The sequence below is a fragment of the Nocardioides sp. YIM 152588 genome, from assembly GCF_040191335.1.
GTDB lineage: Bacteria > Actinomycetota > Actinomycetes > Propionibacteriales > Nocardioidaceae > Nocardioides.
Genome location: NZ_JBEGDJ010000015.1, coordinates 1 through 57,671, shown reverse-complemented (window position 1 = coordinate 57,671; position 57,671 = coordinate 1). Strand labels below are relative to the sequence as shown.

At 73.6% G+C, this 57,671-nt stretch carries 45 protein-coding genes and 1 pseudogene (1 of these 46 running past the window's edge); 25 read left to right on the top strand and 21 right to left on the bottom strand.

Annotated features, from left to right (window positions below):
• The 8 genes in view from ABLM29_RS09930 to ABLM29_RS09895 are tightly spaced (at most 37 nt apart) and all read right to left on the bottom strand, a layout consistent with a single transcriptional unit that may run on beyond the window.
• Window positions 1-1,412 carry the 5' portion of a succinic semialdehyde dehydrogenase gene (locus ABLM29_RS09930; protein ID WP_349713939.1) on the bottom strand. Its footprint begins 148 nt before the window's first position, so the window shows 1,412 of its 1,560 coding nt (coding positions 1-1,412); it begins with the start codon at window positions 1,410-1,412; the stop codon falls past the left edge of the window.
• 6 nt (window positions 1,413-1,418) lie between these two features.
• Window positions 1,419-2,093, bottom strand: a complete 675-nt coding sequence (locus tag ABLM29_RS09925) for a TetR/AcrR family transcriptional regulator (protein ID WP_349713938.1) — start codon at window positions 2,091-2,093, stop codon at window positions 1,419-1,421.
• Window positions 2,090-3,316 carry a thiolase C-terminal domain-containing protein gene (locus tag ABLM29_RS09920; RefSeq protein ID WP_349713937.1) on the bottom strand — a complete coding sequence of 409 codons (1,227 nt, stop codon included), beginning with the start codon at window positions 3,314-3,316 and terminating at the stop codon, window positions 2,090-2,092. The genes ABLM29_RS09925 and ABLM29_RS09920 overlap by 4 nt, the downstream gene beginning before the upstream one ends.
• A gap of 5 nt (window positions 3,317-3,321) precedes the next feature.
• Window positions 3,322-4,155, bottom strand: a complete 834-nt coding sequence (locus ABLM29_RS09915; RefSeq protein WP_349713936.1) for an enoyl-CoA hydratase-related protein — start codon at window positions 4,153-4,155, stop codon at window positions 3,322-3,324.
• A 37-nt stretch (window positions 4,156-4,192) separates the two neighbouring features.
• Complete coding sequence (locus tag ABLM29_RS09910; RefSeq protein ID WP_349713935.1) at window positions 4,193-5,377, bottom strand: thiolase family protein; 1,185 nt, start codon at window positions 5,375-5,377, stop codon at window positions 4,193-4,195.
• On the bottom strand, window positions 5,374-6,447 hold the full coding sequence (locus ABLM29_RS09905; RefSeq protein WP_349713934.1) for a thiolase family protein: 1,074 nt from the start codon (window positions 6,445-6,447) through the stop codon (window positions 5,374-5,376). Before ABLM29_RS09905 ends, ABLM29_RS09910 begins: the two co-directional genes overlap by 4 nt.
• Window positions 6,440-6,985 (bottom strand): Zn-ribbon domain-containing OB-fold protein, encoded by a 546-nt coding sequence (locus ABLM29_RS09900; RefSeq protein WP_349713933.1) that lies wholly within the window; start codon window positions 6,983-6,985, stop codon window positions 6,440-6,442. The genes ABLM29_RS09905 and ABLM29_RS09900 overlap by 8 nt, the downstream gene beginning before the upstream one ends.
• A complete protein-coding gene (locus tag ABLM29_RS09895; protein ID WP_349713932.1) occupies window positions 6,982-7,425 on the bottom strand; it encodes a Zn-ribbon domain-containing OB-fold protein in 444 nt (147 codons plus the stop codon). Before ABLM29_RS09895 ends, ABLM29_RS09900 begins: the two co-directional genes overlap by 4 nt.
• Before the next feature lie 151 nt (window positions 7,426-7,576).
• Here ABLM29_RS09895 and ABLM29_RS09890 point away from each other — a divergent pair, with 151 nt between their 5' ends.
• The 6 genes from ABLM29_RS09890 (at window position 7,577) to ABLM29_RS09865 (ending at window position 10,986) form a co-directional block, all read left to right on the top strand.
• Window positions 7,577-7,828: a ribbon-helix-helix domain-containing protein gene (locus ABLM29_RS09890; protein WP_349713931.1), complete on the top strand. Its 252-nt coding sequence runs from the start codon at window positions 7,577-7,579 to the stop codon at window positions 7,826-7,828.
• Complete coding sequence (locus ABLM29_RS09885) at window positions 7,825-8,109, top strand: type II toxin-antitoxin system RelE/ParE family toxin (protein ID WP_349713930.1); 285 nt, start codon at window positions 7,825-7,827, stop codon at window positions 8,107-8,109. Before ABLM29_RS09890 ends, ABLM29_RS09885 begins: the two co-directional genes overlap by 4 nt.
• 115 nt (window positions 8,110-8,224) lie before the next feature.
• Window positions 8,225-9,250, top strand: a complete 1,026-nt coding sequence (locus ABLM29_RS09880; RefSeq protein WP_349713929.1) for a thiamine pyrophosphate-dependent dehydrogenase E1 component subunit alpha — start codon at window positions 8,225-8,227, stop codon at window positions 9,248-9,250.
• 10 nt (window positions 9,251-9,260) lie between these two features.
• A complete protein-coding gene (locus ABLM29_RS09875) occupies window positions 9,261-10,310 on the top strand; it encodes an alpha-ketoacid dehydrogenase subunit beta (protein WP_349713928.1) in 1,050 nt (349 codons plus the stop codon).
• A complete protein-coding gene (locus ABLM29_RS09870) occupies window positions 10,307-10,540 on the top strand; it encodes a lipoyl domain-containing protein (RefSeq protein ID WP_349713927.1) in 234 nt (77 codons plus the stop codon). Before ABLM29_RS09875 ends, ABLM29_RS09870 begins: the two co-directional genes overlap by 4 nt.
• Before the next feature lie 104 nt (window positions 10,541-10,644).
• Complete coding sequence (locus ABLM29_RS09865; protein WP_349713926.1) at window positions 10,645-10,986, top strand: DUF2200 domain-containing protein; 342 nt, start codon at window positions 10,645-10,647, stop codon at window positions 10,984-10,986.
• 10 nt (window positions 10,987-10,996) lie between these two features.
• On the opposite strand, the gene ABLM29_RS09860 is transcribed toward ABLM29_RS09865, so the two are convergent.
• Window positions 10,997-12,427, bottom strand: a complete 1,431-nt coding sequence (locus ABLM29_RS09860) for a phytoene desaturase family protein (protein ID WP_349713925.1) — start codon at window positions 12,425-12,427, stop codon at window positions 10,997-10,999.
• A gap of 191 nt (window positions 12,428-12,618) precedes the next feature.
• On the opposite strand from ABLM29_RS09860, the gene ABLM29_RS09855 reads away from it, so the two are divergent.
• From ABLM29_RS09855 to ABLM29_RS09815, 9 genes are all read left to right on the top strand, one after another.
• Window positions 12,619-13,287, top strand: a complete 669-nt coding sequence (locus ABLM29_RS09855; protein WP_349713924.1) for a response regulator transcription factor — start codon at window positions 12,619-12,621, stop codon at window positions 13,285-13,287.
• Window positions 13,280-14,410, top strand: coding sequence for a sensor histidine kinase (locus ABLM29_RS09850; protein WP_349713923.1), 1,131 nt, complete (start codon window positions 13,280-13,282; stop codon window positions 14,408-14,410). The genes ABLM29_RS09855 and ABLM29_RS09850 overlap by 8 nt, the downstream gene beginning before the upstream one ends.
• 216 nt (window positions 14,411-14,626) lie before the next feature.
• Window positions 14,627-21,253 carry an SdrD B-like domain-containing protein gene (locus ABLM29_RS09845; RefSeq protein ID WP_349713922.1) on the top strand — a complete coding sequence of 2,209 codons (6,627 nt, stop codon included), beginning with the start codon at window positions 14,627-14,629 and terminating at the stop codon, window positions 21,251-21,253.
• A gap of 32 nt (window positions 21,254-21,285) precedes the next feature.
• Entirely contained in the window at window positions 21,286-22,650 is a 1,365-nt protein-coding gene (locus ABLM29_RS09840) for a multicopper oxidase domain-containing protein (RefSeq protein ID WP_349713921.1), read from the top strand.
• A gap of 1 nt (window position 22,651) precedes the next feature.
• The gene (locus tag ABLM29_RS09835) at window positions 22,652-23,998 is read left to right on the top strand and encodes a multicopper oxidase domain-containing protein (protein ID WP_349713920.1); all 1,347 of its coding nucleotides are present in this window, start codon (window positions 22,652-22,654) and stop codon (window positions 23,996-23,998) included.
• A 14-nt stretch (window positions 23,999-24,012) separates the two neighbouring features.
• Window positions 24,013-26,997, top strand: coding sequence for a multicopper oxidase domain-containing protein (locus ABLM29_RS09830; protein ID WP_349713919.1), 2,985 nt, complete (start codon window positions 24,013-24,015; stop codon window positions 26,995-26,997).
• 13 nt (window positions 26,998-27,010) lie between these two features.
• Complete coding sequence (locus ABLM29_RS09825; protein ID WP_349713918.1) at window positions 27,011-27,544, top strand: hypothetical protein; 534 nt, start codon at window positions 27,011-27,013, stop codon at window positions 27,542-27,544.
• Window positions 27,545-27,588: 44 nt separating this feature from the next.
• Complete coding sequence (locus ABLM29_RS09820; protein ID WP_349713917.1) at window positions 27,589-29,364, top strand: copper resistance CopC family protein; 1,776 nt, start codon at window positions 27,589-27,591, stop codon at window positions 29,362-29,364.
• Window positions 29,364-32,084: a S8 family serine peptidase gene (locus tag ABLM29_RS09815; protein ID WP_349713916.1), complete on the top strand. Its 2,721-nt coding sequence runs from the start codon at window positions 29,364-29,366 to the stop codon at window positions 32,082-32,084. The genes ABLM29_RS09820 and ABLM29_RS09815 overlap by 1 nt, the downstream gene beginning before the upstream one ends.
• A gap of 41 nt (window positions 32,085-32,125) precedes the next feature.
• Here the strand turns inward: ABLM29_RS09815 and ABLM29_RS09810 are convergent, their stop codons facing one another.
• Both ABLM29_RS09810 and ABLM29_RS09805 read right to left on the bottom strand, forming a co-directional pair.
• Window positions 32,126-33,406: an NAD(P)-binding domain-containing protein gene (locus ABLM29_RS09810; protein ID WP_349713915.1), complete on the bottom strand. Its 1,281-nt coding sequence runs from the start codon at window positions 33,404-33,406 to the stop codon at window positions 32,126-32,128.
• Between the two features lie 54 nt (window positions 33,407-33,460).
• Window positions 33,461-34,030, bottom strand: a complete 570-nt coding sequence (locus tag ABLM29_RS09805; protein WP_349713914.1) for an OsmC family protein — start codon at window positions 34,028-34,030, stop codon at window positions 33,461-33,463.
• 172 nt (window positions 34,031-34,202) lie between these two features.
• On the opposite strand from ABLM29_RS09805, the gene ABLM29_RS09800 reads away from it, so the two are divergent.
• The 9 genes from ABLM29_RS09800 to ABLM29_RS09760 all read left to right on the top strand — a co-directional run bounded on the left by ABLM29_RS09800 (window position 34,203) and on the right by ABLM29_RS09760 (window position 42,774).
• A complete protein-coding gene (locus tag ABLM29_RS09800; RefSeq protein WP_349713913.1) occupies window positions 34,203-35,054 on the top strand; it encodes a class I SAM-dependent methyltransferase in 852 nt (283 codons plus the stop codon).
• A 117-nt stretch (window positions 35,055-35,171) separates the two neighbouring features.
• Window positions 35,172-35,417 carry a DUF4242 domain-containing protein gene (locus ABLM29_RS09795; protein WP_349713912.1) on the top strand — a complete coding sequence of 82 codons (246 nt, stop codon included), beginning with the start codon at window positions 35,172-35,174 and terminating at the stop codon, window positions 35,415-35,417.
• A gap of 7 nt (window positions 35,418-35,424) precedes the next feature.
• Window positions 35,425-38,517, top strand: a complete 3,093-nt coding sequence (locus ABLM29_RS09790; protein ID WP_349713911.1) for an AAA family ATPase — start codon at window positions 35,425-35,427, stop codon at window positions 38,515-38,517.
• A 229-nt stretch (window positions 38,518-38,746) separates the two neighbouring features.
• Window positions 38,747-39,748 (top strand): DUF2278 family protein, encoded by a 1,002-nt coding sequence (locus ABLM29_RS09785; RefSeq protein WP_349713910.1) that lies wholly within the window; start codon window positions 38,747-38,749, stop codon window positions 39,746-39,748.
• A 144-nt stretch (window positions 39,749-39,892) separates the two neighbouring features.
• Window positions 39,893-40,498 (top strand): OsmC family protein, encoded by a 606-nt coding sequence (locus ABLM29_RS09780; RefSeq protein ID WP_349713909.1) that lies wholly within the window; start codon window positions 39,893-39,895, stop codon window positions 40,496-40,498.
• Between the two features lie 32 nt (window positions 40,499-40,530).
• Entirely contained in the window at window positions 40,531-41,259 is a 729-nt protein-coding gene (locus ABLM29_RS09775) for a PIG-L deacetylase family protein (protein ID WP_349713908.1), read from the top strand.
• Window positions 41,256-42,017: an AzlC family ABC transporter permease gene (locus ABLM29_RS09770; RefSeq protein ID WP_349713907.1), complete on the top strand. Its 762-nt coding sequence runs from the start codon at window positions 41,256-41,258 to the stop codon at window positions 42,015-42,017. Before ABLM29_RS09775 ends, ABLM29_RS09770 begins: the two co-directional genes overlap by 4 nt.
• Complete coding sequence (locus tag ABLM29_RS09765; protein ID WP_349713906.1) at window positions 42,014-42,331, top strand: AzlD domain-containing protein; 318 nt, start codon at window positions 42,014-42,016, stop codon at window positions 42,329-42,331. Before ABLM29_RS09770 ends, ABLM29_RS09765 begins: the two co-directional genes overlap by 4 nt.
• Window positions 42,332-42,570: 239 nt before the next feature.
• On the top strand, window positions 42,571-42,774 hold the full coding sequence (locus ABLM29_RS09760) for a cold-shock protein (protein WP_349713905.1): 204 nt from the start codon (window positions 42,571-42,573) through the stop codon (window positions 42,772-42,774).
• Window positions 42,775-42,852: 78 nt separating this feature from the next.
• On the opposite strand, the gene ABLM29_RS09755 is transcribed toward ABLM29_RS09760, so the two are convergent.
• The 9 genes from ABLM29_RS09755 to ABLM29_RS09715 all read right to left on the bottom strand — a co-directional run bounded on the left by ABLM29_RS09755 (window position 42,853) and on the right by ABLM29_RS09715 (window position 56,034).
• Complete coding sequence (locus ABLM29_RS09755; RefSeq protein WP_349713904.1) at window positions 42,853-45,159, bottom strand: heavy metal translocating P-type ATPase; 2,307 nt, start codon at window positions 45,157-45,159, stop codon at window positions 42,853-42,855.
• Between the two features lie 71 nt (window positions 45,160-45,230).
• Window positions 45,231-46,952 carry a thiamine pyrophosphate-binding protein gene (locus tag ABLM29_RS09750; RefSeq protein ID WP_349713903.1) on the bottom strand — a complete coding sequence of 574 codons (1,722 nt, stop codon included), beginning with the start codon at window positions 46,950-46,952 and terminating at the stop codon, window positions 45,231-45,233.
• Entirely contained in the window at window positions 46,939-48,252 is a 1,314-nt protein-coding gene (locus tag ABLM29_RS09745) for a patatin-like phospholipase family protein (protein ID WP_349713902.1), read from the bottom strand. The genes ABLM29_RS09750 and ABLM29_RS09745 overlap by 14 nt, the downstream gene beginning before the upstream one ends.
• The gene (locus ABLM29_RS09740; RefSeq protein WP_349713901.1) at window positions 48,249-49,661 is read right to left on the bottom strand and encodes a hypothetical protein; all 1,413 of its coding nucleotides are present in this window, start codon (window positions 49,659-49,661) and stop codon (window positions 48,249-48,251) included. Before ABLM29_RS09740 ends, ABLM29_RS09745 begins: the two co-directional genes overlap by 4 nt.
• Entirely contained in the window at window positions 49,658-52,564 is a 2,907-nt protein-coding gene (locus tag ABLM29_RS09735; RefSeq protein WP_349713900.1) for a peroxidase family protein, read from the bottom strand. Before ABLM29_RS09735 ends, ABLM29_RS09740 begins: the two co-directional genes overlap by 4 nt.
• On the bottom strand, window positions 52,561-54,267 hold the full coding sequence (locus tag ABLM29_RS09730; RefSeq protein WP_349713899.1) for a thiamine pyrophosphate-binding protein: 1,707 nt from the start codon (window positions 54,265-54,267) through the stop codon (window positions 52,561-52,563). The genes ABLM29_RS09735 and ABLM29_RS09730 overlap by 4 nt, the downstream gene beginning before the upstream one ends.
• A gap of 138 nt (window positions 54,268-54,405) precedes the next feature.
• Window positions 54,406-54,996, bottom strand: coding sequence for a helix-turn-helix transcriptional regulator (locus ABLM29_RS09725; protein WP_349713898.1), 591 nt, complete (start codon window positions 54,994-54,996; stop codon window positions 54,406-54,408).
• A 16-nt stretch (window positions 54,997-55,012) separates the two neighbouring features.
• Window positions 55,013-55,477, bottom strand: coding sequence for a DUF8821 family protein (locus ABLM29_RS09720; RefSeq protein WP_349713897.1), 465 nt, complete (start codon window positions 55,475-55,477; stop codon window positions 55,013-55,015).
• Window positions 55,478-55,485: 8 nt separating this feature from the next.
• Entirely contained in the window at window positions 55,486-56,034 is a 549-nt protein-coding gene (locus ABLM29_RS09715) for a DinB family protein (protein WP_349713896.1), read from the bottom strand.
• 212 nt (window positions 56,035-56,246) lie between these two features.
• Between ABLM29_RS09715 and ABLM29_RS09710 the strand changes: the two genes are divergently transcribed.
• Entirely contained in the window at window positions 56,247-57,008 is a 762-nt protein-coding gene (locus tag ABLM29_RS09710; RefSeq protein WP_349713895.1) for a CPBP family intramembrane glutamic endopeptidase, read from the top strand.
• A 543-nt stretch (window positions 57,009-57,551) separates the two neighbouring features.
• Here the strand turns inward: ABLM29_RS09710 and ABLM29_RS09705 are convergent.
• Window positions 57,552-57,671: pseudogene (locus tag ABLM29_RS09705) on the bottom strand (cbb3-type cytochrome c oxidase subunit I); the annotation flags it as partial.

Below are 57,671 nucleotides of genomic sequence, written 5' to 3'. Positions count from 1 at the left end.
TCGCCGTTGCGCACGCCGAGGCCGGAGGACTTGGCGCCGCCGGAGGGGGCGGACTTGGTCGCGTACCCGAGCGGGGCGCTGTCGTTGATGTTGACGTGGCCGGTCTCGAGCTGCGCGGCGATCGCCATGGCCGCGTCGGGGTCGGTGCTCCAGACGCTGGCGTTGAGGCCGTACTCGCTGTCGTTGGCGAGCCGGACCGCCTCCTCGGCGTCGGAGAACGGGTAGAGCGCGACCACGGGGCCGAAGGTCTCCTCGCGGTGCACCCGCATCCCCTCGGTGACGCCCTCCAGGACGGTCGGCTCGTAGAACGTGGGGCCGAGGTCGGGGCGGGGCCGGCCGCCGACGAGCACCCGCGCGCCCCGCGCCACCGCGTCCTCGACGTGGGCGGCGACCCGCGCCAGGTGCTCGGGGGTGGCCAGGGCGCCCATCTCGGCCTCGAAGTCGTACCGCGCGGCCACGCGCATCCGGCCGACCCGCTCCACGAACCGGTCCCGGAACTCCTCGTAGACGTCGTCCTCGACGTAGATCCGCTCCATGTGCAGGCACAGCTGGCCGGTGTTGCCGAAGACGCCGAGCACCGCGCTGGCCACCACCTCGTCGAGGTCTGCGTCGCGCAGCACGATCATCGGGTTCTTCCCGCCGAGCTCCAGGCAGGAGGGCACCATCCGTTCGCCGGCGCGGGCGGCCACCCGGCGGCCGGTCGCCAGCGAGCCGGTGAACATCACGAAGTCGGCGTGCTCGACGACCGCCGGGCCGGTCACGGGGCCGTCGTCGCAGACCAGCTGCACCAGGTCGCGGGGGAGGCCGGCCTCGTGCAGCAGGCTCAGCGCCAGCGCCGCCGACAGCGGCGTGTGCGGATCCGGCTTGAGCACGACCGCGTTGCCGGCGATCAGCGCCGGGATGGCGTCGCAGAACGCGATCGCGAAGGGGAAGTTCCACGGCGAGATCACCCCGACCACGCCGACGGGGTGGCGCAGCTCGAGCGCCGCCGTCACCCCCGGTACGGCGCCTGCGTGGCGCACCGGGCGCAGGATCCGCTCCGCGTGCCGCAGGTAGTGGCTGGTCAGGATCGGGAGGTCGCACATCTCCTCGAACGCCATCCGCCGGGCCTTGCCGGTCTCGAGCTGGATCACGTCGCTGATCAGGGCGTGCCGCTTGAGCACCAGCCGGTGGAAGCGCCGGAACACGCGGAGCCGGTCCTGGACGGATCGCTCCGCCCAGGCGTGCTGCGCGGCCCGTGCGGCGCCGAAGGCGGCGGCCACGTCGGCGGCACCGGCGCGGGGGACCTGGGCGATCGGCGCCCCGGTGTAGACCTCGACGACGTCGAACGCGTCGCGGGGGTCGCCGCGGAACAGCGCCGCCAGCGGCGTCAGGTCGGGCCGCGGCCGGGAGGGCGGTCGGGGGAGGTGCATCGAGGCTCAGTCCCGGGGTTCCGGGGCGCCGACCACGGGGTCGCTGAGGATGGCGGCGACCAGGTCGTTCAGCTCGGCGACGATCTGGTCGGTCGTCATGGCCGACGTCGAGATCTGCTGCAGGTCGTGGCCGGCGCCGAGGTCGCCGAGGACCGTGAACGTGGTCCGCATGGCGTGACTCAGGCGGAACCGCACCCTCTCCAGGGTCCACTCGGGGTGCAGCCGCGACAGCAGGTCGGTGAAGGTGAGCGCCTGGGCGCGGAAGCCGTCGATCAGCACCGAGATGGACGGGTGCCCGGTGGCCATGATCCCGGAGACCATCCGTACCCAGTGCGGGCCGTCGTGCAGCGCCATGTGGGCGACCGGCTCGACGAACGCCCGGGCGAGCGAGGGCGCGTCCAGCGCGCCGGGCTCCGCCAGCCCGTCGAGCAGGACGGCGCGGCGGGCCGAGACCTCGCCGGCGCGTTCCCGGATCAGGGCGGCGACGAGTGCGTCCTTGGAGCCGAAGTGGTAGTGCACCGACGCCACGTTGGTGCCCGCGGCGGCCATCACGGACCGCAGGGAGACGGCGTCGATGCCGCGCTCGGCGAACAGCTGCTCGGCGGCGAGCAGGATGCGCCGCTCGGTGGGCAGGCCGGACTCGACACCGGTCACCGGGCTGGGCGTGGCCTCCGCGCTCATCGGGGACCACCGTAGACCGTGACGACGCAGGCCCCGCCCAGCCCGAGATTGTGGGCGAGCCCCACCTCGGCACCGGCGACCTGCCGGCCCTCGGCGTCGCCGCGCAGCTGCCAGGTGAGCTCGGCGCACTGGGCCAGCCCGGTGGCGCCGAGGGGGTGGCCCTTCGAGATCAGCCCGCCCGACGGGTTGACCACCCACGTGCCGCCGTAGGTCGTCGCGCCGTCGGTGACCAGCGGGCCGGACTCGCCGGGCTTGCAGAGCCCGAGCGCCTCGTAGGTGATCAGCTCGTTGACGGTGAAGCAGTCGTGCAGCTCCATCACGTCGACCTCGTCGATGCCGATCCCGGCGCAGGCCAGCGCCCTCCTGCCGGCCTCCTCCGTCATCGGCGACCCGACCACGTCGATCATCGACCCGTGGGCGAAGGTGTCCCGGGTGTCGGTGACCAGCGACTGCCCGAGCACCCGCACGGCCCGGTCGGTCAGGCCGTGGGCCTCGGCGAACCGTGCGCTGGCGACGACCGCGGCCGCCGCGCCGTCGGACATCGGGGAGCACTGGGACCGGGTCAGCGGCGGGTGCACGGGGCGGTCCGCCAGGACCTGCTCGAGCGTGTAGGCCTCGGTGAACTGGGCGTTGGGGTTGGCCGTGGAGTGGCCGTGGTTCTTCACGGCGACCGCTGCCAGCTGCTCGTCGGTGGTGCCGTAGCGCTGCCGGTGCTCCAGGGCGGCGTTGGCGAAGAACTGCGCCGTCAGCGGCGTCTCCGCGATGCCGTGCGCCGACCACATCGCCTCCAGGTGGTGGTCCAGCGTGCTGGCGGCGAGGCGGCCCGGGACCTCCGGCGGGGTCGCGGCCATCGCGGCCCGCGTCATCTGCTCGAACCCCACGGCCAGTACGACGTCCGCCAGGCCCGCCGCGACCCACTCCACGGCGAGGGCCAGCGCCGTGGAGCCGGTCGCGCAGTTGTTGGTGACGTTGACCACCGGGATGCCGGTCAGCCCGATGTCGTAGAGCACCCGCTGGCCGGCGGTCGAGGGCGCGAAGACGAAGCCGGCGGCGGCGCGCTGCACGGCGTCGTACCCGATGCCGGCGTCGGCGAGCGCGTCGCGGACCGCCGCGCCGGCCATCTTCGGATAGCACCACGGCTCGGTCTCGATCCGGGTGAACCGGGTCATCCCGACCCCGATCACGCAGGGCGTGCGATCGCCGGCGCTGGTTGATGTGGCCATCTCCGTCACCGTCCCTCGAACCTCGGTTGGCGCTTCTCCCGGAACGCGCTGATGCCCTCGCGGGCGTCGGCGGAGGCGATCACCTCGGTGACCAGCCGCCGCTCGACGGCGCGGGCGGTCTCCTCGTCCAGCCACCCGCTCTGCAGCACGGCGGCCTTGGCGTTGCGGACCGCGAGCGGGCCGTTGGCGGCGACCCGGTCGGCGATGTCGAGCGCCCTCTCCATCGCCTGGCCGTCCTCGACGAGGTGGCCGACCAGGCCGAAGTGGTAGGCCTCGGCGGCCGTCAGCGGGTCTCCGGTCAGGATCATCTCCATCGCCTTGGTGTAGGGGATCTGCCGCTTGAGGCGGACCGTGGAGCCGGCGCCGGCGATCAGCCCGAGCTGGGCCTCGGGAAGCCCGAAGACGGCGCTGCGCTCGGCGACCCGGATGTCGGTCTGCTGGAGCATCTCGCAGCCGCCGCCGAGGCAGGCGCCGTTGACGGCGGCGACGAGGGGCTTGGTGAGCGACCGGCTGAGCAGCAGTGCCTCGGTGACCAGGCTGCGTCCCGGGGTCGCCTTCGCCGCGTCGCCTGCGGGCAGCTCGGCGGCGGCGCCGGGGGAGCCGTCGCGGCGGGAGCCGGGGACGCGGACCATCCAGCCGTCGCTCAGGTCGCCGCCGACGGAGTAGGTCGAGCCGGCGCCGGTGAGGATGGCGACCCGGATCCGGTCGTCGCCGTCGATCTCGTCCCAGGCGGCCTGGAACCCGTCCAGCATCGCCAGGCTGAGCGCGTTCCTGCGCTCGGGCCGGTTCATGGTCAGTACGGCGGTGTGCCCGTCGCGCTCGAAGAGCAGGTCCGTCACGGTGTCTCCCTCATTCGACTGCTCCCGGCTCGGTCGCTCATGGCTTCTCGACCCCCACGACCCAGAGCGCGTGGAACTGCGAGGCCCCGCCCATCGCGTGGCCGACCGTGCGCCGCGCTCCGGCGACCTGGTGCTCGCCGGCCAGCCCCCGCACCTGCTGCGCGGCCTCCGCGAACCGGACCAGGCCGGTGGCGCCGGTGGGGTTGCCGGAGAGCACGCCGCCGGACGGGTTGACCGGGAGGTCGCCGCCGAAGGCGGTGGCGCCGGAGTCGACCATCCGCCAGCCCGCGCCGGCCTCGGCGAGGCCGATGTTCTCCAACCAGATCGGCTCGTACCAGCTGAACGGGATGTAGAGCTCGGCCGCGTCGAGCTCGTCGGCCGGCCGGGTGATCCCCGCCTGGGCGAACGCGTCGGCGGCGCACTCGGCGCCGGCCCGCGGGTTCACCTCGTCCCGGCCGGCGAAGTGCCCGGTCTCGGTGCGCCAGGACATCCCGTGCACCCACGCCGGCGGGCGCCCGGTGGCGGCCGAGATGCGCTCCGCCTCGGCCTCGCCGGTGACCACGATCGCGGCCGAGCCGTCGGAGGTCGGGCACGACTCGAGGAACCGCACCGGGTCCCAGAGCATCGGGGAGTCGCGCACCTTCTCCACGGTGATGTCGGGCATCTGCACGTGGGCCAGCGGGTTGCGGGTGGCGTTGAGCCGGTGGTTGACGGCGACCTGCCAGCCGATGTGCTCGGGGGCCCCGGAGCGGTGGATGTACTCGCGGATCACGGGGGAGAAGTGGCCGCCGGCGCCCGCGCCGAGCGAGACGTGGAAGGGCAGCGGCCGCGACAGGGCCCAGGTGAAGTTGCCCTCCGACTCCTTGCTGTAGGCGACCACGAGCACCCGCTCGGCCAGGCCGGCCTGCACCAGGTGTGCGGCGTAGATCGCGGCGTGGCCGCCGACGCTGCCCCCGGTGAAGACCCGCGTCACGGGGAGGTTCCGGGCGCCCATCGCGTCGGCCAGGTAGAGCTCGGGCTGCATCACGCCGTCGAAGAGGTCCGGCGTCTTGGAGAGCACGATCGCGTCGACGTCGCGGAACGTCAGGCCCGCGTCGTCCAGCGCGCCGGCGACCGACTCGCGCACCAACCCGGCGATCGAGGTCTCGCGCCGCTTGGCCTGCCGACTCTGGCCGACCCCCACCACGGCGACCCTGGGCTGTCCGGCCGCGCGGCCGCTCATCCGTCCCCCTCCAGCAGGCTGACCATGTTGTGCTGCAGGGCCGGGCCGGAGGTGGCGTGCGCGAGGGCACGGTCCGCCTCACCCGACCGGATCCTCGCCGCGGCCTCGCCGATCCGGATCAGCCCGGTGGCGGTGGTCGGGTTGCCGGCCAGCGGCCCACCCGACGGATTCAGTACGACGTCGCGGCCCAGCCCCAGCGCGTCGGCGAGCAGGGGCTCGGCGTGGCTGTACTCGGTGTGCAGCTCGGCGACGTCGACCTCGGACGCGGCGAAGCCCGCCATCGCGGACGCGCGGCCGGCGGCGAGCTCGACGGTCTCCAGCCGGGTGAGGTCCCGCGACCCCGGGTAGTGCGTGTCCATCCGGTGGTCCATCGCGCGGATCCACGCCGGTCGCTCGGCGAGCTCGCGGGCCCGGTCCCCGGTGGCGAGGACCAGCACCGCGGCGGCGTCCCCGAGCGGCGCGACGTCGTGCTCGCGCAGCGGAGAGGCGACGTACGGGGCGGTGAGGAGGTCGAAGACGTCGTACCTGCCGCTGCGCTGGGCGTGCGGGTTGGCCTCGGCGTCGGCGAGGCTGCGCGCCACGGTCGCGGCCAGGTCCGCCTCGCCGATCGCGCCGGCGGCGAGCAGCGCCTGGGCCTGGAGGCCGGCGAGGGCGTGCCGGTGCGGGCGCAGGGGGCTGAGGTAGTAGGGGTCCAGCATGGTGTGGCTGACCTGGTCGGCGTCGCGGGCCAGCGACCCGCGGCCGATCCCGTAGACCAGGGCGATGTCGCCCTCGCCGAGCTGGAGCCAGGACCACGCCTCGTTCACCGCCCAGGCGGCGTCCATCTCCACGTGCGACTCCGAGATCGGGGGCCAGGCGCCGACGGCGTCGAGGGACTCGATGTAGGCGAAGGTGCGGCCCTCGTGGAAGTCGTGGCTGCCCGAGCAGTGGAAGTCGATCTCGCCGCGGTCGACGCCGGCCTCGGCGACCGCGGCGGCGATCACCGGCGCCAGGATGTCCGCCATGTCGTCGCGCCGGTTGGCGGCGAGGCAGTCGGACTGGGCGAACGCGACCACGCCGACCTCACGCATCGGCACCCCCCGGAGCGGCCTCGGCGGGAACCACCTCGGCGGGCAGCGGGGCCCGCAGCGCGGGGTCGGTCGGCCGGAAGTAGCGGACGCTCGCCAGGGACGGCTCCCACTCCGCCCGCGGCGCCCACACCGGCTCCACCGCCATCCCGACCGTGACGTCGGCGGGCTCGACCTCCATGATCCGGTGCATCAGCCGGTTCCCGGTGCCGTCGAGGTTGAGGTGGCCGACGACGTACGGCGGCGTGAAGAGCTGCCCCGGGAACGGCAGGTTGACGATGCAGAAGGTGCTGACGGTGCCGGTGCCGGGTATCTCGCTCGGCGGCAGCAGCCCGGTCAGGCAGCGCGCGCACTGCTCCGGGGCGGGGAAGTAGACCTGGCCGCAGCCGGGACACTCCCGGGCCAGGAACCGGCCCTCGGCCATCCCGCGCAGGTATGTCGACCGGCCGACCCCGGCGACGTAGGTGTAGTCGACGCGGAACGGCGCCGCGATGGTCGCGACCGGCTCGGGGAGGTCGGCGGCCACGAGTGCGCGGCTCATCGCTCCTCCGGCTCGAAGCAGGCGATGTCGCGGATCGAGCCGACGCGCTCGTCCGCCCACCGGGCCCGCACCCGCAGGCCGGCCCGCAGCGGCGTGGGGTCGCCGCCGGTGTCGACGGCGTGGAACAGGTTCGTGTCCGCGCCGTCGATCCGGATCAGCGCCCACGCGAACGGGCGGTCGACCGGGTCGCCGACGCGCGGCTGGACCCAGGTGTGGGTGACCACCGTGCCGCGCGCCTCCAGCTCGACGAACTCCCCGACCGCCTCGGCGGTCACCGGGTCGAACTCCGCAGCCGGGCACAGGATCCGCTCCTCGGACCCCCGGACCCCGAGGAGCCGACCCTGGCGGAGCCCGCCGAGGAACACCCCGATGGTGGGTCCCACGGTGCGTTCGAACCCGAACTCGGTGGTGTACGGCGCCGACAGGCTCTCGGTGCTCATGCCCTGGAATCTATCAGGTGATTGAAGCGGGTGATAGAGGCGAACTCGGGGTGCTCCGCCGGAGCTCCGCGACGGGGCGGACGGGCGGTCGCGACACTCCGGCGAACGGCCGCGCGACGGTATGATTCGTACCCGACCGGAGGTGGCCGACGTGACGGTGCACAAGGTGGCAGTGACGCTGCCGGAGGAGCTCTACCAGCTCGTGGAACGCGCCCGGGCGCTGGAGCACCGCACCAGGTCCGAGGTCATCCAGGAGGCGCTGCGCAGCCACTTCGCCGACGGCGTCCACGTCCCGCGCCCGGAGGAGCTGCCGCTGCTGATGGCGGGGCTGCACGAGGCCGACGGCGGGGACGAGTGCTGCGCGTGGGGAGACGTGCGGCGGATGCTGAGGTCGGGACGATGAGCGTCCGGCTCACCCGGCTGGCGATCGCGGACCTGGAGGAGGCCGTCGCGTACGTCGACGCCGCGGCCGGGACGGGCGACGAGCTGCTGGACGAGGTGGATCCGGCGATGGAGCGCCTGGAGCTGTTCCCGCACGGGGCGCCGCCCGTCGACGGCGTACCGGGGGTGCGGCGCGCGGCGCTGCCGAAGTTCCCGTTCGGCATCTACTACCGCGCCGAGGGTGACGAGCTCACCGTGCTGCGCGTGCTCCGCGGACGCAGCGGGGGCCCGCAGCCCGAGTGAGTCCGGGAGGGTCGCTTCCGCGGGGGCCGGCGCGCTCGGGCCCTTGGACCCTGTCTCTAGAGTGATCGGCGTCACATCCTGGGGTGGTTCGTCACCGACAGAGGGGATTCCGCTCATGACGACCACCACCGGTGCCAGCGTCGACGCCGGGTCATCGACGCAGCCAGCGCTGCAGCCCGAGCTGCGCCGCGCGCTCTACGAGACGATGGTCCTGTCCAGGACCTACGAGGAGGCCATCCTCCGCGAGTACCACGCGGACAAGGGGCCCGGGTTCGACATCGGCAAGGGCCTGGTGCCGGGGGAGATGCACCTCTCCGCCGGTCAGGAGCCGGTCGCCGCGGGGATCTGCGCGCCACTCACGACCGACGACGCGGTCACCGCCACGCACCGCCCCCACCACCTGGCGATCGCGCACGGCGTGGACCTGCGCGCGATGACCGCGGAGATCTTCGGCCGCGCCACCGGCCTGGGCCACGGCCGCGGCGGGCACATGCACCTGTTCGACCCGCAGACCCACTTCTCCTGCTCCGGGATCATCGCCGAGGGCTACCCGCCGGCGCTGGGCCAGGCGTTCGCGTTCCGCCGCGCGGGGACGGACCGGGTCGCGGTCGCCGTCACCGGCGAGGGCGCGGCCAACCAGGGCGCCTTCCACGAGTCGCTCAACCTGGCGGCCCGCTGGCGACTCCCGGTCGTCTTCGTCGTCGAGGACAACGACTGGGCGATCTCGGTGCCGCGCGACGCGGCGACGGCCATCGCCTCGAACGCCGACCGCGCCGCGGCCTACGGGATCCCCGGCGAGCGGGTCGGCAACGACGTCGAGGCCGTCTACGCGGCCGCCTCGCGTGCCGTCGCGCGGGCGCGTGCCGGCGACGGGCCGTCGCTGATCGAGGTGCACACCGTCCGGCTGTGGGGCCACTTCGAGGGGGACGCGCAGGGATACCGCGACGATCTCGAGTCGGCCGCCGAACGCGATCCGATCCCGGCCTACGAAGCCACCCTGCTCGCCGACGGGGTGCTCGACGACGCCGCGGTGGCCGCCGTGCGCGAGGAGGCGTCCGCGCTGGTCGAGGAGGCCGTCGCCTACGCCAAGGAGAGCCCGATCCCCGACCCGGCCACCGCCACGGCGTACGCCTTCGCGTGAGGAGAGAACGATGACACTGACCAACCAGGAGCTTCCGGCCGGACCCGAGACCCGCCGGATCAGCACCAGCAAGGCGATGGTGGAGGCGCTCGCCCAGGTGATGGAGAGCGACGAGCGGGTCTTCTACATGGGCGAGGACGTCGGCGCGTACGGCGGCATCTTCTCGTCCACGACCGGCCTGCTCGACCGGTTCGGGCCGGACCGGATCATCGACACGCCGATCTCCGAGACCGCCTTCATCGGCCTCGGCATCGGCGCCGCGGTCGAGGGCCTGCGGCCGGTCGTCGAGCTGATGTTCGCCGACTTCATGGGGGTGTGCCTCGACCAGATCTACAACCACATGGCGAAGATCCACTTCGAGTCCGGTGGCAATGTGAAGGTGCCGATGGTGCTGACCATGGCGGCCGGCGGCGGGTACTCCGACGGGGCGCAGCACTCCCAGTGCCTGTGGGGCACGTTCGCGCACCTGCCGGGCATGAAGGTGGTGGTGCCCAGCTCGCCCGCCGACGCCAAGGGCCTGATGACGGCGGCGATCCGGGACGACAACCCGGTGGTCTACGTCTTCCACAAGGGCGTCATGGGCCTGCCCTGGATGGCGAAGAACGAGCGCGCGATCGACGAGGTCCCGGTGGGGGAGCACGTGGTCCCGATCGGCGTCGCCAACGTGGTGCGCGCGGGCGACGACGTCAGCGTGGTCACCATCTCGCGGTCGGTGCACCATGCGCTCGACGTCGCCGACCGGCTGGCGGGTGAGGGGATCGGCGTCGAGGTGGTCGACCTCCGCTCGCTGGTGCCGTTGGACCGGCAGGCCGTCCTGTCGACGGTCGCCAAGACCGGCCGCCTCGTCGTGGTCGACGAGGACTACCTCTCCTTCGGGATGTCCGGCGAGGTCGTCGCGTCCGTGACGGACGTCGACCCGTCGCTGTTCTCCGCGCCACCCGTCCGGGTCGCGGTGCCGGACGTCCCGATCCCGTACGCCCACGCCCTCGAGCAGGCGGTGCTGCCGGGGTCGGAGCGGATCGAGGCGGCGGTGCGCCGGGTGCTGGGACTCACCGGGTGAGCGACGTCCTCTTCCCGGAGCTGTCCAAGGAGGAGCCGGGGGCGGTCGGCGTGGTCGCCACCTGGTTCCTCCGGGACGGCGATCGGGTGCGCGTCGACGACGTGATCGCCGAGGTCCAGGTCGACAAGGTCGCCGCGGACGTGGTGGCGACGTCGGCGGGCACGATCCGCCTGGTCGTCGAGGAGGGCGCCGAGGTGCGGCAGGGCGCGGTGATCGCCACGATCGGGTGAGCGGGCCCGCCCGTCCTCCGGCCCGGGTCGTGTGCCCGAGGCATCGCCCTGCCGGGGCGTGGGGCACACGACCCCGGCCCGGCGCGGGCGCCTAGGATCGGGGCGTGAGCCGCATCTTCGACGTCAGCTTCGCCTCGGTCTACCCCCACTACGTGAACAAGGTCGAGCGCAAGGGCCGGACGGTCGAGGAGCTGCACGAGGTGATCCGGTGGCTGACCGGCTTCGACGAGGAGACGTTCCGCAAGCACCTCGACGCCGAGACCACGTTCCGGGACTTCTTCGCGGCCGCCGACCTCAACCCGAACGTCTCACTGATCACCGGGAAGGTCTGCGGGATCCGGGTGGAGGAGGTCGAGGACCCGCTGATGCAGCAGATCCGCTACCTCGACAAGCTCGTCGACGAGCTCGCCAAGGGACGGCCGATGGAGAAGGTGCTGCGCGCCTGAACCGGGCCGCCTACAGCCGCGCCAGCGCCGCCTCGGCGGCGTGGAAGCCGGCCATCCCGTGCACGCCGCCGCCCGGCGGGGTCGCCGCGGAGCACAGGTAGACCCCCGGCACCCCGAGCGCGTACGGCGTGAGCGTGGCCCGCGGGCGCAGCGCGATCTGCCGCGCGGTGTTGGCCCCCGCGCCGATGTCGCCGCCGACGTAGTTGGGGTTCCCCGCCTCCAGCGCGGCCGGTCCGCGGGCGGCGACCGCCACGACCCGGTCCCGGAATCCGGGCGCGAAGCGCTCGACCTGCGCGAGGAGTGCCTCGGTGGCGTCGCCGCGGTAGCCGTTCGGCACGTGGGCGTAGGCGTAGACGGGGTGGACGTCGCCGTGGGAGCGGCCGGGGTCGGCGAGGTACTGCTGGCCCAGCAGCACGAAGGGGCGCTCGGGCATCTCGCCACGCGCCGTCGCGGCCTCCGCGCGGACGATCTCCGTCGACGTACCGCCCACGTGCACGACGCCGGCGCGGCGGCAGTCGTCGTTGCGCCACGGGATGCCGCCCTCGACGGCGAGGTCGACCTTGAACGCCGCCGGCCCGTACTCGTAGCGGGTCAGCGCCCGGCGGACCCGGGGCGGCAGGCGGTCGCCCACGATCTCCAGCACGCCGGCCGGGGCGGTGTCGAGCACGACCACGTCCGGGTCGCGGGGCAGCCCCGCGGGCTCGCGGACCGCGGCCAGCGAGGTGACCCGGTGACCGGTGACCACCCGCCCGCCGTGCGCGGCGAGCTCGGCGAGCAGCGCCCGCGTCAGCGACTCGGTGCCGCCCTCCACCACCGGCCACCCCACCGCCCGCGCGGCGGCCGCGAGCACGAGGCCGACCGAGCCGCTGAGCGGGGTGTCCAGCCGTCCGAACGCGTGGGCCGCGGCGCCGGTGAACAGCGCCCGGGCGGGCTCGTCCCCGAACCGCCGGACGATCCGGGTGGCCGGCTGCAGCGCCGTCAGGCCGAACCGCCCCAGGGCGACCGGGTGCCGGGGTGCCCGGAGCACCGGGCCGAGCACGGCCGGGGCGAGGCGCTCGAAGTCGTCGGCCGACCGGCCGACGAGGCGCCGCCAGCGCGCCGCGTCGGCGCCGAGCGACCGGTCCGTCGCGTCGGTGTCCCGGCCGGCGACGCCCGCGCGGCCGTCGTCGAGCGGGTGGGCGAGGTCCACCTCGGGCCAGCGCCAGCGCAGGCCGTGGCGCTCGAGCCGGAGCGCGCGGAGGTAGGGGGAGGCGACGCCGAACGGCAGGAACGCCGCGCACTCGTCGTGCAGCACCCCGGGGACGGTGAGCTCGCCGCTCCGGGTGCCGCCGCCGGGGCGTTCGTGCGCCTCGACCACGGTGACGTCCAACCCCGCGTGGGCGAGCCGGATGGCGGCGGTCAGCCCGTTCGGTCCGCTCCCGATCACGACGGCGCTGGGCATCGCCCCTCCTCCCGGTCCGGGGCGGCCGCTCGGTTCCGCCGGCCCGCGCCGACCCTACCGGCGGCGGCGCGCGTCGGCGGCTATACCGGCGCCGGTGGCGACCCGTTGATCCTCGGCCCCGCAATCCACCGATTTTGAGTATGCGTTCCGCGTGACGGGCCTGTTGGACTACAGGGAAGGGGGCAGGGGCAATGGCGCAGATTCTGGTGATCGATGACGAACCGGAGGTCGTTCGCTTCGTCGAACGCGCCCTGGTCGGCGACGGGCACGACGTGGCGACGGCGTACGACGGGGCCGTCGGCCTCGGGCTCGCGCTCAACGAGCCACCGGACCTGGTGGTCCTCGACCTGGTGATGCCGGGGGTCGACGGTCGGAAGGTGCTCCGGGCGCTGCACGGCGCCCGGCCCGACGTGGGCGTGCTGGTGCTCTCGGCGGAGTCGGACGTCGGCGCGCGGGTCGAGGTGCTCGAGGCCGGCGCCGTGGACTTCCTGGGCAAGCCGTTCGCGATCCGGGAGCTGCTGGCCCGGGTGCGCGCGAGGATCGCTGCCTCCACCCACGGGGTGGGGCACGACGACGTGCTGAGGGTGGGGCAGGTCGTCCTGGACCTGCAGACCCGGGAGCTGCGCATCGACGGCCGCGCGATGGCGCTGCCCGAGCGCGAGTTCCTGCTGATGCGCTACCTGATGCGGCGCGCGGACCGGGTCTGCTCGCGGGAGGAGCTCCTCGCCGAGGTCTGGGGCTACGCCTTCGACCCGGCGACCAACGTCGTGGACGTGTGCGTGGCGCGCCTGCGGCACCGGCTGCGCAGCGACGTGATCAGGACGGTCCGCAATGTCGGCTACCAGCTTCAGAGTGGCTGACGGCCGGGCTCCGACCCGGCCGGCCCACGACCCGGCCGCGAGCCCGGTCGGCACCGGGCGCTTCGCCCGGGCGGGCGCCCGGACGACGGTCGGGATCGCCATCGACGCGGCGCTCGCCGTGTTCGTCACGGCCTGCCTGGTGCTGATGTGGGCCTATCCGGAGCCGGCGACGATCCCGTACCACCTGATCTTCGTCAGCATCATGCTGGTCTACGGCTTCCGGATCTGGCCGGTGCCCGCGACCCTCGCCGTCGTCGGCGTCCTCACCGTCATCACCGGGCTGCTGATGGTCGACGCCTACGAGGAGGGCGTGATCGACCTCGCGGAGCTGTCGGAGATCCCGCTGATGCCGGCGCTGCTGGTCACGATGATGTGGCACGCCCGGCGCCGGGCCGCCGCGCACCGGGAGCTGGAGCGGATGTCGACCGTCCAGCGGGACATGCTCGAGCGCGAGCGCAGCTTCTTCCGCGACACCAGCCACGCCATCCGCACCCCGGTCACCATCGCGCGCGGCCACCTCGAGCTGGCCTCCGGCAACGCGCTGGTGCCGACGGTCCGCGAGGACCTGGAGACCACGCTGCGCCAGCTCGACCGGATGTCGGTGCTGTCCAACCGGCTGCTGGCGCTGGCGCAGATCGACGCGGGTGAGGTGCTGCCCGCCCAGCGCGTGGACCTCGCCGACTTCGTCGGTGAGGTGGGCGCCAACTGGTCCGCGGAGCCGGGCCGGAGCTGGGCGGTCGACGTGGACACGGACACGGACGCGGTCGTCGACGCCGACCCGGTCTGGCTGGCCCTGGCCGTCGACGCCCTGGTCGAGAACGCGGTGCACCACACCGCCGACCACGGCTGCATCGAGATCCGGGGCACCGCGTCGAAGACCACCTGCTCGATCGTCGTGGCCGACGACGGAGCCGGGATCGCCCCGGCCGACCTGGAGCACGTCTTCCACCGCTTCTGGCACCGCCGCCCGCCCAACGGGCCGATGGGGAGCGGGCTCGGCCTCTCCATGGCGCGGGCCACCGCTCGCGCGTGGGGCGGCGACGTCCGTGCCTCCAACCGGCCGACCGGCGGCGCCGTGCTCGAGCTGGTGCTGCCGCGCTCCGACGCCGAGCCCCTCGTCTGACGCAGGGACCGCCTGGCCCCGGCGGCCCCGCCGGCCTGGTTGCCCCGACGGCCCGCGGCGGTCCTGCGCGCCGGCGCGCCGCCGACTGCCGTCATCTCGCCAGCGCGGGTCGATGACCGCTAGATGACGGCGGCGTCATGAACCGCCTCGCGGGGCGACGGCGGGCGCAGCGTGGTCCCGAACGGCCGACATCCGGGCGCGCGAAAGGTGAGGCAGATGCGCGGTTTGCGGAGCACCCCGACGATCGTCTCGACGATCCTGGCGACGGTGGTGGGGGCGTTCGCCTCGGTCGCCGTCGTCGCCGTCAGTACCGGGCCCGCCGTGGCCGCACCGACGAACGACCTGGGCATCGCGGTCGTCAGCGCGCGCACCGAGCCGCGGGCGTTCGGCGGCGCCGGCGTCAGCGCGGGCGACGCCGTCGACCAGTTCAAGTGGATGATCAACGTCGACAACACCGGCACCACCGACCAGCGCAGCCCGCAGGCGGGCACCGGCTGCTCGACCGCCGACGCCGGCTACCCGGGCTCCTGCGACTGGCCGTCGATCGGCGAGATCCGGGAGTCCAGCCCGATCTACGCCCACGGCGACGAGACCGACCTGACCGGCGGCAGCACGCTCACCCTGCCCGACGGGCGCTACCTGATCTCGGTCCTCGCCGACGGCTACAAGATCGACGGCGCGCACTTCACGGTGCCGCTGCCGGACACCGACCCGCTGCAGGTCGAGCTCCAGCCCAACCCGCTGCCGGACTCCACGCTGCGCGCGCAGGTCTTCTCCGACACCGCGCCGACCAACGGCACCCTCGACGTCGGCGACGCCCCGCTCGCCGGGTTCCAGGGCCACGTCGCCGACACGCTCGGGGAGCTGACCACCGACGTCTACGGCAACGCCCTCTGCACGACGTACGTCGGCGAGGACCCCGACACCCACGAGATCCCGCTCGCCGACCTCGACGCCGACATGCTCCCGGTCGTGGACGTCGAGGGCGGCACCTGCCTGAGCGACGCGGACGGCCTGCTCACGATCCCGCACCTCGGCCCGAACCGGTACGCGCTCTCCGTGACGCCACCGGACAGCGAGACCTGGATCCAGACCACCACGCTCGAGGGCAACCACGACTGGGACACGTGGCTGATGGAGGGCGCCACCGGCTACGACACCGAGTTCGTGGTCGCCGGTGAGCAGGTGCCCCAGCCGATCTTCGGCTTCGCGCCGCCGATCAAGAACGGCCAGCCGCTGGACGGCGCCGCGAGCGGCCACATCACCGGCACGGTCGTCGGGATCAACAGCTACACGCCCCCCAAGGGCGGGTCGTACAACTACTTCGGCGGCAACACGGGCACCAAGATCAAGCACCCGATCGACCGCCCGTGGCTGTCGCTGGCCGACCTCAACGGCGGCGACCAGGCCGTCTGGGTCGGGCGGGGCAACGCGAACGGCAGCTTCGACATCTCCGGCGTCCCCGACGGCGACTACTCGCTGAGCTGGTGGGACCAGCCCCAGGACTACAACCTCAACCTGATCAACGTCTCGATCCGCGACGGCGCGACCGAGAACATGGGCAACATCCCGCTCAACGGCTGGTGGACCGAGTACGAGGGCTACGTCTTCAACGACACCAACCGCAACGGGGTCAAGGACCCGGGCGAGAACGGGATCCCCAACTTCGCGCTGACGCTGCGCAAGCCGGACAACTCCCTGCTGGACCGCGGGCAGAACACCGCGACCACGGACGCGAACGGCCACTACTGGTTCGAGGCCGCCTACCCCCTCGGCTCCTGGATCGTGATGGAGGCCTACAACGACCTCTTCTACACCACCGGCGTCACGTACCAGGCCGACAACCAGCCGCAGCAGAAGACCATCAAGGGCGCCGGCGTCGACCTCAGCGTGATGCCGATCATCGGACTGGGCGGCCGGATCGACTGGGGTGTCCACGCCTACGACCCGACCGGCGCCGGCGGGGTCGACCCGCGCAACGGCGGCATCGTAGGCACCGTCAGCTACGACACGACCCGCAACGAGACGGACCCGCAGTACGCCGCCGCGGAGGACTGGCAGCCGAGCGTCCCGAACATCCCCGTCGAGCTGTACACGCCGGTCGACTGCGGCACCACCCCCGACGCCCCGTGCGACGAGACCGGCTTCTACGAGCTGGACGCCGACGGCTCCTACAAGACCGGTGACCTGATCAACACCTACCTCACCGAGACCTGGCAGCGCCCGACCGGCTGCACCGCTCGCGACGTCGACGGCAACCCCCTGGTGCACGGCGTCGACGAGAAGGTGCTCGCCACCGACCAGGAGACCACCGGCGAGTGCATCTCCAGCTTCATGCAGGGCATCCAGACCGGGGCCTATCCCACCGACCAGGGCACCGCGGACGCCAACTTCGGCGCCTCCGTCGACGGCAACTACGGGTTCGGGGACGGCTGCTTCGACGGCACGCTCGACGCCACCGACCCGAGCGACCCCGTCTGCGACGGCGGCTCGTTCACCGCCCTGCCGGCCGGGGACTACCTGGTCCGGCTGGCGATCCCGGACGACGCCTCCGGCGACCCGCGCTACCAGGCCACCGGCGAGGAGGACATCAACATCGGCAACGGCGACCAGATCATCCCGCAGGTCCCGCCGCCGGCCTGCGCCGGACCGCTGCACACGGTCGACGTCGCCGGGGTGGGGACCGACGGCTACCCCGAGGTGGTGGGTGACGGGACCGACGTGCCGCTCGGCGTGACCGTGCCGGCCTCCACCCCGGTCGACAACCCGACCTTCGCGGGCATCGACGGGTCGCCGTTCGAGGGCCTGCCCGAGCCGCGCTGCGAGACGAAGTTCGTCGAGCTGAACAACGGCAAGTCGATCGCGCCGACGTTCAACATCTTCACCGACGTCCCGATCCCGAGCCGGCTGCGCGGCCTGATCGTCGACGACATCAACTTCTCGGCCGACCCGCGCTCGGTGATGTACGGCGAGAAGGCGGGCGTGCCGTTCACCCCGGTCGGCATCTACGACTACCAGAACCGGCTGGTCCAGACGCTCGAGAGCGACTTCAACGGCGTCTACGACGTGCTGCTGCCGTCGACGAACCACATCAGCTGCCCGACCCCGTCCGGCATGTGCGCGAACATGTACCGCTTCGTCGCCAACGACCCGGGCGTCCCGGGCCGGCTGAACCCGAACTGGAACCCGCGCTACCGCACCATCGCCACCGAGTTCGAGGCGCTGCCCGGCGTGGAGATCCCGACCGACCTGGCGCCGACCCAGGTGGGTCTCAAGGTCGAGTCCCCGAGCACCGGCCAGTCGATCGCGGTCGGCTGCCCCCAGCCGGGCTCGACGCCGCAGCTGTTCGCGGTCTCCCAGCCGTACGTCGACGGCTCCGGCTCGTTCTCGATCGAGGGCACCGGGTTCGGCGGCACCGCGGGGACCGTGACCCTGGACGGGACCGAGGTGCCCACCTCCGGGTGGACGAGCACCCACATCGACGTGACGGTGCCCGCCGGCACGCCGGTCGGTCCGCACCAGCTGCGGATCACCGGCAGCAACGGCGCCCACACCGTGAACGGGCTGACCTTCCACGTGCTCGGCGCCGGCTACAGCCCGACCGTCCGCGAGGTCGGGCCCGGCCACACCTACGCGACGATCCAGGCCGCGCTCGACGCCGCCCACACGGCCAGCGCCGACGACCTGGTCGTCGTCTACCCGGGTCAGCCCGACCTGTCGAACCCGCGCAACAACCCCCGGGGCGCCTACTACGAGAACCTGATCATGGCGTCGCCGGTGAAGCTGCAGGGCGTCGGGCCGGGCGGCTTCCAGGGCTCGACCTTCGTGCCCGGGTCGATCATCGACGCCAGCGCCTTCGGCGGCGACACCCAGCTCGCGACGGACTGGTACACCGCGATCGGCGGGCTCCAGTGGGACGGCAACCAGGCCGTCAGCGACGGCGAGGCCGTCTACGTCCTGGCCTCGGAGAACGCCACCACGGCCGCGGGCCGGGCGCGCCAGTTCACCAGCGGCTACAAGGCGGCCATCGACGGCTTCGACATCCGCGGCGGTGACCAGCAGGGCTTCCCGGGCAACATCAACGACCTGACGGGTGGGCCCACCGGGCTGCCGCCGGGCATCGTCACCCAGGGCGGGGCGATCTTCGCCAACGCCTACGCCCGCTACCTGCAGATCACGAACAACGTGGTCGACAACAACGGGGGCGCCTACGGCACCATCCGGCTCGGCACGCCGGACCTGGCGGCCCCCGACACCAACCAGCACAACGAGAACATCACCATCGCCGACAACCGCATCATCGCCAACGCGGGCACCAACCTCGCGGGCGGGATCGGGGTCTTCGCCGGCGCCGACAACTACGACATCGCCCGCAACGACATCTGCGGCAACTTCTCCCTCGAGTACGGCGGCGGCGTCAGCGTCTACGGCCGCAGCCCCGGCGGCCGCATCCACCACAACCGGATCTACCTCAACGAGTCCAACGACGAGGGCGGCGGCATCATGATCGCCGGCCAGCTCCCGGCCAACCCGGACGACCTGTCCCCGGGCAGCGGTCCGGTGGACATCTACGCCAACACGATCCAGGCCAACCTGGCCAACGACGACGGCGGCGGCATCCGGTTCCTGATGGCCGGCGGCGCCGGTGGGACCGACGAGATGAACGTCGTGAACAACACGATCGCCAACAACGTCTCCACCCACGAGGGCGGCGGTGTGGCCCTCGACGACGCACCCAACGTCCGCATCGTCAACAACACGATCATGAAGAACCTGACGACCGCGACCGCCGTCACCTCCGACGGCCAGCCGGTGGCCGCGGGCGTCTCCTCGACGAGCAACAGCGACCAGCTCCAGGCGACGCTGCCGGGCGGTGCGCCCTCCTTCAGCGACCCGACCCTGTTCAACAACGTCTTCTGGGACAACCGGGCCGGCACCCGGGCGGGCACGTCGGTGACCGGCATCGGGCTGACCGGCGACCCGAGCCCGGTCGACCACTGGGACGTCGGCGTCGCCGGCGGCACCGGGCAGCTCTCGCCGACGAGCTCGATCGTCCAGCAGGACAGCGCCGAGCACCCGTACACGACCAGCCCGAGCAACAGCGGGGCCAACCCGAGCGTGGTGGACCCCTACGACCTGTCCGTCTCGTTCGCGACGTGGCGCCAGAACCCGGCGTTCGTGGACGCCACGCTGGTCACGCTCGACCTGCCGCCCGAGCAGATGGGCGACTACCACCTCTCCGGCTGCCCGGCGTCGCCCGCCTGCAACCTCGGCGCGGCCAGCAGCGGTGGCGTCGACGCGCCCGCGACCGACATCGACGACGAGTCGCGTCCGGCGCTCGGCGGGTTCGACGCCGGGTCCGACGAGGTCGGCGGCGACGTGACGCCGCCCCCGGCCTCGGGCGACCTGTACTTCTCGACGATCGGCAACGTGAGCGTCCCGGGCGTGGGCGGGACGCCGGACGACGCCGACGTCTACACCTGGGACGGCACCGCGTTCGCCCGGGACCTCGACCTCTCGGCGGCGCCCTACAGCCTGCCCGGGGCGGCCGACCTCGACGGCTTCGGGCGGGTCGACGACACCCACTTCTTCGCCAGCTTCCGGTCCAACATCAGCGTCCCGGGGCTGGGCACGGTCGCCGACGAGGACGTCGTCTACTGGGACGACGGCACCTGGACGCCGTACTTCGACGGCTCGGCCCACGGCCTCGGCCAGTCCGGCCAGGACGTGGAGGCGATCAACTTCCAGGCGGGTGTCCTCTACTTCTCGACGAGCCTGAACATCAACCCGGACGGCGTCGGCGGGACGCCCGACGACTCCGACCTCTACGCCTGGGACGGCGACACGGTCACCCGGGCCTGGGACGCCACCGCGAACGGTGTGCCGGCCTCGGCCGACGTCGACGGGGTGGTCCGGATCGACGACTCGCACCTCTACGTCTCCTTCGCCGCGGCGAGCACGACGCTCCCCGGGGTCGGCACGATCCAGGACGAGGACGTCGTGGCTTGGGACGGCGCCGGGTGGTCGATGTTCTTCGACGGCACGGCGGCCGGTCTCACCGCCGGCGGGCTGGACCTCGACGCGATCTCGTTCGCGGCCAGCTCCGACGCGGCGCCGCCGCCCCCGCCGCCCCCGCCGCCGGGCGACATCAACCTCTACCTGTCCACGGTGGGCAACGCCAACCCGCCCGGAGTGGGCGGCGCGGCCGACGACGCCGACGTCCACGGCTGGGACGGCAACTACTTCACCCGCGAGCTCGACCTGAGCGCGGCGCCGTACGGCCTGCCGGCCGGGGCCGACACGGACGGCTTCTCCTGGCTCGACGGCACGCAGTTCTACGCCTCCTTCGCCGGCAACACGAACGTGCCGGGGCTGGGCACGGTCCAGGACGAGGACGTCGTCCTCTGGAACGGCAGCGCGTGGTCGGTGAGCTTCGACGGCACCAGCCACGGGCTCGGGCAGACCGGTCAGGACGTCGACGCCGTGAGCGTCGTCGGCGGCGTCCTCTACTTCTCCACGGTCCAGAACACCAACCCCGCGGGCGTCGGCGGCGCGCCGGACGACTCCGACATCTACAGCTGGGACGGCAGCACGATGGCGCGGGTCTGGGACGCCAGCGCCAACGGCGTCCCGGGCGGCGCGGACGTGGACGGCCTCGACCTGGTCGACCCGAGCCACTTCTACCTCTCGTTCTGGGCCAACGCCTCGCTGCCACAGGTCGGGACCACCCAGGACGAGGACGTCGTCGAGGTCGACGGCGGCACCTGGTCGACGTACTTCGACGGCACCGCCCACGGGCTGACCACCTTCGCTCTCGACGTCGATGCCCTCGACGTCCCCTGACCCGCGGCACACGGAAGGAAGCGAGTGACGCCATGACCAGTTCGACACCCGGTGCGGGCGGCGGCCCCGGCCCGATCGCCGCAGCGGCCGCGGTCGACCGCCGCAGGTTCCTCAAGCTCGCCGGCGGGGCGGCGATGGCGACCGGCGCGGTCGCCTGGGCCGGCGGATGGCTCAACCCGGAGCCCGCGCGGTCGGCGCCGGGGGACCCGGACCTGTACTGGGGCGGCACCGACGGCTGGATCTACCTGCCGCCGACGCCCGCGATCGCGCCGTTCCACCCGGACTCGCTGGCCCCCGCGCCGCTGACCACCTACATCTTCGGGTTCCGCAACCTGACCGGGATGACGGCGCAGCAGCGCAACAACCAGAAGTACAAGGCGCAGCACTCGGCGCCGCTCTTCTGGGTGCCGCAGTTCGACCCGGACAACCCGCGGGACTTCACGGTCACGCTGACCAACCTCGGCCTCCAGCTGCGCCCGGACCTCTTCGACGCCCACACCCTGCACTGGCACGGCTTCCGCAACGTGATCCCGTTCTTCGACGGCGAGCCCAGCGGCTCGATCTCGGTGCCGGCCGGCCGCGAGTTCACCTACGTCTACCGGCCCCGCGACCCGGGCACGTACATGTACCACTGCCACGTCGAGGACGTGGAGCACGTGCACATGGGCATGACCGGGCTGGTCTTCGTCCGGCCGCTCCAGGACGGGCAGAACATCGGCGGCTTCACCAGGTTCCTCTACAACGACGGCGACGGCTCGACCGGGTTCGACCGCGAGTACGCGATGTTCCTCTCCGAGGTCTGGGCGGAGGCCCACTGGGCCGACGCGCACATCCAGCTGCCCGAGTGGTCGGACTACCGCGCGGACTTCGCCCTGCTCAACGGCCGCGTCTACCCGGACACGATCGCGCCCAACGGATCGATCGACCCGTTCAACCCGGTCACCGACGCGAACGGCGACCTGATCGCGCCGGACGGGCACCCCGAGCTGAAGTTCCAGCCGAACTCGTCGCTGGTCACCTGCAAGGCGGGGGAGCGGGTGGCGCTGCGGTTCTCCAACCTCGGCTTCCGCGAGTCGGCGATGACCACGACCGGCATCCCGCTGACCGTCGTCGGCCGCGACGCGACGCCGATGCGCGGCCGGGACGGCACCGACACCTCCTACGTCACCGAGACGATCAACATCGGGCCCGGCGAGAGCTACGACGTCCTGTTCACCGCGCCCGACCACTCGGGCGGCACGGGGCCGGACACGTACCTGCTCTACAACCGCAGCTACGCGCGATCGACCAACCTCGCGCCGGACGGCTACGGGGGCCAGACCACCGAGATCCACGTGTATCCCGCCGGCAGCACCGCGATCGGCGCGCAGGCCTACCCGAACGACTGGGGGATGTGACATGTCCAGCTCGGCGCCCACGCACAGCGACGCAGCGGCTCCCGTCCGCACCCCCGGCCGGAGCCGTCCGACCGCCCTGGTCCTCCTCGTCGTCGCCGTGCTCGCGCTGACGACCGCGCTCACCCGGCCGGGCGAGGCGGCGGCCGCCGCCCCGCCGAACAGCGTCGGCCTGGTCTGCACCGACGGCGTCGCGGGCGACGCGACGCACCCGATCTTCAACCTCACCACCAAGACCGGCTACATCAGCCTCCCGGACGGCAACACCGCCTTCATGTGGGGCTACTCCAGCGGCTCCGACGGCTTCCAGCACCCCGGGCCGGTGCTCTGCGTCAACCAGGGCGACACGGTCACCGTGATCCTCCACAACACGCTCCCCGTGCCCGCGTCCATCGACTTCCCCGGGCAGCGCGACGTGCTCGCCGACGGGCTGCCCGTCCGGGCCGCGCGCAACGGTGGCGGGCGGATCACCTCGCTCGTGGACCCGGCGGCCGCCGACGGCGGCACGATCACCTACAGCTTCGTCGCCGAACGCCCCGGCACCTTCCTCTACGAGTCGGGTACCGACCCCGAGACCCAGGTGCGGATGGGCCTGTTCGGCGCCCTGGTCGTGCGCCCGGCGGCCGGCGCCACCCACGCCTACAACCGGGACGACAGCGAGTTCACCGCCGGCGAGGAGTTCATGGTCCTGCTCTCCGAGATCGACCCCTACCAGCACCGCGCGGTCGAGCTGGGCAAGAACTTCAACGTCAACAACTACAAGGCGCGGTACTGGCTCATCAACGGGCGCGGCTTCCCCGACAGCATCGCCGACAACGGCGCCTCCTGGCTGCCGACCCAGCCGTACGGCGCGCTCGCGCAGATCCACTCGTACGACGCCGGCGGCCACCCGCTCCCCGGGATGGCGCGCTACCTCAACGTCGGCAGCGAGGACTACCCGTTCCACCCGCACGGCAACAACGGCACCGTGATCGGGCGCGACGGCCACCCGCTGGAGAACGACGCCGGCGACGACCTCTCCTTCGAGAAGTTCGCGATCAACATCGGGCCCGGCCAGACCTGGGACGTGCTGTTCAAGTGGTACGACGCGGAGGACTACAGCCCGGACAACCCGGTGCCGGTCGAGATCCCCAGCCTGGCGAACTCGGTGATCGGGACGTTCTACAGCGGCAGTCCCTACCTGGGCACCCGGGAGACCCTGCCACCCGGGACCGCGTCACTGAACCAGTGCGGTGAGTACTACATCATCTCGCACAACCACGCGCTGTATCAGATCACCTCCTGGGGCGCCACGATGACCGGCCCGATCACGTACATGCGGATCGATCCGCCCGAGCCGAACGACTGCTGAGAGAGGGCAGCACGATGACGACATCACGAGGCCTCATCAAGGCGCGGCTCGCGCTCCTCGGCGCCGCGACGCTCGTCGTGGCCGGGCTGAGCCTGGTCACGGCGCCGCCGGCGCAGGCGGCGACGCAGAACTTCGACCTCTACGCCGTCGCGGGGTCGGCGACGATGCCCGGCGGGCAGTCGGTCACGGCCTGGGCCTACCAGGAGACCGCCACCCCGGCGGACCCGTTCCTCCCCGGCGGCCCGACGCTCACCGTGGACGCCGGCGACGAGGTCAACATCACGCTGCACAACGGGATCGGGGAGCAGTCCGGCCTGTTCATCCAGGGTCAGCCGATGGTGCCGGACCTCACCGGCATCGGCGACGGCGAGCAGCAGACCTACACGTTCACCGCGAGCGAGCCCGGCACCTTCCTCTACGAGGCCGCGCCGCTGCCCAACGCGCAGCACCAGCCCGCGATGGGCCTGTACGGCGCGCTCGTGGTGCTCCCCGCCACCGCCGGCCAGGCCTACGACGACGCGGCGACTGCGTACGACGACGACGAGGTGCTGCTGCTCGGCGAGATCGACCCGGCGCTCAGCAACGCCGCGAACCCGGCCGGCTTCGACATGCGCAACTTCGCTCCGCGCTACTTCACGGTCAACGGCCGCGCGTACCCGGAGACCGTGCCGGTCGCCGCGACCGCGGACACCACGCAGCTGATCCGGTTCGTCAACGCCGGCGTCGGCTACCACTCGATGGGCGTGCTGGGTGCCGAGGAGACGGTGATCGCGCTCGACGGCGCGCCGCTGACCGACGCCCGCCACTACGTCGCCGAGACGATCGGCCCCGGCCAGACGCTCGACGCGCTCGTCGACGTGCCGGCCGCGCGGTCGGTCGACACCGAGCTGCTCGTCTACGACGCGGGCCTCGGGCTGCACAACACGAACGCCGGCGGCACCGGCGGCATGCTCGCCGAGATCCCCGTGGCGGGCGACCCGCCGGCGACGGACGAGGTCGGTCCGGTGGTGAGCGGATCGACGGTCGCCGGCGGCACGCTGTCCGCGACGGTGAACGACGGCGCAGGCCACGGTGGCTCGAACGTCGACGCCGCCGAGTACTACGTCGACGACGTCACCGGGACCGGCACCGCCCTGACCGGCACGTTCGGTACCCCGTCGGTGGACGTCACCGCGGCGGTCAGCGTGCCGCCCGGCGAGCACGTCTACTACCTGCGCGGCCAGGACTCGGCCGGCAACTGGGGACCGTTCACCTCGGTCCTGGTGACCGGCGCCGACCAGGGTGGCCCGACCACGTCCGGCCCGCTGCTGACGCCCAACCTGGTGAACGGCGCCAGCAGCAGCGGCGTGGACGTCTCCGCGACCGCCGACGACAGCGAGTCGGGCAACTCCGTGATCGCCGCCGCCGAGTACTTCATCGACGACGTCGGTCCCGACGGCTCGGGCAACTCGATGGACGTCAACCCGTCCGCGCCCGTCGCCAGCCTCGACGCGACGATCCCGCCGGCCACGCTCGACGGCCTCAACGAGGGCGCGCACGTCGTCTCGATCCACGCTCAGGACGGCGAGGGCAACTGGGGCGAGGTGGTCACCGTCAACCTGACCGTCGACGAGAGCGGACCGCTCACCTCGGGGGTCTCCGCCGCACCGTCGCCGAACAACGGCACCCGCGCCTACAGCTCCTCGGTGCCGGCCGTCAGGGTGATCGCGACGACCATGACGGACCCGATCTCCGGCAGCGTCAACAGCCCGGTCACCGCCGCCGAGGCGTTCATCGACACCGTCGGCGCGGACGGCTCCGGCATCGGGCTCACCTCGAGCGACGGGGTCTTCAACGACACCACCGAGGGCGGGTACGCCGACATCCCGCTCGCCACCGTCGCGGCGATGTCGAACGGCGAGCACACCATCTACGTCCACGCCAGGGACGCGGCCGGCAACTGGGGCCCGACGGCGACCACGACGCTGGTGGTCGACAAGACGCGGCCGACGGTCTCGGCGGTCACCGCGATGCCGAACCCGACCCTCGGCGCGGCGTCGGTGACGCTCACCGCGGACGCCACCGACCCGGCGCCGGCCAGCAGCGCCATCGTCCGGGCGGAGTGGTGGCAGGGCGCCGACCCCGGCGTCGGCAACGGCGCGGCGATGACGGTCAGCGGGGCCGGGCCGACCTACACGGCGACCGCGACGGTCCCGGTCGACGGCCTCGGCGACGGCGACTACGCGCTGCACGTCCGGGTCCGTGACGAGGCGGGCAACTGGAGCACCGTCGGGACCACGACGCTGCAGGTGCGCGGGCCGCTGTTCTACTCCACCTCCGGCAACACCAACCCGCCGGGAGTGACCGGGACGCCCGACAACTCCGACGTCTACAGCTGGAGCGGGACCGCGCACAGCAGGTCGGTCGACGTGACGGCGGCGCCGTACGGCATCCCCGGCGGCGCCAACGTGGACGCCTTCAGCCGGATCGACGCGACGCAGTTCTACGTCTCCTTCTCCAACTTCACCACCAACGTCCCGGGCGTCGGCACGGTGGCGGACGAGGACGTGGTCCTCTGGGACGGCGGCGGCTGGTCGATGTACTTCGACGGGTCGACCCACGGGCTGGGCGGGGCGGGCGCGCTCGACATCGACGCGCTGAGCGTCGACGGCGCCACGATGTACCTCTCGACCACCGGCAACACCAACCCGCCGGGCGTCGGGGGAGCGGCCGACAACTCCGACATCTACAGCTGGAACGGGACGTCGTACGCGCGGGTGTTCGACGCCACCGCGAACGGCATCCCGGGCGGTGCCAACGTCGACGGCTACGACCGGGTCGACGCGACGCACTTCTACCTCTCCTTCTCCAACACCAGCACCACGGTCGCCGGCTTCGGCGCGGTGCAGGACGAGGACGTGGTGTTCCGCAACGCCGGGACCTGGCTGACCTACTTCGACGGCACGGCTCACGGAATGACCTCCGGCGGGCTCGACGTGGACGCCTTCGATGTCCCGTGAGAAGGGTCCCGTCATGAGCGTTCCGGCCTCCAGCACCACCGGCGCCGGGACGGTCGGAGGCGCCCCCGTCGGCGTCGCGAGCTCCCCGTCCCCGGAGCAGCGACGCCGGCGGCGGGTCGCCGTCGGCCTGGCGCTGGTGGTGGCCGTCGCCGCCTTGCTCACCTGGAACCACGCGCGGCACCCCGCCGACGTCCGGGACGGCACGACCGCCCTGAGCCGGGCCGAGCTGGCGGCGGCGGAGGGCGTCGACGTCAACCTCGTCGCCGTCACCGCCGCCGGCGGACTGGTGGAGCTGCGGATGCAGGTCGTGGACCCGGAGAAGGCGTACTCCGTGCTGCACGACGACGACCGGCTCCCGGTGCTGGTCGCCGAGAGCACCGGGGAGACCCTGCGGATGGCCTCGCCGCCGCACCACCAGCGCGAGCTCGACCTCGGCGGCACGTACTTCTTCCTGCTGGCCAACGCGCACGACGCGCTGCACGCCGGCTCCGAGGTCACCCTCGTCATCGGCGACTCCCGGCTCGAGCACGTGGAGGTCCAGGGGTGAACCGGACGGGGACGCGGCGGCCGCTCCTCGCAGGAGCGGCCGCGGTGCTCCTCGGCCTCGCGCTGCTGGGGCTCGTCGTCGCCCCGCCGGCCGGCGCGCACAGCGAGCTGATCCGCTCCGACCCGTCCGACGGCGGTGTGGTGGAGGTGGGACGCACCGAGCTCAGCCTCTGGTTCGACGAGCCCGTCGACATCGCCACGGCCCACCTCGTGCTGCGCACCGACGCGGGCACGCCCGTGCGGGTGCGGGCCGACCCGTCCGCCGGCCGGTCCGCCTTCGTCACGCTCCGCACGGCGCCGCTGAGCCGCGGCATCCTGGTGCTCACCTGGACCATCACCTCCGCGACCGACGGGCACATCAGCGCCGGCACGATGACCTTCGGCGCCGGCGTCCGCCCCGACGGGACCGCGGCCGGTGCGGCCACGCCGCGGGCGCCCGACGTCGCCGGGCGCTGGCTCCAGCTGCTGGCCCTGGTCGTCGCAATCGGGGCCGTCGTCGCGCCCCGGCTCCTGGCCCGCGGGACCGCGGTGGCGCCCGAGGCGCCCTGGCAGGCCGCGCGGATCGGCATGCTCGCCGCCCTGGTCGCCCTGGTCGCGACCGCCGCCACCAGGCCCGACGCCCTGGACGCGGTCGACTCGCAGCGCTGGGCGCAGTGGTGGGCGGCCGGTCTGGTCGCGCTGCTGCTGGCCGCGGCCGCGTTCGCCGGGATCGCCCGTCGAGGCCCGACGCGGCGGCGCGAGGCCACCGCCGGCCTCGCGCTGCTGCTGGCCGCCGGCGCCGACGCGGCGTCCGGCCACGCGGCGGCACTGCCGCGCGAGTCGGCGGTCGCCGTCGTCGCGACCGCGGTCCACGTCGTCGCGTCCGGCGTCTGGTTCGGGACGCTGGTCGTGCTCGCCGCGTGCCTGCTGCCCACGATGGTCCGGGAGCCCGGCAGCCGTCGGCCGCTGCTGCGCACGGTCTGGCGGGCGTTCGGGCCGGTGGCGGCCGCGGCGGCGACCTTCCTCCTCGCCTCCGGCCTGTACCTCGCGGGCCGCAACGTGCCCGACCCCGCCGCCCTGGTCTCGGGCTGGTACGGCCTGGCGCTCGCCGGCAAGGCGCTCGTCCTCGCGGCCGCGCTCGGGACGGCGCTGCTCGCCACCCTCACCGTCGGACGCCGGCTGCCGCTCGTCGGAGCGGACCGGTGGCTCCCACGCGCGCCGGCCGCGGCCCGCTTCCCCCGCATCGTGCTCACCGAGATGGTGGTGCTGACGGTGGCGGTGGTCCTCGCCGCGGTGATGACCACGATCGCCACCGCACGCACCACCGAGGGCGTGCCCGGGGCGGCCGGGGCCGGCGACGGCATCACCGTGGACGGCCTGTTCATCACCTTCGAGGCGGTGCCGGCCGGGGAGGACCAGGTCAGGCTGGTGGTCCGGGCGAGCCCGGTGACCCGACCGCAGCCCGGGAGGGTGACGGGAGCCGACGTGCTGCTCACCGACGGCACCGCGCAGGTCCCGGTGCCCCTGCAGCAGGTCGAGCGCCGCCACTTCGAGGGCGCGACCGGCGCCCCGACCTCGGGCGACTGGCAGGCCTGGGTCAGCGTGCACCGCGCGGCCGGCGGAGACGCCGTCGCCCAGGTCGGCTGGACCGTCGCCGACCGCGCCGCGCCTCCGGCGGGCCCGTGGGAGGTGGCGGCCACCATCCTCGCCGCCCTGCTCGCGCTGGCGGCCTCGGCCGCGCTCGGGCTGACGGCGATCCGGACGGCGCTGCGACGCCGGACCCCGGGCGAGGCCGCCGCGATCCGGCCACGTGTACCTGTCGGCGTACGGAGGGAAGGCTGATGACTGCTCCACGGACCCACGGCGCGCTGCTGCGCGCCCTGATCGGCTCGCTCACGCTCGCGCTCGCCTGTGCCTTCGCCTCAGGCGGCGCCCCGGCGGCGACCGCCGCCGGAACCGCCACCGTCCCCACCGCTGTGTCCGCCGCCGCGCCCGACCTGGTCACCGTGCTGGTCACGATGGACCACCAGGCCGACCTCCGGGACGTCACCGGCACGTCCCGGAGGGCGCGGCTGCGCTCCCTGGTCGCCGTGCTCAAGGCCGCGGCCGAGCAGGGGCAGAGGTCGATCGCCACGCGGCTGGGCACGCTGGCCTCGCGCAACCGGGTGGGCGAGGTGAGGCCGCTCTGGATCGTGGACGCGGTGGCCGTGACCACCACCCCGGACGTCGCCGCGTCCCTGGCGGGTCGAGCCGACGTCAGGTCCGTGGTGAGCGACGAGATCGACCTCGTCCCGGCGGTGTCCACCGTCGAGCCCCACCTGACCTCCGCCAACGTTCCGCCCGTGTGGGAGGACCACGCCGACACCGGCGCCGGCGTCGTGGTCGCGACCCTGGACAGCGGCGCCGACGTCAGCCACCCCGACCTCTCGTCGACGTGGCGCGGGGGCACCAACAGCTGGTTCGACCCGTACGGCGAGCACCCCGACGCCCCGATCGACCTGACCGGCCACGGGACGGGCGTCCTCGGTGCGGCCGTCGGCGGCGACGCATCGGGATCGTCCATCGGCGTCGCGCCGGAGGCGCAGTGGATCGCGGCGCGGGTCTTCGACGACCGCGGCACGTCCAGCGCCGCCGCGGTCCACGAGGCGTTCCAGTGGCTGCTCGACCCGGACGGCGACCCGGCGACCGCCGACGCGCCCCAGGTCGTCAACGGGTCGTGGTCGATCGGGGCCGGTCCCGGCTGCGACCTGAGCTTCCAGCCCGACGTCCAGGCGCTGGAGGCGGCGGGGATCCTCCCGGTCTTCGCCGCGGGCAACTACGGATCGGGTGCCGACACCGGGGCGAGCCCGGCGAACTACCCGGAGTCGCTCGCGGTCGGCGCGCTGGGCTCGACCGACACCGTGCTGGCCAGCAGCAGCCGCGGCCCCTCGACCTGCGGTGGCCGCAGCGGTGCCTTCCCCGACCTTGTCGCGCCGGGGAGCGACGTCCTGACCACCGAGCGCTACGGCCTCTACCAGGTGCTCTCGGGCACCTCGATCGCCGCGCCGCAGGTCGCGGGCGTCCTCGCGCTGGCCCTCGCGGCGCAGCCGGGACTCACCCCCGCCGAGCAGCGCGAGGCCGTGACGCTGGGGGCGGTCGACCTCGGCGACCCGGGCCCCGACAGCGTCAGCGGCTACGGCCGCGTGGACGCGTTGGCGACCTACGACCTCGCGACCGCCACCACCGCGCCCCCGCCGGACTTCTCGGTCTCCGCGGCGCCGGACCCGGTGTCGGTGGTGGCCGGCGAGGCGGTGTCGTTCGACGTGACGCTGGTGCCGACGTCGGGGACGCCGGGTGACGCGGCGGTGTCGGTGGCCGCGCCGGGCGGGACGACCGCGGAGGCGGTGCCGGCGACGGTGCCGGGTGCGGACGGGGTGAGCACGGTGACGGTGACGACGAGCGTCGACACGGTGCCGGGTGACCACCCGGTGGTGGTGGACGTGGTGGCCGACGGCGTCACGCACTCGGTGTCGGTGACGCTGAGCGTGACCGCGCCCCCGCCGGACTTCTCGGTCTCCGCGGCGCCGGACCCGGTGTCGGTGGTGGCCGGCGAGGTGGTGTCGTTCGACGTGACGCTGGTGCCGACGTCGGGGACGCCGGGTGACGCGGCGGTGTCGGTGGCCGCGCCGGGCGGGACGACCGCGGAGGCGGTGCCGGCGACGGTGCCGGGTGCGGACGGGGTGAGCACGGTGACGGTGACGACGAGCGTGGACACGGTGCCGGGTGACCACCCGGTGGTGGTGGACGTGGTGGCCGACGGCGTCACGCACTCGGTGTCGGTGACGCTGAGCGTGACCGCGCCCCCGCCACCCCCGCCGCCGGACGTCGAGCTCGAGCTGTCCACCACGGGCGTCGCGGACCCGCCCGGCCTGTCCGGCTCGGCGGACGACGCCGACGTGCTGAGCTGGGACGGCGTCGCGTTCGCGCGGACGGTGGACGCCTCGGCCGCGCCGTGGTCGCTGCCCTCCAAGGCGAACACCGACGGGTTCTCCCGGCTGGACGCCGACCGGTTCCTCGTCTCCTTCGCGACGAACACCAAGGTGCCGGGCCTCGGCACGGTCCAGGACGAGGACGTGCTGCTCCACGACGGGACGGGCTGGGCGGTCTGGTTCGACGGCACCGCCCAGGGACTCATGCTCTCGGGCCTCGACCTCGACGCCCTCAGCGCGGTCGGGGACGAGCTGTACTTCTCCACCATCGGCAACGTGCGGGTGCCCGGCGTGTCGGGCACGCCCGACGACGCCGACGTCTACCGCTGGGACGGCACCGGGTTCACGCGGGTCTGGGACGCCACCGCCGAGGGCCTGGCCAGGTCCGCGGACATCGACGGCCTCGACGTGACCGACGAGGACCACCTGGCGCTGTCGTTCAGCACGACGACGGTCGCGGTCCCCGGGCTCGGCACCGTCGAGGACGAGGACGTCGTGCGGTACGCCGACGGCGCCTGGTCGACGACGTTCGACGGGACGGCGGTGGGGCTGACCACCGACGCCCTCGACGTCGACGCGCTGGACCTCCCCTAGGAGGCTGGGGAGCCACCGAGGGGAGGGGCGCGGGACGGGGCTCAGCCGATCGCGGCTGAGCTCCGCTCGAGGTGGCCGACGAGGTGCCCCGCGAGGTCGATCGCGTCGCGACCGACGCCGTCGAGGAAGCTGGAGCTGCGGCGGCGCAGGAACGGCAGCCCCAGCACGTAGAGGCCGGGGGCGTCGACGACGCCGCCGTCGTGGCGCAGCCGGCCCGAGCCGTCGAGCACGGCGGGGGCGAGGCGCTCGGGGTCGAGCCAGGGGTAGCGGGGGCGGAAGCCGGTGGCCCACACGACCGCGCCGTAGCCGGACAGGTCGGCGTCGAGCCGGGTGCCGTCGACGGCGGTCGCGGCGGGGCGGACCGGGTCGCTGAGCTCGGCGTCGAGCCCGTGCTCCTGCGCGAACTCGTCGATCCGGTCCAGCAGGCGGCGCTGCTTGAGGTCGGCCAGCATGCACACGTTGGCCAGGGATCCCGAGAACTGCGCGCGGCCGGCGTGGAGCCCGGCCAGCCGGCCGACCACCTCGACGCCGCGGCCACCGAGGCTGTTGAGGTCGAGGGTGCGGCGCTCGGGGCTGCCGACGAGCTGGAGCGACGGGAGCCGACGGGCCCGGCCGAGGTCCTCGACCTCGTCGTACCGCTCGTCGAGGATGCCGAGGGTGGACATCCACCAGTGGATGTCCATCCCGCGGTAGGTGCGGGGCAGGCGGACGTGCTCGCCGGTCGACAGCGTCACCTCGCGCCCGGCCCGGGCCAGCTCGTCGGCGATCTGGAGGCCGGAGGCGGAGCCGCCGACCACGAGGACGCGGCCGTCGGCGACCTGCGCCGGGTTGCGGTACTCGGTCGGGGCGAGCTGCTGCAGGTGGCCGGGCAGGTCCGCGGCGAACGCGGGCTTGTGCGGGTCGCTGCACGCGCCGGTGGCCATCACCACCGCCCGGGCCCGCCAGGAGCCGCGGTCGGTGTCGACGACGTACCCGTCGGAGCAGGGCGCGACCCGCTCGACGGTGGTCCCGTCCTCGACGGGGGCGCCGAACGAGGCCCGGTAGGCGTCGAGGTGGGCGACCACCTCGGCCGCCGTCATGAAGCCGTCGGGGTCGTCGCCGGCGTAGCCCCAGCCGGGCAGCCGGGTCAGCCAGTTGGGGGAGAGCAGCCGGAGTGAGTCCCACCGCTCGGTGCGCCAGGAGTTCGCGGTCTGCCCGCGCTCCAGGACGACGTGGTCGACGCCGGCGTCGGTCAGGCACCGGCTCATCGCCAGTCCGGCCTGCCCGCCGCCGATCACGACGACGTCGGTCCTGCGGGTGCTGCCCGCTCCTGCGTGTGCCATGGGACTCACTCCTCTCTGCTGAAGGGTCTGCTGTCTCTCACCCGGCCGGCCGGCTCAGGCGAGCTCCACCGAGACGGCGGTCGGGTTGGTGACGACGTCGAAGACGGCGGACCGCTTCTGGGACTGGGCGAGCACGGCCTGCAGCTCCTCGCGGGAGGCGTCGGCGTCGATCTCGTAGCGCACGGTGATCTTGCTGAAGCCGTTGCGCACGTCGGGGTCGATGCCGAGGATGCCGGCGAGGTCCATCTCGCCCTGCACGGTCGCGGCGACCGAGCGCAGCTGGATGCCGCGGTTCGTGGCGACCGAGGCGACGCCGGCGGTGAGGCAGCCGGCCAGGCCCATGAGGACCAGCTCGACGGGGGAGGGACCGTTGTCGGGGGAGGCGAAGACCTCGGGGTGGTCGATGTCGACGGAGTACTCGGCGCGGTGGCTCTGCTCGGCGCCGAGGCCGAAGAACTCCTTGACGCTGGAGCGGCTGTGGGTGCCGTTGATCCACCGGTTGGTCGCGGTGAAGGTGAAGGCGGCGGCCTCGCGAGCGTTGGTGAGGACGTCGCGGGCCCCGAGCAGGGCGTCGACGTCCACGCCGTTGTCGACGGGCTTGGTGGGGTCCTGGGTGGCGGTCATCTGACTTCTCTTCCTGTGTGGTGGTGGGCCACCTCGGTGGTGGCCCGATCGGTGACACCACCGTGGCCGAGGAGGCACCCGCCGAACTTGGAGGAGACATGGAGAAGCCGTGGAGCCCGATCTCCATCTCTCCTCCAAGACCCGCGGGCGGTCGCGGGCGCACCGTGGAGCCATGTCCACCACGACCCACACCACCCACGACCAGAACCCCGCCCGCTCCCCGGGCGCCTCCACCCCGCAGGGGCACGACTGGCGCAAGGCCGGCGAGGCCTGGGGCAGCGGCGCCGTCGACTGGGCCTGCCTGTTCGAGCACTACGCCGTCAACGTCCTGCTCAGGGCCATGGACCGGCTCGACGTGTCCGACGGCACCCGGCTGCTCGACATCGCCTGCGGCTCGGGCCTGGCGATCCGGTTCGCCGAGGCCGCCGGCGCCGAGACCGCCGGGATCGACGCCGCCGAGTCGCTGGTGCGGATCGCGCGGGCCCGGTCGCCGCGGTCCGACGTGCGCCACGGCGACATGTTCGCGCTGCCGTGGGCGGACGCCAGCTTCGACGCGGTGACCTCGATCAACGGCATCTGGGGCGACTGCGAGGCGGCGCTGGCCGAGGCCCAGCGGGTGCTCCGGCCCGGTGGTCGGATCGCCATCAGCTTCTGGGGTCGTGGGCGGCTGGACCTGCGCCCGGTCTTCAAGGTCTTCTCCGCCAACTCGCCGCAGACCCACCAGCAGGGGATGCGGCGCACCAACAACATCGCCCGCGAGGGCGTGGCCGAGGGGATGCTGGAGGCGACCGGGTTCGAGGTCGTCGAGCGCGGCTCGCGCCTGTCGATGGTGGAGTGGCCCGACGCGGACACCGCCTGGCGCGCGATGGCCACCCTCGGCCCGGCGCAGCCCGCGCTGCGCGCGGTCGGGCCCGACGCCCTGCGCCCGCAGGTGATGGCCGTCCTCGACGAGCTCGTCGACGACTCCGGCATCTACCGCTTCTGCAACGACCAGGAGTACGTCGTCGCGGAGAAGCCCGCCTGACCGTTCCCGATCCCCTGACCTGCGGAGAGCGCTGGACCAGAACTCTGGTGCCACGTCACGTTGTCTGTGTCACACTGGTGTGGTTGTGGTGGGGCGCAGCGACCCAGGAGGCTTGACATGCCGGTATTCATGGTCGAGCGCGAGTTCGCCGAGGGACTCGACCTCGACGAGGAGACCGTTCGTCTGATCGACGAGTACAACCTCGAGCGTGAGATCAAGTGGCTCACCTCGTTCCTGTCCGCGGACAAGAAGAAGACCTACTGCCTCTACGAGGCCGACAACGTCGAGGTGCTGCGCCGCCACGCCGCCGACCTGGGGCTGCCCGCCGACACGATCATCCAGGTCGACGAGTTCGTCCGGTAAGCCCGCCGTGCCGCGGTACGGGTTCGGTGATTTCGTCCTCGACTCCGACACGGTCGAGGTGTCGGGCCCGGACGGCATCCGGGAGGTCGAGCCGCAGGTCTTCGGCGTCCTGCAGTACCTGGTCGAGCAGGGCGACCGCCTGGTCACCAAGGACGAGCTGCTCGAGAACGTCTGGGGCAACAAGTTCGTCTCCGAGTCCGCGCTGACCACCCGGATCAAGCAGGCCCGGCGGGCGGTCGACGACGACGGCGTGCGGCAGTGGGCGATCAAGACCGTGCACGGCCGCGGCTACCGGTTCGTCGCGCCGATCGAGGTCGCCGAGCCGGTGCCCGCCGCCCCGTCCGCGGAGCCCTCGCGGGTCCCGCCGGCGGCCCAGCCCGTCGCGGCGCGGGCGCGGGAGGACCACGCCCACCCGCCGACCGCCCTGCCCGACGAGCTGCGGATGGACGGCCGTCGGCCGTTCTGCGGCCGGCGCGAGGAGCTGGTGCGGGGCGCGGCGATCGTCGACGACCCGGACCCCGACGCCCCGATCGGGTGGGTGTGGATCCTGGGGGAGCCCGGCATGGGCAAGAGCCGACTTGCCGCCCAGCTCGCCGCCGGTGCCCACGCGCGCGGCCACCGTGTGGTCTTCGGCCGCAACAGCGAGGACCTGCGGGTGCCGTACCAGCCGTTCGTGGAGGTGCTGACGCAGCTGGTCGGCGACGCCGCGGGCGCTGACGCCGCCCACCTGCCGTCGCTGCCCGACCAGGTCGCCCACCTGCTCCCGTCCCTGGGCGGACCGGGACCGCGCGGCACCGGTGGCGCGACCGCGCACGTGGACGACGAGGGCCGCCGGTTCCAGCTCTTCGAGGCGCTCGCCGGCTGGCTGGCGCGCTGCGCCGAGGTGCGCCCGCTGGTGATCGTCGTCGACGACGTGCACTGGGCCTCGGAGTCCACGCTGCAGCTGCTGGCGCACCTGCAGCATCGGCACGGGCACGCCCGCGTGACGATGATCCTGACCGCGCGCGACACCGCCCCCGACGCCAGCGAGCGGGTCGCCGACCTGATGGCGACCGCGCAGGGCCGGCCCCGGACCGCGCTGCTGCACCTCGCCGGGCTGGACGAGGCCGACGCCGCGCAGCTCGTCGGCGACGACAGCCTGGACATGGCGGAGGTGATGCGGCAGACGGCCGGCAACCCGCTCTTCCTGCACGCGGTCGACCCGGTCTCCGGCTCCGCCCAGATCGAGGTCGCGGTCCGCCGCCGCCTCAACACCCTGCCCACCGAGGTGCAGGACACGCTGCGGATGATGTCGGTCCTGGGGCTGGAGTTCGAGCTCTCCGTGGCCGCCGCCGCCCACGGCCGCGACGAGCTCGACCTCCTCGACGAGCTGGAGGCCGCGACCGCGGCACGGCTGCTGGAGGACATCGGAGTCGAGCGGTTCCGCTTCACCCACGCGCTGGTCCGCTCCAGCCTGCGCGACCAGCTCAGCTCGGCCCGGCGCGCCCGGATGCACCGCCGGATCGCCGAGGCGCTGGCCCGGGTCTTCGGCGCCGACCCGCTGCGGCTCCCCGAGCTGGCCTACCACACCGCGGAGGCGGCCCGGTCCGATCCGGCGCTGCGCCCGGTCGCGGTCGAGCGGCTGATGCGCGCGGCCGAGGCCGCGTGCGAGCGGCTCTCCTTCCCCGAGGCGGCCGACCTGCTGCGCCAGGCGCGGGTGCTGGCCGTCGACGCCGACCCCCGCACGCAGGCCGACCTCGCGCTGGCGGCCGGCAACGCCGAGCACCGCGCGGGCCGGAACATGCCGGCCGCCCGGATCTTCGGCGAGGCGATCCTGCTGGCGCGCGACACCGACGACGTGACGACGCAGGTCGAGGCCGCCCTGCGCTACGAGGACGCCCGCTGGCGCCCGGGCCTGGCCGGCGAGCGGTCGCTGGAGTTCCTCGAGGAGGCCGCGGACCTGCTGGACGAGGCGGTCGCCGCGGGTGAGGAGGTCCCGACCGAGCCCGACCTGCGGGCGCGCCTGGCCGTCGGCCGGCTGCGCGCCCTGGCGATGTCGGGCCGTCCCGACGAGGCGGAGGCGGCGTTCGCGGGGGCGCTGCGGCTGGCCACCGAGATGGGGTCGCCCACCCTGGAGGCGAACGTGCTCGGGGTCTACCTCGGCCACGTGGTGCTGCACCGGGGCGTGGAGGAGGCGCGTCCCATGATCGAGCGGCTGGCCGAGCTGGAGCGCGACATCCTGGACGGCGACATCGCGCTGCACGCCCTGCACGACCGGATCATGTTCGGCACGCTGAGCGGCGACTTCGGTGCGGTCCGCCGGCTGGTCGCGACCATGGCCACGCTCCAGCGGCGCTACCGCTCGACCTTCTGGGAGCTGGTCCGAGCCAACCAGGAGGCGATGGAGGCCTTCTACCGCGGCGACCTGGTGGAGAGCGAGCGCCTCACCGAGCACTGCCTCACCCTCGCCGACCGACTGCCGGACGAGGACGGCAGCGGCACCTACGGGCTGCGGATGTTCCTGATCCGGCGTGAGCAGGACCGGCTGGCGATCCTGATGCCGATGATCCGCACCGTGCTGGCCCGCACCCGCGGCGACTCGCTGTGGACGCCCGGGCTGGCCTGGCTCCTCGCCGAGACGGGCGCTCCCGAGGACGCCGCGACCGTCCTCGCGGACCTGCGCGAGAGCGGCTTCGAGCTGCCCCGGGACGCGATGTGGTCGACGGTGATGGTCTTCCTGGTGGAGGCGGTCGTGCGGACGGGGGACCGCGACGCGTGCCGCGTGCTCCGCGAGCGCCTGGACCCGCTGGCGGGCAGCAACATCACCACCGGCTCGGGGCAGGTCTGCTTCGGGCGGGCGGACCGCTACCTCGGCATGCTCTCCCTGACGCTCGGCGAGCTGACCGTCGCCGAGCAGCAGCTGGGCGCCGCGCTGGAGGGGGACGCCGACGGCGGATCGGTGCTCTTCGCCAACGACAGCCGGCTGTGGCTCTCCCGGGTGCGCCGCGCCCAGGGCCACGGCGCCGAGGCGGACGCGATGCTCCGGGTGGTGGCGACGGAGGCCGAGTCGGCCGGGCTGGTGCGGCTGGCGCGGGTGGCGCGCGAGGGGCTCGCGGGCTGATCGCCACGGTCGTCGGGCGCGAGGCACTGCCGCCCCGCGATCCGGGGCGTAGATTGGCAGACGCTCCCCGTGACCGCCACAGGCCCGCGAGGGACCTGCCGTTGTGACAGCCCCCGACGCGGTCTCCCATCCGCCGACCGCCGCCGACCGAGACGAGCACGATCATGGTCGAGATGTCGACCGGGGGACCGCTGCCCCCCGGCGCGCGGGCGCACCCCGGGGGTGCGCCGTGCCGCTGAAGTCCTACGGCGTGCTGCGCGGGCGCCCCGTCGCGAAGGTCCGCGAGGGAGGGTCCGGAAGTCCGCACTACCAGGTCCACATGACGAGCGCCGGGGTCGAGTACCGGATCGCCGTCAACGTGCTCTCCCAGCAGGCGCCGTCCGAGCTGCTCTACCTGGCGATCGAGGACTTCCGCCACCCGCTGCTGGAGACGCTCCCGACCGAGGAGGGCTGGACGCCGCTGGGACGGGGCCCGGGGACGCCGAGCCTCGACTTCGTCCGCGGCAACATGTTCACGCCGACGGACATGCGTGCCCTGCCGCCGGACGTCGAGGGCCCGGACAACGACCTCGCCGACCGGCTGGACCACTTCGTGGAGCGCGCGATCGCCGACCCCGGAGCGACGATGCTCGCCTTCGGCGAGCGCTGGGGTCCCGAGGCCGGCAAGCCGGACAAGGTCTTCGGGTTCGAACCGGGCAACGGCGTGCACGACATCCACATGAACCAGGGCAACTCCGCTCGGTTCGCCGGCGACGACGGCGTCTGGCAGGACGGCGGGCTGCTGATCGGGCTCGCCGGTCCGGCACCGATCTGGGTCGCCATCTTCCTGGCGTTCCAGAGCCAGTCCTGGCACACCGACGACGTCACCGGGCACGCCATCACGCCGCCCGGGCCGTCGGTCGAGGGTGACCGTCGGGTGCGCATCGTCGGAGCGCTGGTCAACCCGGTGGGGCCCGCTCCGGAGGCCGAGGTCGTGACGCTGCTCAACGCGTCGCCCGCGCCGATCGACCTCACGGGCTGGGAGTTCGTCGACCGCCAGCAGAACCGCTGCGCCGCGCCCGCCACGAGCGTGCCCGCCGGGGCCACGCTCGCGTGTGCGCTGGCGCCGCCGGTCGCGCTGGGCAACCGCGGCGGCGCGCTCACGCTCCTGGACGCGACCGGCCTGAAGGTGGAGGGCATCTCCTACACCGGCGCCGACATCCGTGACGAGGGCTGGACGGTCGTCTTCTGAACGTGTCTGTCCCCGCTTGCTACGCGCCTCCTCCAGCGCCCCTCCACCTGATCTGCAGATCGTCTCCAAGGCTGCGACCGCCCGCTCCAGGAGTGTTGGGGTCACCGGCACCCCGACCGGGGAGCCCCAGACGAGGAGAACACCATGACCGCCATCCAGAGCACCGAGACCGACAGCCAGTACACCAGCGCCCGGCCCCAGCGCCCGGGGGAGACCAACGGCGTCCCCACCCAGAAGATGTTCGGCGCGATCGCCAAGTTCACCGACAACGCCGAGCTCGCCGCGTTCCGCTTCACGGCCCGCAACGCCTGGGTCGACGGCACCGCGAGCACCTCGAGCATCCACGAGTGGCACGGCATCGGCGCCGACCAGCAGCACGTCGAGGAGTTCCGGTTCACCAGCGACCACCCGACGCTGGGCCACGGCTACGGCCCGACCCCGCAGGAGTACGTGCTGCACGCCCTGGCCTCCTGCATCACCGCCGGCGTCGCGACCGGTGCCGCCGCCCGCGGCATCGCGCTGCACAGCGTCACCTCGACCGTGACCGGCGAGATCGACGTGCGCGGCGTCCTCGGCGTGGACCCCGACGTCCGCAAGGGCTTCAGCCGGATCGAGGTCGACTTCGACGTCCAGGCCGACGCCTCCCAGGACCAGATCGACGCCCTGATCGCCTCGGCCACCAAGTACTCCGCGGTGTTCGACATGCTGACCGGCCCGACGCAGGTCGTCGTCGGCCGCTCCGAGGCCTGAGCCGGGCTCCGCGCCCGAGAAGGAGCGATCCGATGACCCGCCACCACCACTCCGACCCGCCCCGCAGCCTCCTGGGCCTGTGGGCGCACCCCGACGACGAGTCGTACCTGTCGGCCGGCCTGATGCAGCGCACGCTGCGGGCCGGCGGCCGGGTCACCGTCGTCGCGCTCACCGACGGTGAGGCGGGCTTCGGGGAGGACGACCCGCGCGGCGTCGCGGAGCGTCGGGCGCTGCGGCGCGCCGAGCTCGGAGCGGCGATGGCGGCCATCGGGGTCACCGACATCCGGTTCCTCGGACACCCCGACGGCGGGCTCGCGGACGTGCCCGCCGTCGGGGTCCTGGACCGGCTGGTCGGGATCGCCCACGAGGTGCGGCCGGACGTGGTCGTCACGTTCGGTCCCGACGGGATCACCGGCCACGACGACCACGTGATCGCCGGGCGCCTCGCGGCCGAGGCGTGGCGCGCCTGGGGGAGCGGAGAGCTCTGGCAGGCCGCCAAGACCGATGCCTGGCTCGACGAGTGGCGCACCCTCCACGACGAGCTGGGGATCTGGATGACCGAGGAGCCCACCGGGGTCCCCGAGGACGAGATCGCCGCCGTGCTCGACCTGACCGCCGACGAGCTCGACCGCAAGCGCGCGGCCCTCGCCGGCCACGCCAGCCAGAGCGACGTCGTCGCCGCGGCGATGGGCGAACCCGTCTACCGGCGCTGGATCCGCCAGGAGACCTTCCGGCGCGCCGCCCTGGTCGGTGCGCCATGACCACCCTCGCCCTGGCCGAGGCCGACGCGGCCACGCCGCTCGCCGCCCCCGCCGGCGCGGTCCGCCAGGGGATCAAGGACGCCCTCCCGTTCAGCATCGCGCTGATCCCGTTCGGGCTCGCGCTCGGCACCGCCGGCGTCGCCAACGGGCTCTCGTTCGCGGAGGCGATGTTCGGCGCCGCGGCCCTGCTCGCCGGTGCCGCGCAGCTCGCCGTGATCGAGTCGATCGGCCGTGGCGAGGGCATCGTCGCCGCCGTCGTGATCACCGTCCTGATCAACCTGCGCTTCGTCTACTACGGCTCGGGCGTGGCGCGCTGGTTCGCCGGCGCCCCGCTGCCGAGCCGGCTGCTGCTGGCCTTCCCGCTGGTCGACCAGAACTTCCTGCTCAGCGAGCAGCGCTTCGCCGGGGGCGGCGACCTGCGCTGGCGCCAGCGCTACTACGTGGCCGTCACCGCGATGCTCGCCGGAGCCTTCCTCGTCAGCCAGGCGATCGCCTACCGGGTCGGCGCCGCGCTGCCGCCCGAGCTCGGGCTGCACCTGGCCGCACCGCTGGTCTTCGCCGGCATGCTGGCCCGCAGCCTGGACGGGGCACCGGCCCGCGGCGCCGCCGTGGTCGCCGCGCTCGGCATCCCGCTGTGCGCCGGCTGGCTCGGCCCGGCGACGCTGCCGGTGGCGGTGGTCCTCGGCGTCGGCTGCGGGCTCCTCATCGCCCGGCGGTCGGCCCGCGGGACCGGTGCGCAGGGGAGGCGGACCCGATGACCGTCCTGCTCACCTTCGCGCTGGCCGCGGCGGCCACCTACCTGCTCCGCGTGTGGATGACGGTGGCCGGCGGCCGGCTGGCCGACTCCGACCGGCTCGCCGCCCTCAGCGCCCTCGTCACGCCGGCCGTGCTCGCCGGCATGGTCGCCTCCGGCGTACTGCTCGTGCACGGGTCTCCCTCCGTCCCGCAGGTCGGCGCCGTGCTCGCCGTGGCCGCCGCGTTCGTCGTGGTGCGCCGCACCGGGAACGTCGGCATCGGGCTGGTCGCCGGGCTGCTAGTGAACGGCCTGGTGGTCCTGGTCGGGATCGGCTGAGCGGGGCCCGGGCCCGCGGTGGCGACACTCCGCGGAATCGGTGGGCAGCGATCCCCGTCACCCCGCTCCCGGGTGGTACCGTTGACGTCGTTGGACGGGGCTCCGGCTCCTGGCCGCCAGGATGGCGGCGCATCTCTTGAAGTTCTTGGTTTCGGTTTCGCTGGACATCGGACGTCACTGGGTGTCTCCGGCTGGCTGTGGGCAAAGTGTCCGCGCCGACGAGATTGAGGACAAAGATCATGGCTCAGGGAACCGTGAAGTGGTTCAACGCCGAGAAGGGCTTCGGCTTCATCGCTCAGGAGGACGGCGGCGCGGACGTGTTCGTCCACTACTCCGCCATCCAGTCGTCCGGCTACAAGTCGCTGGACGAGAACCAGAAGGTCGAGTTCGACGTCACCCAGGGCCCGAAGGGCCCGCAGGCGGAGAACGTTCGCCCGCTCTGATCGAGCTCCCGCCGCACGCGGCGGACACACCGTGCCCCGGACGCCTGGCGTCCGGGGCACGGTCGTCTCCCGGCCCCTTCAGCCTCGCCCGGCGGCGGGGGAGTCCGGCAGCAGGCTGAAGGCGGTCTCCTCCTCCTGCGCGTTGTGGAGGCGCAGCACGCCGTAGAGCCCGTAGAGGAGCCGGCGCAGCTCCACCACGTCCTCCGGCTGGGCGGCGTTCGTCCCGATGTCGTCGAGCAGCCGCCCGAGGCGACCGACCTGGTGCTCGATCTCGGCGTGGGTCCGGCTCAGCGCATAGGTCGCCGACGGGCCCAGCGCCCGGGCCACCAGCGGCACCAGGCTCTCCTCGTCGGCCCGCTCGTGGGCCAGCAGGTCGTCCCGGAGCCGGACCAGCAGGCGGCGGGCCGGCGCCAGGTCCGCGTCCCGCGTGCTGAGCGCGTCGGCGACCGTGCGGATCTCCTCCACCACCGCGAGGGAGGCCTCGTGCTCGGCGCGCAGCTCGCGCCCGATGGCCGCGTCGGCGGGCGACAGCGTCACGGTGTGCGAGCGTCCGGGCAGCACGGCCCGCAGCGCCAGGGCGATCGCCAGCAGGTCGATGCCCTCCTGGAGGACCGCGCCCGCCGCCGGCGCCAGCAGGCCGGCGGCGGCCACGACCATCGCGGCCAGCGACAGGCCCATGCCGATGCCGACCGCCTCCCGCGCGATGCGGCGCGAGCGCTGGGCGATCAGGATGGCGTCGGCGAGCGCGTCCACCCGGTCGACCGTCAGCACGACGTCGGCTGCCTCCGACGACGCGGTCGCCCCGCGGGCGGCGAGCGCCACGCCGACGTCGGCGGCGGCCAGCGCCGGAGCGTCGTTCACCCCGTCGCCGACCATCACCGTGGCGCCGGCGCCGCGCTCGGCCTCGATCACGGCGAGCTTGTCTGCGGGGTCGCACTCCGCGTGCACGGCGTCGACGCCGACGATCCGGCCGATGGTCGCGGCCGTGTCGGCCCGGTCCCCGGTGACCAGTACGACGCGCCGGATCCCCGCCTCGCGCAGGCCGTGGACCATCCGCGGGGCGTCGGGACGGATCACGTCCTCGAGCAGGAACGCGCCGGCGGGCTCGCCGTCGACCGCCGCGTACACGCTCAGCGCCCCCTCCAGCCCCGCGCGGCGGCGGGCGCGGCGGGCCCACTCCGGCCCGGGCTCGGGCACGATCCAGGAGCGTTTCCCGAGCGCGACGCGGCGGCCGGCGACCTCGCCGCCCAGCCCGTAGCCGTGGATCTCGGCCACCTCCTCGGGTAGCTCGAGGTCCAGCCCGCGCTCGGTCGCCGCGGTGACGATGGCGGAGGCGAGGACGTGCGGCGACATCTGGTCCAGCGACGCGGCGAGCCGCAGCAGGTCGTCGGCGCCCGGGCCCCCGGGGCCGGTGACCACGTCGACGAGGTGGGGGCGACCCCGGGTCAGCGTCCCGGTCTTGTCGAACAGGACGACCCGGGCGGCGGCGAGCCGCTCGAGCGCCCCGCCGCCCTTGATCACCACGCCCGCCCGCGTGGCGCGGGAGAGGCCGGAGATGTACGCGATCGGCGCGGCCAGCAGCAACGGGCAGGGGGTCGCGACGACCAGGACCGCGACCGCACGGACGGGGTCGCCCGCCACCGCCCAGGCACCGCCGGCCAGCGCCAGGGTGAGCGGGACGAAGAGGACCGCGAGCCGGTCGGCGAGGCGGACGAAGGGCGCCGAGGCCGCCTGCGCCTGCTCGACCAGCCGGACCAGGCCGGCGTAGGTCGAGTCGGCGGCCGCCGTGGTGGCGAGCAGGTCCAGCGGCGGCCCGGCGTTCACCACGCCGCTGCGGATCGCGTCGCCGGCCGGTCTCTCGACCGGGAGCGGCTCGCCGGTCAGCGCCGCCTCGTCGAGGGTGCCGGCGGTGAGGAGGCGGCCATCGACCGGCACCACCTCGCCGGTGCGCACCAGGAGCCGGTCGCCGACGCCGACGGCGTCCACGGGCACCTCCTCGACCGCGTCGCCGGCGCGTCGCCGGGCGGTCCGGGGGGACCTCTCCAGCAGCAGCCGCAGCTCGCGCCGGGCGCGGGCGTCGGCCCGCGCCTCCAGCAGCTGGCCGCTCGCCAGCATGACCGTGATGACCGCGCCGGCGAAGAACTCGCCGACCGCCAGCGCGCCGGCCAGCGCGAGCAGCGCGATCACGTCGACGGTCGGGCGGTGCTCGCGCAGCGCACCGACGGTCGTGGCCAGGGACGACACGAGGCCGACCGCGGCACCGCCCAGCCAGAGCGCGCCGGCCGCGCGGTCGCTCCCGACCGCCCAGAGGGCGCCGCCCGCACCGAGCAGGGCGATCGCGACCGCGAACACCGCGGTCGTCACCCGGTCCCGGACCCCGTCCACGTCTCCAGCGTGTCACCGCCGGGCCACGGGGACAGGGGTCTTTCGGTCCCCGGCCGGGCCCGGGTGCGCGCTCAGCCGCCGGGCGGGGAGAACCGGTCGACCAGCATCTCCCAGGCCCCGTGCAGCGGTCCCTTCGGCGAGGACGTGTAGTGGGGGAGCGCCCACCGCGTGATCCGGGCGTCGATCACCGAGGGGCGCGGCGAGGCCAGCGCGGCGGCGTACGCCTTCTCGAACTCCTCGATGGTCTCCACCCGGTAGCCGTCCGCGCCGCAGGCACGGGCGACGGCGGCGAAGTCGGGCGGGGCCAGGTCGACCAGGCCGGTGTGGCCGTAGGTGGCGAGCTGGTAGAGCCGGATCAGCTTCAGCTCGGCGTCGTCGAAGATCACCCAGACGACCGGCAGCTCGTTCTCCACGGCGGTCATCAGCTCGAGGCCGGACATGGCGAAGCAGCCGTCGCCGCAGCCGACCACGACCGCCCGCCCGGGCTGGGCCGCCTTGATCCCGATCGCCGCCGTCGTGTTGGCCGCCATCGGCCCGAACGCCCCGCACTTGTGGAAGGCCTGGCCGTCCTCCAGTGCGAGGTGGTAGCCGAGCCAGGCCAGGTGGGCGCCGGCGTCGGCCAGGATCACCCCGCCCGGGGGCAGGAGGCGGCCCATCGCCTCGGCCAGCCGCCCCGGGTGCACGTGGCGGGTGAGCCCGGCGAGCGGGCCGACGTCGCGGTCGGGGCCGGGATCGGCGGGCGCCGGCGGCGGTGGTGCGGGGAGGCGCTGCGAGAGCGCGTCGGTGAGCGCCGCGACCGCCGGGTCGGCGTCGGCGACCATGCCGACCGTGGCCGGGTACTGGCGCCCGATGTCCGCCGCGCTAATGTTGACCTGGAGCAGCTCCTTGTCCTCGAACAGGTCCTCGCGCAGGCCGAAGGTCGCGTGCTGGTTGAGCGAGTTGCCGATCGCGAGCACCACGTCGGCGTCGCGGAAGGCGCGCAGCGCATGGGCGTGGCCGCTCTCCGAGAACACGCCGCGGCACAGCGGGTGGCGCTCGGGGATGATGCCCTTGCCGTCCAGGGTGGTCACCAGCGGCAGCTGGAAGCGCTCGACGAAGCGCCGCACCGTGTCGTGCGCGTGGCTGCGGACGGCGCCGAAGCCGGCCAGCACCAGCACGCTCCGGCCCGCACCGATCGCCGCGGCGAGGCGGTCGGCCATGGCCGCGACGTCGCCGGGCGCGGGCTGCGGCGGGCGCGCCGAGAGGACCGGTGCGCGGTAGTCCGGCACCTCCACCGCCGGGTGCGCCAGCTGCTGGGCGACGGCGACGTGGACGGGCCCCGGCCGCCCCGAGAGCGCCACGTCGACGGCCTCCTCCAGCACGTCGATGGCCTCCTCGGGCCGCTGCACGACGTAGGAGCGCTTGGTGGTGGCGGCGAACAGCGCCTGGGAGTCGGGGGTGTCGCCGATCCCCGAGGTGTCGTTGATGCCGCCGCGTCCGGCGAACCGCTCGTCGACGTACCCGGTCAGGGCGAGCACCGGGTAGGAGTCGCTCATCGCCACCGCCAGCCCGGTGACCAGGTTGAACGCGCCGGGCCCGACCGTGGCGAAGCAGACCCCGAGCTCCCGCGTGAACATCGCGTACCCGCCGGCCATGTACGCCGCCCCGAGCTCGTGCCGGGTCAGGATCGGCCGGATCCGGCGCGACCGGGCGAGCGCGACGGTCAGTCCCGCGATGTTCTCGCCGTTGCCGCCGAACGCGGTCCGCACCCCGAGGTCCTCCAGGCCCCGGACGATCGCCTCATAGACCCGCATCGGTCGCCCCGTCGAGTCCGAGCTGCCAGGGGACCGCGTCCTCCGGTGTACCGGCCAGCAGGGCGGCCGCGTCCTCCCGCCCGCGTTCCATGGCGGCGGCCGCGAACTCGGGGTCGAAGTACAGGTAGCTCATCAGGTCGCCACGGCGGTCGCCGTCGCCGTCGAGGGCGTGGCCGAGCACCCGCATCGTCGGGTCGCGCAGGAACCGTCGGGTGTCCGCGACCACCCCCGCACGGCGCCCGAAGACCTCGCTCGCGACGTGGGCGAGGGTGCCGCGCTCCCGCGGGCAGACGGCCAGGAACGGGATCCTCCGGTACGTCGTGGCGGGGCCGTCCGCGCGGCCCGCCGCGGCGTCGACGAGGACGTTGGTGCGCGCGAGCGCGTGGACGTCCTCGACCATCCGGTCCACGAGGGCGGCGTCCATCACCCGCACCACGGTGTCGTCGACGTCCGGCGGCTCGCCCGGACCGGTGTGCGGCACCTCGGTCACCCGGTCGACCACCGGGTGCGTGGCCACCACGACGACGGCGTCGGCACCGAGCGCGATCGCCGGCTTGAGCGGCGCGTTCAGCCGGACGCCGCCGTCGAGGTACCAGTCCCCGTCGGCCTGCCCGTCGGCCCCCGCGTCGGCCGCCCCCTCCACCTGTCCCGCGTCCTCGGGCACCCACGTCGGCGGGAACGCCACCGGGATCGAGGCCGACGCGATCACGTGCGCCGCGCCGATCCGGGCCGCGCGGTAGTCGATCGGACGCTCGTCGTCGCTCGGCGGCAGGCGGTCGGCTCCCGCGCCCGCGACGAAGACGACGGTGCGGTTGTCGGTGCCGGAGGTGGCGACGACGGCCAGGGTCAGGTCGCCGTCGGCGTCGTCGAGGTTGCGGTGCAGCTGGTCCCAGTCCAGGGAGCGCTCGGCGAGCTCCATCAGCGGCGCGGTGTCGAGGAGGCCGGTCACGCGGGCGCCGGGGACGTGCAGCACCTGCCCGGTCCAGCGCACCAGCGTGCCGCCGCCGCTGCGCACCGGTGAGCGGAACACGTCGCGGGTCCGCATCCGGCCCCACAGCTCCAGCGCGAGGTCGGCCTGCCGGTCGGCCGGCAGGTGGGCGGAGGCGGCCAGCAGGGTGGCGTTGATGGCGCCGGCGCTGGTGCCGACGTACAGCGAGGGGACGACGCCCGCGGCGGCGAGCCGCGGCAGCACGACCGCCATCGCGCCGGCCTCGTAGCAGCCGCGGGCACCGGCACCGGCGAGCACGACGGCGACCCGGCGCGGGGTGGTCGGGGCCTGCGGGGCGGTCGTCGTGGTCATCCGCCGGAGCCGTGCCACACCTCGTCGTGGGCGCGGTGGGCCTCGGTCAGCCCGGTCCGGAAGTACTTCTCGTAGTAGGCGTCCTCCACGTGGTGGACCTGCAGCCAGGCGCCGGGCACGTGGATCGCCTCGGTGTGCGCGGGGAACCGGCCGTGGGTGTCGTAGATGTAGTTGCAGATGTCGCGCGCGCAGGCGATGACGTCGTCGGCGTAGTTGGAGGCCTCGTCGAGGTAGCGGGCGCCGAACTCCCCGTTGTAGATCCGGGCGAAGAGGGCCTGGTCCTCGTAGATGCCGCCCGGCCCGAACTTGCTCTCGATCAGGGCGTCCACGGCGTCGTCCATGGTCGGGTAGTTGGGCGGGCAGGAGGCCTTGATCAGCGGCTCGCCGAGGCGGCGCAGGCCGACGGCGTCGGCCCGGATGTTCGCGTAGGCCGGCAGCGGGATGCCCCACCGGATGATGTCGATCGGCTTCCACTTCGGGACCACGTAGTCGAAGCCCAGCATGGAGCCGTAGCGTCCGGAGAACTTCGGGTCGCCGAGCAGCACCGGCGGCGCGATGGTGGCGTGGATCCAGGCGCCCAGACCCATCGAGTCCGCGGTCAGCATCAGGTTCTGCAGCAGCAGGTCGGCCTCGATCTGGGTCCGCATCGCGCCGAGGTTGCCCAGCGGCAGCTTGAGCTTCTTGTTGAGGAAGCCGTTCTTGACCCACTTCTTGACGCCGGCCATCCGGTAGAAGTTGCGGTCGTCGACGATCGTCGGCCGCGCCCCCTCCGGCTGCGTGAGCAGGTACATGATCGCGTTGATGTACTGCCGCGACAGGTCCACGACCGGGCACAGGATGGTGGTGCCGGGCAGGTTCGAGAGGAACCGGTTGGAGTCGAGGTAGGCGGGGAAGTCCCGGTTGCCGTCCGGTACGTCGATGCGCCGGTCCAGCAGCTGCACCTTGGCCTGCTCGGCGCGGGCTAGCAGCGCCTCCGGGTCCAGCAGGCTGCCGCCGCTGTCGTCGGGCGGCAGCTTGCGCAGGTAGTAGGTGCCGGTGTCGTTGATCATCAGGAAGTGGGTGCCCTGCGCGTTGTCGGGGCTGCCCGCCGTCCGGCCCAGCATGGTCAGGTTCGGCTTGGCCATGATCGGCTCGTGGGTGCGCGGGTCGGTCAGCGGCCGGTCCGGCATCGTCAGGCCGGTGCACCCGGTGACCGCGATCAGCACCGCCTCCTCCAGCGGGGTGAGCGGGGTGCGCGGCTCGGTGGAGGTGTGGCTCAGCGAGCCGGCCTCGATCGAGGAGCCGCGGCTGACCCGGTGGGTGCGCCGGCGCCACAGCGCCTCGGCCAGCGGGCGGCGGGAGAAGGCGTCGAGCCCGGCGTGGCCGGCGGGCTCGGCGGGCTCGCCGCGGTGCTGCGCGTGCTCGGTCATCGCGCCGACACCCCCGCGCCGGTCGCGGTGCGCCACGGCGCGAAGGCGCTCCGCCCGCGTGGCAGGAGCGTCGCGGCCTCGGGGAAGTGGCGCAGGATGACGCTCGTCATCGTGTTCTGCGCGACCCAGTCCATGCCCACGGGGGAGTAGATCTCGGGGCGGAAGTCGACGGTGAGGAACCGGTCGCTCTGCAGCCGCCGCGACGCCATCAGGATGAAGATCCGGAAGGCGGTGTCGGAGAACCCGAACCCCGGCGGTGGCTCCTCGCCGAGCAGGCCGACGACCGTGTCCACCTCGTCGACGCTCCGGTAGAGCTCGCGCAGCGCCGCCACCGTGGCCGGGTCGGAGCTGAGCTCGTCGAAGTCGCGGATCGGCGGCTTGTGCAGCCCGGTGCGGAAGTCGTTGAAGCGCGGCACGCCGCGGCGCCGGGTCCGCACCAGGTCGATCACCGACAGGTCGATGATCTCGCCGTCGCGCTCCAGGTGGCACAGCGACCGCGGGAAGTTGTGCAGCGTGATCGCGCCGGGGTGCGCGGTGCCGAGGGAGTAGAGCACGTTGCCCAGGCCGTGGCGGCGCATCACGTCGTCGGCGTTGCGCGAGGAGATGTCGGCGAACGTCGCCGTCCCCAGCAGGCGGCCGTCGGTGTGGGCGCGGAACTCGTAGTCGTCCGGGATCAGCGGGTGCAGCCGGTAGACGGTGACGAAGTCCTCGGTCAGGGAGTACGGCGCCGTGTGGTGGTCGGGCGTGGTCTCCGGGATGCCGACCGAGGCGTGGGTGTCCATCAGCCAGATGCCGAGCTTGGTCAGCCAGTCGCCGCTCGGGGGTCCGTACCAGTTGGCGTTCAGCCCCAGGTCGATCGCCTCGGTGGCGAGGATCGCGGGGGTCCACTCGACGGTGTGGATCTTGGCGATCAGGGCCGCCACCACCAGCCGCGCGGTCTGGTAGACCCGCTCGTCGCTCCAGCCCCGGTAGTGCGCGCGCAGCTCGTCGCAGACCGCGTTGTGCTCCCGGGCGAAGAGCGTGTGCATGCTCGACAGGCCCAGCCACCACGACTCGTTGAAGCCGGTGATGTCCTGGCCGGAGACGTCCTGGGGCAGGTAGCCCTCGTCGGTGAGCCGGATCTTCGCGCCCTCCCGGACGGTCGCCATCCGCTCGGGGTCGGAGCCGTAGACCTCGGAGGCGTCCCACCAGTGCGAGGCGTCGTTGGCGAAGAGGCGCTGGCTGCCGTCGGGGGCGTCGGCGAGCGACTTGTTGCCGGCGATCCGCATCACGTTCTCGGGGTCCCCGCCGACGGTGTTGGTCCACTTCTGGCCGCCGGGCATCGGCACCTTCACGTCGTCGACGCCGAGGGGGTGCCGGGCGTGGTTGACCCAGTCGTGGACCTGGAACTGGATCCACGCCGCCGCCAGCAGGTTCAGCGACGCCGCCGGACGGAAGTGGTCGCGGACCAGCAGGCGTTGGCTGACCACCACCGGGTTGGGGTCGCCGAAGGTCTCGGGGCGGTAGTCGGCGGGCAGGTTCCGGCCGAACGCGGAGCCGATCGCGCCCATCGACGGCACCGACAGGTCGTTGAAGCTGCCGTCGGGGGTCCGCGCCCAGCGCACCTCCTCGGGCGGCGGCGCCGGGACCGGCCGGACGGTCGGTGGGATGTCGGCCGGGTCGGTGTCGATCAGGTTCCGCTCGCGCAGCACGTGCCGGAACGCCTCCAGGTTGAGCACCGAGGTGCGCACCGGCAGCAGGTACCACTCCCGGCGGCGGTTGACCACCGAGAACGCGGCCCGGGCGGCGGCGCCGGCGACCACGTTGCGGGTCGGCGTCTCGGTGAGCCAGCGGGTGCCGGAGCGGGCGGCCGCGCTGGCGTCGTACGCGGCCTTGCGCGCGCGGTTCAGGTTGCCGAGCGGGCGGAAGTCCTCGGTGGTGTTCCAGGGGTTGAACGCCAGCGGCTCGATCGCCTCGGCCCGCTGCTGCGCCTGCGGGGTGGTCAGGTCGGCCTGCCGCAGCACCAGGTCGGCGACGTGCTCGGCGGGGGCGGCCGCCTCGGTCCACGCCACGGCGGTGTCCTCGATCGGCGTGGACTCCGGGTCCTGGTAGCGCTGGACGCACAGCTCCATCCGCACCGGGCCGCCGGACAGGCGGCCGACCGCCTCGGTGGTCAGGTACGACGGGTCGTGGTCCGAGGGGTGCGAGGTGGCCGTCTCGGGCGCCGGCCGGACCAGGAACCGGACCGCGAGGCTGGGCCCCCAGCAGAACGCGCCTCGGGAGAAGTAGGTCTCGGTGAAGACGCTGCCGGGCTGGTGCTTGCGGGCGGTGAGGACGTTCTCCAGCATCCGCTTGGTCTCCCCGGCGCCGAACAGGCGCACCAGGCGGACCACCCCGGCGGCCCGGGCGGCGCCGGACCCGGCGGTGGCGTGCGCGAACTCCACGAACTGCCGGGCGTCGCGGGCGTGGGAGACCGGCCAGTTGGTGCCCAGCAGGTCGTGGGAGGTGTCCTCGTCGACCACGACCCGCATCGCCAGGCCCCGCAGGTCCTGTTCGAAGTCGGCCGCGCCGACGTTCCCGGCGTTCGAGAACCGGACGACGGTGCGGTAGGCGGCTCCGGGCTGTGCGAACCCGTGGCGCAGGTCCTCGGCGAGGTCGTCGCGGAACCGCAGCTCGGCGTCGTCGACGGCCAGGGTCGCCTTCGCGTGCAGCGTGCGGGCCAGCGCGTGCGGCACCCCCTGGGCCCCCGCCTTCTCCTGGGCGACCAGCTGGGCCGACATGATCCGGCGCGCCAGCTCCTCGAACTCCGCCCGCTCGGCGGCGGCGCTGCCGCCGGCGTACGTCTCGGACCACACCGGGTCGCGGGGCACGGCGGGTCCGCGCGTGCGGGGGCCGGTCGGGCCGGTGGGGGCGCTGTCCGTCACGAGCGGAACCTCTCCTCCAGGAGCTTGACGATCCCCGCGATGACGCCGTCGGGGGACGGGCTGTAGTGCGGGATCGCCCAGCGGGTGATCCGGGCGTCGATGACCGACGGTCGGCGGGAGACCAGGGCCTCCGCGAAGCAGGCCTCGAACTCCTCGAGCGTCTCGGCCGTGTAGCCGTCGGCGCCGCAGGCCTGGGCGTAGAGGGCGTAGTTCGGGTTCTCGAACTCGACCAGGCCGACCTGCTGGTACTCGGCGACCTGGTAGATCTTGATCAGCTTGAACTCGCGGTCGTCGAAGATCACCCAGATGATCGGCAGCTCGTGCTCGACCGCGGTCATCAGCTCGAACCCGGACATGTTGTAGCAGCCGTCGCCGCAGCCGACGACGACCGTGCGGTCGGGGTGGGCCATCTGCAGCCCGAGGGCGCCGTTGACGTGCCCGGCCATCGGCCCGAACTCGCCGGCCTTGCGGAAGTGCTGGCCGTCCTCGAGGTCCACGTAGTAGCCGAGCCAGGCCAGGTGCGCGCCGGCGTCGGCGAGCAGGAAGCCGCCCGGCGGCAGCATCCTCCCGATCGCCTGGGCCATCTCGCCGGGATGCAGGGAGTCGGTCAGGTGCAGGATGTGCCGCTTCTCCCAGTCCTGGCCGTCGACCTCGACGCGCTGGCGCGGGCCGACCACGGGGTCGAGCGCGGCGTACAGCGCGGCCATCGCGAGCCGGGCGTCGGCGACCAGGGCGTGGTCGGCGCGGTAGGCCTTGTCGATCTCGGTCTCGGAGATGTTGATGTGCACCAGCGCGGTGTCCTCGAACAGGGACTCGTCGTAGTTGAAGGTGGCGTGCTGGTTGAAGGCGTTGCCGACGGCAATCACGACGTCGGCCTCCCGGAACGCCTTCCACGCGCTGGCGTGCCCGCTGTCGCAGAAGACGCCGACGCACAGCGGGTGGTCCTCGCCGACGACGCCCTTGCCGTCGAGGGTGGTGACCAGCGGCACCTGGAACCGCTCGATGAAGCGGCGGACCTCGTCGCCGGCGCGGCTGCGGATCGCGCCGAACCCCGCCAGGAGGACCACCCTGCGGCCGCGCTCGAAGGCGTCGGCGAGGAACTCGGCGGTGGCGGCGAGCTTCGCCGGGTCGGGTGTCACCGGCACCCTCCGGAGCCGGACGTCGTGGTAGTTCTCGACCTCCTGGTCGCGCTCGGTCAGGTTGTTCGGGACGGTGATGTGCACCGGCCCGGGGCGGCCCTCGTAGGCGAGGTTGACCGCCTCCTCGAGGACGTCGCAGGTGTCCTCGATCCGGGTGATCATGAACGAACCCTTGGTGGTCGCCTCGAACATCTTCAGCGCGTCCGGGGTCCGGTTGAGCCCGGAGGTCTCGTTGAGCGACCCGCGCCCCCACCACTGGATCGGTGAGCAGCCGGAGACCGCGAGCACGGGATAGGAGTCCGACAGCGCCGCCGCCATGCCGGAGAAGAGGTTGAACGCGCCGGGCCCCGCGGTGGCGAAGCAGACGCCGAGCTTGTCGGTGTACATCGCGTAGCCGTTGGCGGCGAACGCCGCCGCCTGCTCGTTGCGGGTGATCACGCCGCGGATCCGCTCGGAGTCGTCGAGCGCGAGCATCATCCCGGTCGCGTTCTCGCCGGCACCCCCGAAGGCGGCCTCGACGCCGAGACCCTCGAGGCCCTTGACGATCGCCTCATACACCCGCACGAGCCACCCCCGATGGTCACCCGGTCCCGGTCCCCACGGGCGCGCCGGCGGCACGCCTTCCCCTGCCACACTCGCGCCGCGTCACCGGGTGGGCACATACGCGCTTGTGCGTACGCCGCGGGCCTGTCGGGGAGAGCGTCAGCGCAGTATGCCGAGCGCGCTCGCGCGGCGGGTGGCGAGCAGGCGGTCGTGCTCGCCGAGCTTCGCGTAGGCGTGCTCCAGGTGCTTGCTCACGGTGCGGTCGCTGATGCCGAGCCGCCGGCCGATCGCGGTCGCGGTCAGGCCCTGGGCGACCAGCGCCAGCACCTCGGTCTCCCGGTCGGTGAGCGGCTGCTCCAGGGGCTCGGGCGGGCGCAGCGCGAACGAGCGGTGGTACGCCGTGAGCACGGGCAGCAGCCACCCGGCGGACTCCGCCTCGTCGTCGGTGAACGCGGGCGTCTCGCGGCCGACGACCCAGGCGTGCGCGGCCGCGCGGGTCGACTCGACCACCAGGCTCAGCTGGTGGCGCCCCAGGACGCCGTCGCCGATCGGCTCCGTGACCCGGTCGACGTAGCCGGTGCTGGCGCGGACCACGGTGGCGACCCGGCGGGGTCGGTCGGTGGAGACCCAGTAGACCTCCTCGGCCGGGAGCACCCGGGCGATCTGGTCCCCGGCCGCCGCCAGGTAGTCGGTGAAGGTGCGGGCGCACCCCAGGGCACCGGCGATGGTCTGCAGCTCCTGGGGACTCATCCGACCTGACTCCGTCCTAGTACTCGCCCTTGATCACGAAGAAGGTGCCGCGGATGGTGCCGGCCAGCTTGGAGCGCTGGCGGGCGAACTTGAACCGGTCCGCGAGCTCGTCGGGGACCTCCATCCCGTCCGAGAGCTTGAAGCCGACGGCGCGCTTGCCGCCGTCGGCGAGGGTGTAGAGCACGTTGATCGCCAGGCCGGACTCGTAGAAGACGTGGGTCCAGCGGATCCCGTCGACCTCGACCTCGGAGGCCTCCAGCGGAGGGGAGGCGATCACGAGGTCGCGCTCCTCGGCCAGCACCCGCGCCACGTAGTCGACCAGGTCGGTCGCCTCGGCCGCCGGCTCGGTGGCGAAGACGTGGTCGTACTTGGTCTTGAAGTAGCGGGCCTCGTTCGCGCGGAGGCCGGCGAGGGCGTCGGCGACGGGCGAGGACTCCAGCCCGACGGTGGAGACGTCCTTGAAGTCGACGACATAGGTCATGCCACGGATCATCCCATCGTCTTCTGCCCGTCGAGCGCCTCCCGGATGATGTCCGCGTGGCCGGCGTGCTGGGCGGTCTCGGCGATGATGTGCAGCACGGTGCGGCGCGCGGTCCAGGTGGCGCCCGGCTCGAACCACGGAGCCTGGGGCAGCGGCCAGGCGAGGTCGAGGTCCGGGAGGGTGGCGACCAGCCGGTCGGTGGCGTCCGCCACCTCGGCGTACCGCTCCACCAGGCCGGCGAGCGTCTCGTCCTCGCCCATCCGGTGGCTGTCCATGAAGGCGACCACGGCGGGCGGCGGGTCGCTCCAGTCGATCGAGGAGAAGTCGATGCCCTCGCCGGGGCCCTCGGCGATGAAGTCGGCCCACTGCGCCTCGGTGGTCGCGACGTGCTTGACCAGCCCGCCGAGGGTGAGCTCGCTGACCGTGGTGCGGCGCCGGGCGTCGTCGTCGCCGATGCCGCGGACGGTGACGAGCAGGAGGTCGCGGTGCTTGCGCAGCGTGTCGACCAGGTCGGCGCGCTCGCCGGTGAGCTGCAGCGGAGGGGTCGTGGTGTCCATGCTCCGACGCTAGGCGGGTGCGCCGACAAGCGCGAGGGTCGCCGTGGCCCCGCCGGCGCGTGGCCTCCGTGGCGACCCCCGCGCGAACCGGGGGCGAAACCTGGGGAAACCGGGCCGGGTGCGGGCGGAACCGCTGCGGATCCGGGAGGTGCTGCGGGACGCTGGTCGTGGACCGAGGCTCAGCGGACGAGGACCAGCCAGAGGAGCGACGGATGAGCAGATCGGTGCTCGACCCCCCGGCGGTCGATCAGTACGGCTGGCGCCGGGTCCTCGGCGTCTGGGCCGCGGCCGCGCTGCCGATGGGGCTGCTCGCGTGGGTGGTCGCTCCGCTGCTGGCCGACCGGCTCGACGGGCCGTCGGCGCTGCCCCGGGCGCTGATCGTGGCGCTGACGGTCGGCCTGGCCTGGCAGATGGTGCTGGTGCTGCTCCTCGTCCACCGCGAGCGCGGCTCGGTGCGGTGGAGCGTCCTCCGGGCGGCGCTGTGGCTCGGGCCTCCCCGCAGCCCGCGGACGGGTCGGGTCGGCGGCCGGGTCTGGTGGATGGTGCTGCCGTTCCTGCTGCTGTCCGCGCTCGCCCAGGAGCTGCCGTCCCCGCCTGCCGTCGAGAGCCACGACCTCGGGTCGTTCCTCGGCTCCGACGCCGGCGGCGACCTGCTCGCGGGCAGCTGGGGCTGGTTCGCGCTGCTCGCGGTGATGCTGCTGCTCAACACCGTCTTCGGCGAGGAGCTGCTCTTCCGTGGCCTGCTGCTGCCCCGGATGCAGGCGGCCTTCGGCCGCGGCGACTGGGCGGTCAACGGCCTGCTGTTCGCGGCCTACCACCTGCACGCCCCGTGGGCGATGCCCGGTGCGCTGGTCGACATGATCACGCTCTCCTACGCGAGCCGGCGGTACCGGAGCGCGTGGATGGGGATCATCGTGCACTCCGCGCAGACCGTGGTGATCCTCGGGATCGCGCTGGCCGTCGTGCTCGGCTGACGGGGGCGCGCCGCGGGGCGGTGCCCGGTCGACGTCGGTGCCCGGGCGACGTATCAGGGACCGCGGCCGGACGCTCCTCCTGGCAAGCCCACCCCAGCGGTACCGAGGAGCAGTCCGATGCCCGAGATCTTCCCCTTCCTGAAGCGGCGGCACGTCCCGGAGCGACCCGGCGGGCGGGTGGTGGTGCTCGGCGACGGGCCGGCCGGCTGCGCGGCGGCGACCGCCGTCGTCGTGCGCGGCGGCTCCGCGGCGCTCATCGGCCGGGGCTGGATCCCTCCGCGCGGCTCGCTGGAGATCCTCGACGCGGGCGCCACCGCCGCGCTGCGCGCTCTCGGCTGGTACGACGCCGTGGTCGGTCTGGCCGCGCCGTGCCGCGTCGGCTGGGTCGTGGACCGTGCCTGGCTGGACCCGCTGCTGCGGGGACTCGCCGCGGAGGCCGGCGTCCGCATGATCCGGCCGCTGGAGACGGGCGCGGGCGGCGTCGAGACCGAGCTGGTGGTCGGCGTGCTGGCCACCGGCCCGGAGACGCCCGGCCCCCGCCGCGACCTCGGCCCGGAACATGGTCATGCCGGGGGCACGCATGCAGATGATGGTGGTGATGAAGTTGACCGCACCGAGGATGGTGCCCAGACCACCCATCCACAGACCCATGATCCACAGGTC

Excerpts from the sequence above, each read along its gene's own strand:
- ABLM29_RS09725 (WP_349713898.1), bottom strand. The coding sequence starts at position 54,996 with ATGAGTCCCCAGGAGCTGCAGACCATCGCCGGTGCCCTGGGGTGCGCC.
- ABLM29_RS09880 (WP_349713929.1), top strand. The coding sequence starts at position 8,225 with ATGACGACCACCACCGGTGCCAGCGTCGACGCCGGGTCATCGACGCAG.
- ABLM29_RS09710 (WP_349713895.1), top strand. The coding sequence starts at position 56,247 with ATGAGCAGATCGGTGCTCGACCCCCCGGCGGTCGATCAGTACGGCTGG.
- ABLM29_RS09885 (WP_349713930.1), top strand. The coding sequence starts at position 7,825 with ATGAGCGTCCGGCTCACCCGGCTGGCGATCGCGGACCTGGAGGAGGCC.
- ABLM29_RS09815 (WP_349713916.1), top strand. The coding sequence starts at position 29,364 with ATGACTGCTCCACGGACCCACGGCGCGCTGCTGCGCGCCCTGATCGGC.
- ABLM29_RS09740 (WP_349713901.1), bottom strand. The coding sequence starts at position 49,661 with ATGACCGAGCACGCGCAGCACCGCGGCGAGCCCGCCGAGCCCGCCGGC.
- ABLM29_RS09800 (WP_349713913.1), top strand. The coding sequence starts at position 34,203 with ATGTCCACCACGACCCACACCACCCACGACCAGAACCCCGCCCGCTCC.
- ABLM29_RS09900 (WP_349713933.1), bottom strand. The coding sequence starts at position 6,985 with ATGAGCCGCGCACTCGTGGCCGCCGACCTCCCCGAGCCGGTCGCGACC.
- ABLM29_RS09765 (WP_349713906.1), top strand. The coding sequence starts at position 42,014 with ATGACCGTCCTGCTCACCTTCGCGCTGGCCGCGGCGGCCACCTACCTG.
- ABLM29_RS09910 (WP_349713935.1), bottom strand. The coding sequence starts at position 5,377 with ATGAGCGGCCGCGCGGCCGGACAGCCCAGGGTCGCCGTGGTGGGGGTC.
- ABLM29_RS09760 (WP_349713905.1), top strand. The coding sequence starts at position 42,571 with ATGGCTCAGGGAACCGTGAAGTGGTTCAACGCCGAGAAGGGCTTCGGC.
- ABLM29_RS09830 (WP_349713919.1), top strand. The coding sequence starts at position 24,013 with ATGACGACATCACGAGGCCTCATCAAGGCGCGGCTCGCGCTCCTCGGC.
- ABLM29_RS09770 (WP_349713907.1), top strand. The coding sequence starts at position 41,256 with ATGACCACCCTCGCCCTGGCCGAGGCCGACGCGGCCACGCCGCTCGCC.
- ABLM29_RS09845 (WP_349713922.1), top strand. The coding sequence starts at position 14,627 with ATGCGCGGTTTGCGGAGCACCCCGACGATCGTCTCGACGATCCTGGCG.
- ABLM29_RS09825 (WP_349713918.1), top strand. The coding sequence starts at position 27,011 with ATGAGCGTTCCGGCCTCCAGCACCACCGGCGCCGGGACGGTCGGAGGC.
- ABLM29_RS09795 (WP_349713912.1), top strand. The coding sequence starts at position 35,172 with ATGCCGGTATTCATGGTCGAGCGCGAGTTCGCCGAGGGACTCGACCTC.
- ABLM29_RS09905 (WP_349713934.1), bottom strand. The coding sequence starts at position 6,447 with ATGCGTGAGGTCGGCGTGGTCGCGTTCGCCCAGTCCGACTGCCTCGCC.
- ABLM29_RS09805 (WP_349713914.1), bottom strand. The coding sequence starts at position 34,030 with ATGACCGCCACCCAGGACCCCACCAAGCCCGTCGACAACGGCGTGGAC.
- ABLM29_RS09780 (WP_349713909.1), top strand. The coding sequence starts at position 39,893 with ATGACCGCCATCCAGAGCACCGAGACCGACAGCCAGTACACCAGCGCC.
- ABLM29_RS09715 (WP_349713896.1), bottom strand. The coding sequence starts at position 56,034 with ATGGACACCACGACCCCTCCGCTGCAGCTCACCGGCGAGCGCGCCGAC.
- ABLM29_RS09875 (WP_349713928.1), top strand. The coding sequence starts at position 9,261 with ATGACACTGACCAACCAGGAGCTTCCGGCCGGACCCGAGACCCGCCGG.
- ABLM29_RS09775 (WP_349713908.1), top strand. The coding sequence starts at position 40,531 with ATGACCCGCCACCACCACTCCGACCCGCCCCGCAGCCTCCTGGGCCTG.
- ABLM29_RS09855 (WP_349713924.1), top strand. The coding sequence starts at position 12,619 with ATGGCGCAGATTCTGGTGATCGATGACGAACCGGAGGTCGTTCGCTTC.
- ABLM29_RS09810 (WP_349713915.1), bottom strand. The coding sequence starts at position 33,406 with ATGGCACACGCAGGAGCGGGCAGCACCCGCAGGACCGACGTCGTCGTG.
- ABLM29_RS09925 (WP_349713938.1), bottom strand. The coding sequence starts at position 2,093 with ATGAGCGCGGAGGCCACGCCCAGCCCGGTGACCGGTGTCGAGTCCGGC.
- ABLM29_RS09745 (WP_349713902.1), bottom strand. The coding sequence starts at position 48,252 with ATGACCACGACGACCGCCCCGCAGGCCCCGACCACCCCGCGCCGGGTC.
- ABLM29_RS09750 (WP_349713903.1), bottom strand. The coding sequence starts at position 46,952 with ATGCGGGTCTATGAGGCGATCGTCCGGGGCCTGGAGGACCTCGGGGTG.
- ABLM29_RS09840 (WP_349713921.1), top strand. The coding sequence starts at position 21,286 with ATGACCAGTTCGACACCCGGTGCGGGCGGCGGCCCCGGCCCGATCGCC.
- ABLM29_RS09920 (WP_349713937.1), bottom strand. The coding sequence starts at position 3,316 with ATGGCCACATCAACCAGCGCCGGCGATCGCACGCCCTGCGTGATCGGG.
- ABLM29_RS09835 (WP_349713920.1), top strand. The coding sequence starts at position 22,652 with ATGTCCAGCTCGGCGCCCACGCACAGCGACGCAGCGGCTCCCGTCCGC.
- ABLM29_RS09720 (WP_349713897.1), bottom strand. The coding sequence starts at position 55,477 with ATGACCTATGTCGTCGACTTCAAGGACGTCTCCACCGTCGGGCTGGAG.
- ABLM29_RS09860 (WP_349713925.1), bottom strand. The coding sequence starts at position 12,427 with ATGCCCAGCGCCGTCGTGATCGGGAGCGGACCGAACGGGCTGACCGCC.
- ABLM29_RS09895 (WP_349713932.1), bottom strand. The coding sequence starts at position 7,425 with ATGAGCACCGAGAGCCTGTCGGCGCCGTACACCACCGAGTTCGGGTTC.